This window comes from Campylobacter concisus (assembly GCF_001891085.1).
GTDB classification, from domain to species: domain Bacteria; phylum Campylobacterota; class Campylobacteria; order Campylobacterales; family Campylobacteraceae; genus Campylobacter_A; species Campylobacter_A concisus_O.
In genome coordinates this window covers 57,480-115,150 of the sequence record NZ_JXUP01000008.1, presented here as the reverse complement: position 1 = coordinate 115,150, position 57,671 = coordinate 57,480, and the positions used below count along the sequence as shown (strand labels likewise).

47 protein-coding genes and 1 pseudogene (2 of these 48 cut by a window edge) are annotated in these 57,671 nt (G+C 38.3%); 18 read left to right on the top strand and 30 right to left on the bottom strand.

Features of this window, described 5'->3' with window-relative positions; genetic code table 11:
• From phsA to galU, 7 genes and pseudogenes are all read right to left on the bottom strand, one after another.
• A pseudogene (gene phsA, locus TH67_RS08260) lies at nt 1-1,999 on the bottom strand (thiosulfate reductase PhsA) (it extends 275 nt beyond the left edge of the window).
• Nucleotides 2,000-2,294: 295 nt separating this feature from the next.
• Nucleotides 2,295-3,782: an anaerobic C4-dicarboxylate transporter gene (locus TH67_RS08255; RefSeq protein ID WP_054196953.1), complete on the bottom strand. Its 1,488-nt coding sequence runs from the start codon at nt 3,780-3,782 to the stop codon at nt 2,295-2,297.
• Nucleotides 3,783-3,873: 91 nt separating this feature from the next.
• The gene (locus TH67_RS08250; RefSeq protein WP_072595163.1) at nt 3,874-5,274 is read right to left on the bottom strand and encodes an aspartate ammonia-lyase; all 1,401 of its coding nucleotides are present in this window, start codon (nt 5,272-5,274) and stop codon (nt 3,874-3,876) included.
• Nucleotides 5,275-5,934: 660 nt separating this feature from the next.
• Nucleotides 5,935-7,524: a ribosomal protection-like ABC-F family protein gene (abc-f, locus tag TH67_RS08245; protein ID WP_072595162.1), complete on the bottom strand. Its 1,590-nt coding sequence runs from the start codon at nt 7,522-7,524 to the stop codon at nt 5,935-5,937.
• 61 nt (nt 7,525-7,585) lie between these two features.
• Nucleotides 7,586-8,131 carry a DUF1287 domain-containing protein gene (locus TH67_RS08240; RefSeq protein ID WP_072595161.1) on the bottom strand — a complete coding sequence of 182 codons (546 nt, stop codon included), beginning with the start codon at nt 8,129-8,131 and terminating at the stop codon, nt 7,586-7,588.
• A gap of 3 nt (nt 8,132-8,134) precedes the next feature.
• Nucleotides 8,135-9,355, bottom strand: a complete 1,221-nt coding sequence (locus tag TH67_RS08235; protein ID WP_072595160.1) for a glucose-6-phosphate isomerase — start codon at nt 9,353-9,355, stop codon at nt 8,135-8,137.
• Nucleotides 9,352-10,173, bottom strand: coding sequence for a UTP--glucose-1-phosphate uridylyltransferase GalU (galU, locus tag TH67_RS08230; protein WP_072595159.1), 822 nt, complete (start codon nt 10,171-10,173; stop codon nt 9,352-9,354). Before galU ends, TH67_RS08235 begins: the two co-directional genes overlap by 4 nt.
• Before the next feature lie 126 nt (nt 10,174-10,299).
• Here galU and TH67_RS08225 point away from each other — a divergent pair, with 126 nt between their 5' ends.
• The 13 genes from TH67_RS08225 (at nt 10,300) to TH67_RS08160 (ending at nt 26,194) form a co-directional block, all read left to right on the top strand.
• Nucleotides 10,300-10,935 (top strand): IMPACT family protein, encoded by a 636-nt coding sequence (locus tag TH67_RS08225; RefSeq protein WP_072595158.1) that lies wholly within the window; start codon nt 10,300-10,302, stop codon nt 10,933-10,935.
• Nucleotides 10,936-10,970: 35 nt separating this feature from the next.
• Nucleotides 10,971-11,786, top strand: coding sequence for a prolipoprotein diacylglyceryl transferase (lgt, locus tag TH67_RS08220; RefSeq protein WP_072595157.1), 816 nt, complete (start codon nt 10,971-10,973; stop codon nt 11,784-11,786).
• Between the two features lie 119 nt (nt 11,787-11,905).
• Nucleotides 11,906-12,604: a fumarate reductase cytochrome b subunit gene (locus TH67_RS08215; RefSeq protein ID WP_072595156.1), complete on the top strand. Its 699-nt coding sequence runs from the start codon at nt 11,906-11,908 to the stop codon at nt 12,602-12,604.
• A gap of 14 nt (nt 12,605-12,618) precedes the next feature.
• Nucleotides 12,619-14,637, top strand: coding sequence for a fumarate reductase flavoprotein subunit (locus TH67_RS08210; protein WP_072595155.1), 2,019 nt, complete (start codon nt 12,619-12,621; stop codon nt 14,635-14,637).
• A complete protein-coding gene (locus tag TH67_RS08205) occupies nt 14,630-15,349 on the top strand; it encodes a fumarate reductase iron-sulfur subunit (RefSeq protein WP_021091811.1) in 720 nt (239 codons plus the stop codon). Before TH67_RS08210 ends, TH67_RS08205 begins: the two co-directional genes overlap by 8 nt.
• A 362-nt stretch (nt 15,350-15,711) precedes the next feature.
• On the top strand, nt 15,712-16,611 hold the full coding sequence (locus tag TH67_RS08195) for a restriction endonuclease (protein ID WP_072595153.1): 900 nt from the start codon (nt 15,712-15,714) through the stop codon (nt 16,609-16,611).
• Between the two features lie 232 nt (nt 16,612-16,843).
• Complete coding sequence (locus TH67_RS08190) at nt 16,844-17,575, top strand: phosphatidate cytidylyltransferase (protein ID WP_072595152.1); 732 nt, start codon at nt 16,844-16,846, stop codon at nt 17,573-17,575.
• A complete protein-coding gene (gene dxr / locus TH67_RS08185; RefSeq protein ID WP_081370931.1) occupies nt 17,557-18,666 on the top strand; it encodes a 1-deoxy-D-xylulose-5-phosphate reductoisomerase in 1,110 nt (369 codons plus the stop codon). The genes TH67_RS08190 and dxr overlap by 19 nt, the downstream gene beginning before the upstream one ends.
• Nucleotides 18,653-19,888 (top strand): uracil-xanthine permease family protein, encoded by a 1,236-nt coding sequence (locus tag TH67_RS08180; RefSeq protein WP_072595151.1) that lies wholly within the window; start codon nt 18,653-18,655, stop codon nt 19,886-19,888. Before dxr ends, TH67_RS08180 begins: the two co-directional genes overlap by 14 nt.
• Entirely contained in the window at nt 19,888-21,180 is a 1,293-nt protein-coding gene (locus TH67_RS08175; protein WP_072595150.1) for a M99 family carboxypeptidase catalytic domain-containing protein, read from the top strand. The genes TH67_RS08180 and TH67_RS08175 overlap by 1 nt, the downstream gene beginning before the upstream one ends.
• Nucleotides 21,177-22,184 carry a tRNA (adenosine(37)-N6)-threonylcarbamoyltransferase complex transferase subunit TsaD gene (gene tsaD / locus TH67_RS08170; RefSeq protein WP_072595149.1) on the top strand — a complete coding sequence of 336 codons (1,008 nt, stop codon included), beginning with the start codon at nt 21,177-21,179 and terminating at the stop codon, nt 22,182-22,184. Before TH67_RS08175 ends, tsaD begins: the two co-directional genes overlap by 4 nt.
• A gap of 97 nt (nt 22,185-22,281) precedes the next feature.
• Nucleotides 22,282-24,369, top strand: coding sequence for a dynamin family protein (locus tag TH67_RS08165; protein ID WP_072595148.1), 2,088 nt, complete (start codon nt 22,282-22,284; stop codon nt 24,367-24,369).
• Nucleotides 24,362-26,194 (top strand): dynamin family protein, encoded by a 1,833-nt coding sequence (locus tag TH67_RS08160; protein ID WP_072595147.1) that lies wholly within the window; start codon nt 24,362-24,364, stop codon nt 26,192-26,194. Before TH67_RS08165 ends, TH67_RS08160 begins: the two co-directional genes overlap by 8 nt.
• A gap of 49 nt (nt 26,195-26,243) precedes the next feature.
• Here TH67_RS08160 and TH67_RS08155 read toward each other — a convergent pair whose 3' ends face one another.
• Nucleotides 26,244-28,697, bottom strand: coding sequence for a molybdopterin-dependent oxidoreductase (locus tag TH67_RS08155; protein WP_072595146.1), 2,454 nt, complete (start codon nt 28,695-28,697; stop codon nt 26,244-26,246).
• Between the two features lie 161 nt (nt 28,698-28,858).
• On the opposite strand from TH67_RS08155, the gene TH67_RS08150 reads away from it, so the two are divergent.
• The 3 genes from TH67_RS08150 to TH67_RS08140 are packed head-to-tail and all read left to right on the top strand — an operon-like array spanning nt 28,859 to nt 30,345.
• On the top strand, nt 28,859-29,152 hold the full coding sequence (locus TH67_RS08150; protein ID WP_072595145.1) for a putative quinol monooxygenase: 294 nt from the start codon (nt 28,859-28,861) through the stop codon (nt 29,150-29,152).
• A 32-nt stretch (nt 29,153-29,184) separates the two neighbouring features.
• Nucleotides 29,185-29,406, top strand: a complete 222-nt coding sequence (locus TH67_RS08145; RefSeq protein ID WP_021091847.1) for a hypothetical protein — start codon at nt 29,185-29,187, stop codon at nt 29,404-29,406.
• Nucleotides 29,407-29,457: 51 nt separating this feature from the next.
• The gene (locus TH67_RS08140; RefSeq protein WP_072595144.1) at nt 29,458-30,345 is read left to right on the top strand and encodes a hypothetical protein; all 888 of its coding nucleotides are present in this window, start codon (nt 29,458-29,460) and stop codon (nt 30,343-30,345) included.
• A gap of 165 nt (nt 30,346-30,510) precedes the next feature.
• Here TH67_RS08140 and TH67_RS08135 read toward each other — a convergent pair whose 3' ends face one another.
• The 7 genes from TH67_RS08135 to TH67_RS08105 all read right to left on the bottom strand — a co-directional run bounded on the left by TH67_RS08135 (nt 30,511) and on the right by TH67_RS08105 (nt 38,785).
• Entirely contained in the window at nt 30,511-33,249 is a 2,739-nt protein-coding gene (locus tag TH67_RS08135) for a M16 family metallopeptidase (protein WP_072595143.1), read from the bottom strand.
• A gap of 74 nt (nt 33,250-33,323) precedes the next feature.
• Nucleotides 33,324-34,040 carry a transporter substrate-binding domain-containing protein gene (locus tag TH67_RS08130; protein WP_072595142.1) on the bottom strand — a complete coding sequence of 239 codons (717 nt, stop codon included), beginning with the start codon at nt 34,038-34,040 and terminating at the stop codon, nt 33,324-33,326.
• A gap of 194 nt (nt 34,041-34,234) precedes the next feature.
• Nucleotides 34,235-36,187, bottom strand: coding sequence for a methyl-accepting chemotaxis protein (locus TH67_RS10880; RefSeq protein ID WP_072595141.1), 1,953 nt, complete (start codon nt 36,185-36,187; stop codon nt 34,235-34,237).
• A gap of 46 nt (nt 36,188-36,233) precedes the next feature.
• On the bottom strand, nt 36,234-36,440 hold the full coding sequence (locus TH67_RS08120; RefSeq protein ID WP_072595140.1) for a hypothetical protein: 207 nt from the start codon (nt 36,438-36,440) through the stop codon (nt 36,234-36,236).
• A 128-nt stretch (nt 36,441-36,568) separates the two neighbouring features.
• Nucleotides 36,569-37,342 carry a transporter substrate-binding domain-containing protein gene (locus TH67_RS08115; protein WP_072595139.1) on the bottom strand — a complete coding sequence of 258 codons (774 nt, stop codon included), beginning with the start codon at nt 37,340-37,342 and terminating at the stop codon, nt 36,569-36,571.
• An 11-nt stretch (nt 37,343-37,353) separates the two neighbouring features.
• Entirely contained in the window at nt 37,354-38,082 is a 729-nt protein-coding gene (locus tag TH67_RS08110; RefSeq protein ID WP_072595138.1) for an amino acid ABC transporter ATP-binding protein, read from the bottom strand.
• Nucleotides 38,075-38,785 carry an amino acid ABC transporter permease gene (locus tag TH67_RS08105; RefSeq protein ID WP_072595137.1) on the bottom strand — a complete coding sequence of 237 codons (711 nt, stop codon included), beginning with the start codon at nt 38,783-38,785 and terminating at the stop codon, nt 38,075-38,077. Before TH67_RS08105 ends, TH67_RS08110 begins: the two co-directional genes overlap by 8 nt.
• Nucleotides 38,786-38,935: 150 nt before the next feature.
• Between TH67_RS08105 and putP the strand changes: the two genes are divergently transcribed.
• The gene (gene putP / locus TH67_RS08100; protein WP_072595136.1) at nt 38,936-40,423 is read left to right on the top strand and encodes a sodium/proline symporter PutP; all 1,488 of its coding nucleotides are present in this window, start codon (nt 38,936-38,938) and stop codon (nt 40,421-40,423) included.
• A 58-nt stretch (nt 40,424-40,481) separates the two neighbouring features.
• Here putP and mnmC read toward each other — a convergent pair whose 3' ends face one another.
• From mnmC to TH67_RS08030, 14 genes are all read right to left on the bottom strand, one after another.
• Complete coding sequence (gene mnmC / locus TH67_RS08095; RefSeq protein ID WP_072595135.1) at nt 40,482-42,350, bottom strand: bifunctional tRNA (5-methylaminomethyl-2-thiouridine)(34)-methyltransferase MnmD/FAD-dependent 5-carboxymethylaminomethyl-2-thiouridine(34) oxidoreductase MnmC; 1,869 nt, start codon at nt 42,348-42,350, stop codon at nt 40,482-40,484.
• Entirely contained in the window at nt 42,347-43,789 is a 1,443-nt protein-coding gene (locus TH67_RS08090) for an N-acetylmuramoyl-L-alanine amidase family protein (RefSeq protein ID WP_072595134.1), read from the bottom strand. Before TH67_RS08090 ends, mnmC begins: the two co-directional genes overlap by 4 nt.
• Nucleotides 43,786-44,877: a nitronate monooxygenase gene (locus TH67_RS08085; RefSeq protein ID WP_021091713.1), complete on the bottom strand. Its 1,092-nt coding sequence runs from the start codon at nt 44,875-44,877 to the stop codon at nt 43,786-43,788. Before TH67_RS08085 ends, TH67_RS08090 begins: the two co-directional genes overlap by 4 nt.
• Nucleotides 44,878-46,083 carry a tyrosine--tRNA ligase gene (tyrS, locus tag TH67_RS08080; RefSeq protein ID WP_072595133.1) on the bottom strand — a complete coding sequence of 402 codons (1,206 nt, stop codon included), beginning with the start codon at nt 46,081-46,083 and terminating at the stop codon, nt 44,878-44,880.
• A 10-nt stretch (nt 46,084-46,093) separates the two neighbouring features.
• The gene (locus TH67_RS08075; protein ID WP_072595132.1) at nt 46,094-48,283 is read right to left on the bottom strand and encodes a RelA/SpoT family protein; all 2,190 of its coding nucleotides are present in this window, start codon (nt 48,281-48,283) and stop codon (nt 46,094-46,096) included.
• Nucleotides 48,270-48,485 carry a DNA-directed RNA polymerase subunit omega gene (locus TH67_RS08070; RefSeq protein WP_021091717.1) on the bottom strand — a complete coding sequence of 72 codons (216 nt, stop codon included), beginning with the start codon at nt 48,483-48,485 and terminating at the stop codon, nt 48,270-48,272. Before TH67_RS08070 ends, TH67_RS08075 begins: the two co-directional genes overlap by 14 nt.
• 18 nt (nt 48,486-48,503) lie before the next feature.
• Nucleotides 48,504-49,220: a UMP kinase gene (gene pyrH / locus TH67_RS08065; protein ID WP_054196984.1), complete on the bottom strand. Its 717-nt coding sequence runs from the start codon at nt 49,218-49,220 to the stop codon at nt 48,504-48,506.
• A 73-nt stretch (nt 49,221-49,293) separates the two neighbouring features.
• On the bottom strand, nt 49,294-50,511 hold the full coding sequence (locus tag TH67_RS08060) for a murein hydrolase activator EnvC family protein (RefSeq protein WP_072595131.1): 1,218 nt from the start codon (nt 50,509-50,511) through the stop codon (nt 49,294-49,296).
• Complete coding sequence (locus TH67_RS08055; protein WP_072595130.1) at nt 50,508-51,323, bottom strand: FtsX-like permease family protein; 816 nt, start codon at nt 51,321-51,323, stop codon at nt 50,508-50,510. Before TH67_RS08055 ends, TH67_RS08060 begins: the two co-directional genes overlap by 4 nt.
• Nucleotides 51,310-51,981 carry a cell division ATP-binding protein FtsE gene (locus TH67_RS08050; protein ID WP_004317228.1) on the bottom strand — a complete coding sequence of 224 codons (672 nt, stop codon included), beginning with the start codon at nt 51,979-51,981 and terminating at the stop codon, nt 51,310-51,312. The genes TH67_RS08055 and TH67_RS08050 overlap by 14 nt, the downstream gene beginning before the upstream one ends.
• Entirely contained in the window at nt 51,965-53,152 is a 1,188-nt protein-coding gene (gene trmB / locus TH67_RS08045) for a tRNA (guanosine(46)-N7)-methyltransferase TrmB (protein WP_072595129.1), read from the bottom strand. Before trmB ends, TH67_RS08050 begins: the two co-directional genes overlap by 17 nt.
• Nucleotides 53,152-53,565 (bottom strand): hypothetical protein, encoded by a 414-nt coding sequence (locus TH67_RS08040; RefSeq protein ID WP_072595128.1) that lies wholly within the window; start codon nt 53,563-53,565, stop codon nt 53,152-53,154. Before TH67_RS08040 ends, trmB begins: the two co-directional genes overlap by 1 nt.
• 118 nt (nt 53,566-53,683) lie before the next feature.
• On the bottom strand, nt 53,684-54,358 hold the full coding sequence (locus TH67_RS08035) for a fibronectin type III domain-containing protein (RefSeq protein ID WP_180371747.1): 675 nt from the start codon (nt 54,356-54,358) through the stop codon (nt 53,684-53,686).
• The gene (locus TH67_RS08030; protein ID WP_021084167.1) at nt 54,291-55,262 is read right to left on the bottom strand and encodes an RluA family pseudouridine synthase; all 972 of its coding nucleotides are present in this window, start codon (nt 55,260-55,262) and stop codon (nt 54,291-54,293) included. The genes TH67_RS08035 and TH67_RS08030 overlap by 68 nt, the downstream gene beginning before the upstream one ends.
• A gap of 52 nt (nt 55,263-55,314) precedes the next feature.
• On the opposite strand from TH67_RS08030, the gene TH67_RS08025 reads away from it, so the two are divergent.
• Entirely contained in the window at nt 55,315-56,421 is a 1,107-nt protein-coding gene (locus tag TH67_RS08025) for an FtsW/RodA/SpoVE family cell cycle protein (protein WP_072595127.1), read from the top strand.
• Between the two features lie 37 nt (nt 56,422-56,458).
• On the opposite strand, the gene TH67_RS08020 is transcribed toward TH67_RS08025, so the two are convergent.
• Nucleotides 56,459-57,671, bottom strand: partial view of an aminotransferase class V-fold PLP-dependent enzyme gene (locus TH67_RS08020; protein ID WP_072595126.1) — the 3' portion only. The gene runs 65 nt beyond the window's last position; the window shows 1,213 of its 1,278 coding nt (coding positions 66-1,278); the start codon falls outside the window, past its right edge; its stop codon occupies nt 56,459-56,461.

Below are 57,671 nucleotides of genomic sequence, written 5' to 3'. Positions count from 1 at the left end.
AGATAGGGCTATCACTCATAAGATCATGAAGCGACGGTACCGCCTGAGTGTGGCCGTTGGTATGAATAGGCGTTTTGCCACAAGTTAAACAAAGATCATGTCCATCAAATGTGTCCATATCTTTATCATTTAGCGCGCCATATCCTGCAAACTGCGCCTCGACATCAGGCAAAAATAGCTCTATCTTGCCGCTTTTTGTTTTAAGCTTAGCCATATCATCCATTAGACCATTTTCACCTATAAATTTAGAAGCGACTGGATATTTAGCAACAAATTTATCGATCATGCCTTTTTCTCTAAACAAAATTCCCGGCTCATCCCACGTGATAAAGCCATCTTTTTCCAGCGCAGCAAGTAAATTTACATCTCCGCCAGCTTGCTGCATCCTAAACTCACGTATATCGTTCCAAGTGTAAAGCTCATCTATCTTCATGCGGCGTGCTAGCTCTCTAAAGATAAATGCCCCATCTCTTGTGTCGCCAACTGGATCAATAACTTTATTTCTTATCATATAAGCTGGCTTTAGACCTGACTTATCCTCTATGCCCTCGTCGCGCTCTAGGTAGCTACTCTCAGGCAAGATGACATCAGCAAATGTCGCCATATCGTTTAGATAAACATCGCTTACCACGATAAAATCAAGCTTCTTCATAGCCTCTATGCTCTTCATCGTCTCAGCAACGTTTATTAGGTGGTTAAAGCGGATGTTAAACCAGCCTTTTATGGCGTAAGGCTTCTCGTTTAAGATAGCGTCATTTATATCCATCAAAACGCCATGTTTTCTACTTACAAATTTATGCCTACCAGCCTCGCCAGCGAAGTCTAGTCTGGTCACTTTTGGCACTTTAAATTTCTCATCTGGATTTTTAAGAACTGGAAATTTATCCTCGCCAACTAGCTTGTTAAAGGTTTTTGCATTTTTGCCACCAAAAAGACCACCTTTGACCTCCCAGTTACCCATCATCGCATTTGCCACCATGATGGCCTTTGTCCTCATATATTCAGCTTTTGTGGTGGTTGTCTTATGACCAAAATCAAAAATAACTCTTGGGGCAGCTTTATAAATTTCATCAGCGATGCGTCTAACATCACTTGCTTTTATGCCAGTGATCGCCTCTTGCCATTCAGGCGTTTTGCCCTCTACGCTTTTAACGATCTCATCAAAGCCAATTGTAAATTTCTCAATAAATTCTTTATCGTAAGTGCCATTTTGTATCCATGTATTTATGATAGCTAGCACAAAAGCTAGATCAGTGCCAGGTCTAACTGGCAGCCACTCATCAGCTTTTGAAGCTACAACGCTAAATCTTGGCTCAAGCACAAGTAGCTTTGTATCTTTTTTAGCTGCAAATTTAGCAAGCTTTTTAGCATCAGCTATGACGATGCCTTCAAAAAGATTGTGGCCAAAATTTACAACGTATTTTGCATTTGCAAAGTCTCTTTTTAGCTTAGCTATGCCATACATCTGCTCACAGACCATTTGATATGTGATCGGACAGCACGAAAAGTGTGAAAAGCAGTTTGGCGAGCCGTAAGCTGAGGCAAAATTTACCATTAGCTTATGTGTTTGCGAGCTTTTACAGGTAAAGACAAAGCTTTCAGGGCCATACTTTTGCTTGATCTCAAGCATTTTTTAAGCAACTAGGTCAAGTGCCTCGTCCCAGCTAGCCTCGCGCCATTTATTTTCTCCTCTCTCGCCAACCCTGATCAAAGGCTTTTTAACTCTATTTTCGTCATAAAGCTGACTAAAACCAGAACCGCCTCTTGCACAAAGCGAAGTCGCCGTACCGCCAGCTTTTGGATTACCGCTTAAGAAGCAAATTTTATTATCAACGATCTTTGCTTCAATAGGGCATCTTGAAGAGCACATCTCGCAAAAGCTACGGACGTACTTCTCATCTTGCTTTGCAGCATTTTCCAAAGCACCACCCGGTAAGGACGATGCAACCATACTAACTCCAGCACCTAATTTTAAAAATTCTCGTCTATTTAAGCTCATCTTTCTCCCTTTAAAAGATATTTGCCTTTAGTTATTTTAGTATTTAAAATTGAAAATAAAATTAAATCTTACTTAATATTTATATTTAGATTTTTAGTTTTAAAAAATTAGTATTCTAATATCAAAATAAGTAAAATTCTAAAAATTATAAATTTAATTAATATAATTTTTAACGTGATCTTATAAAAATTTTAAATATAAAATTTTGATTAAGGATTTTGAATAGAAATTAAAAATTTTAAAGGGATTTAAAAAAGCCGAGAGAGATCTCGGCTTAAGTTTAATTTAAAAATACTTATAAAAGTATCGGAGCTATCAAAAATCCAAGTGCGACAGAAAAAGCAATAGCTAAAACGCCTGGAATAAAAAAGGAGTGGTTGAATATATATTTACCTATCCTAGTTGTTCCAGTATCATCCATTTGAACGGCTCCAAGAAGTGTCGGATATGTTGGCAACACAAACAATGCTGAAACTGCAGCAAATGATGCAACTAAAATATATGCGTCACCGTTATTTGCAGCAGTTAAACCAAGTGCGGCTATAACTGTAGGAATAAGTGCCTTTGCGGTAGCAGCTTGAGAGTAAAGAAGCATACTAGCAAAAAATAGCGCAACAGCTAGCATAAACGGATAGTCTTTAACAAAATCGCCGGCAAAATTTTTGATCGCATCGGTGTGATTTACCACGAAAGTATCTCCAAGCCACGCTACACCTAGCACGCAGACGCACGCAGTCATACCACTTTTAAATGTAGCTGTATTAAATAACTTATCGACTTTAACGCCACAAGTTAGTGTGATTAAAGTAGCGATAACTAGCATAAAGCTCATAATAGCGTTATCTCTAGTTAATACCAACACCTTTGTAGGTTTATCTGGATCTTCTACATATTTTACATTAGTAGTTGAGTCAGTTTTAACTTTTATATCTTTTGCGACAAGTTCATTAAATTTATCTGGACTTTTGGTCTCATAAATTTTTTCATAGCCTGTTACATAGCTTGGTTTTATCCAGCCTACGTTTTTACTAATAGCAGTAGCATATAAAACGACAGAGATAACACCAACTAAGAATATTAAAACAGATAGTTTAGCTCCTTTTGGAAGCTCTTTTTTCTCTTCGATTTTAACATCTTTGATTAGCCCTTCTTTAAGTCTTCTTTGATACTCTTTATCGCTACTTAGATCAAGATTATAAAATATATTTATAACAAGAGCTGTTAGCATACAACCAATAAAAGTTGTAGGTATCCAGATAGCTAATAGTAATGGATAGCTAATGCCAAGTCCGCCCAAGGCATGCTCACCAGCCATAAATACAACCGCTGCTGAAACCGGGCTTGCAGTAATAGCTATCTGACTAGCAACAACAGCTATACTAAGAGGCGCGCTAGGCTTAATATTTTGCGTCTTTGCAACTTCAGTAATAACTGGAATCATAGAAAATGCTGTGTGTCCAGTACCAGCAAATACAGTTAGCAAGTAAGTGACAACTGGAGCTAAGAAATTTATGTATTTTGGATGTTTTCTTAGTATCCCCTCAGCTATTTGCACCAAATAATCAAGGCCACCAGCTACTTGCATCGCTGTAATAGCAGCTATAACGGACATAATGATTAAAATAACATCCCAAGGTATACTACCTGCTTTTAATCCAAGTCCTAAAGTTAAAACTACGACGCCAATGCCACCAGCATAACCAATAGCCATACCGCCTAGTCTAACACCCAAGAATATCGCACCAAAAAGTACGATCAACTGTAATATCAATGAAATATCCATTGAAAACTCCTCTATTAAATTTTATAACTAAAATTTTTACTTAAGCGTGCCAGAATTTTGACACGCTTTTAATAATACTTTGCTTAAATTTCTACCTAACCATGCTTGGATTTAGCATATTTTTTGGCTCTAAAATTTTATCGATCTCTTCTTTGCTTAGATAGCCTCTCTCTAGGCAGATATCGCCAACTGCTTTACCAGTTTGCAAAGCTTCTTTAGCGATGCTTGCTGACTTTTCATAGCCAATGTATGGGTTAAATGCTGTTACGATACCAACTGAGCCTAGAACTGATTTTAAGCAAGCTTCTGGATTTGCTGTTAGTTTTCTTACAGCTTTTTCAGCTAGTGTTTTCATCGCATTTTCAAGGATAAATATAGAGTTAAATAACGCATAAGCGATGCCTGGCTCAAACGCATTTAGCTCAAATTCGCCTCTTTCTGAGCAAAGCATGATAGTTACGTCGTTACCGATTACTTCATAGCACGCTTCGCCTACAACCTCAGCGATAACTGGGTTTACTTTGCCTGGCATGATTGAGCTGCCTGGTTGCATTTGTGGTAAATTTATCTCGCCAAGGCCGCATCTTGGACCTGAGTTCATCAAACGAAGGTCATTTGCGATTTTTGAAAGTCTAACAGCTGCAGTTTTTAACGCACCACTTACGTGTACAAAGTCTGCAGTGTCTTGTGTAGCTGCGATGAAATCATCAGCTTTTTTGAAATCAACACCAGTGATATCTTTTAACTTTTTAACAACTACATTTTTATAATCAGGGTGGCAGTTAATACCTGTACCAATCGCAGTTGCACCCATATTTAGATATGTCATTGACTCGCGTGCAGCTGTGATCTTTTCTATATCGCTCTTAATATAGCTTGCAAATGCGTTAAATGTATTGCCAAGTGTTGTAGGAACTGCGTCCTCAAGCTCAGTTCTACCCATTTTAATGATATCTTTAAAATCTTTTGCTTTTTTATCAAGTTCATCTTTTAGTAGATTCATCGCAGCAAGCAAATCAGTAAGTTTTGCGTAAGTTGCTACTTTTATTGAGCTTGGGTAAGTGTCATTTGTGCTTTGTCCAAGGTTTGTATGATCGTTTGGATGGATGTATTGATACTCACCTTTTTTATGACCCATGCTCTCAAGTGCGATATTTGTAATAACCTCGTTTGCATTCATGTTTGTACTTGTTCCAGCACCACCTTGAACCATATCAACCACAAATTGATCTAAAAACTCACCAGCTATTACTCTATCAGCGGCTTTTGCTAGCGTATCAGCGATCTTAGGATCTAAAACGCCAACCTCTTTATTTGCAAGTGCAGCTGCTTTTTTGATTTGTGCAAATGCTTTTACAAAGTATGGATACTCTTTTAAAGTTCTACCGCTCATATGAAAATTTTCGGTAGCTCTAAATGTTTGGATACCATAATAAAAATCGTCAGAGATTTCCAACTCACCTATAAAATCGTGTTCTTTTCTGGTTGCCATAACCATTCTCCTTATAAAAAATGTATTAATGAAATTATATAGATATTTAATATTTTAAATATTAATTACTACTTTATTTTTTTAAGCTTTGACTTTTAACCTAGATAAAACGACTTTTGGAGAAAAATTTATAGTAGCTTTTAAGCTATATTTAATAATATAGCTTAGATAAATTGTTATTTAAATAATAATATCACTTTTTTATTATATAAAAAGCTCGTAATTAGCTCAAATTTATTTAAATTTTTAAGCTTAAAAGGTAAATATATAGAAAAATAACATAAAATAAATATTAAATCACACTTTTTATATCCAAAAATATAAAAAATAAAGTTAAATTTTATTTCTAATATTACTTTAGAAAGTAAAAACTAAGTAAATATCACCATATTGCAAAGTAAATTTATTAAATTTTTAAATAGAGTCCTTAAGCTAAGCATCATAAAAATATTATTTAATAAATTTTATTTTACAAATCTTACTAATACTTTAGAAATTTCTTATTAATTTTCTTTCTTATTTATAAAGTCTTTTTATTGGACTTTAATAATTTTTATAAGCTATTTTTAATTTATATAGTTAGATTAATATTTGTAAGAATTTGTAGTAAATATAAATTTTAATCTTGCCCCTACAATCAGGAGCAAGAAATAACAAATTTTAGCTCTCAAGCCCTAAATTTGCTCTATACTCTTCGTATGTGCCTTTAAAATCAACGACCTCGCCATTGCCTTTTAGATGTAAAATTCTATTTGCAAAGGCGTCTATCAGCTCCCTGTCGTGGCTCACGCAGATAACTGAGCCATTAAAGTTATAAAATGCCTCGCCAAGCGCGATGATAGCTTCAAGATCGAGATGGTTGTTTGGCTCATCCATTACAAGTAAATTTGGTCTATGAAGCATGAGCTGAGCTAGCCTTACTCGGTGTTTTTCGCCACCACTTAGCGCGCCTACTGCCTTTTCTTGCTCAGCACCGCTAAAGAGCATCCTACCAAGGCACTTTCTAATCTCGTCTATGTCCTTGTTTTTGGCATCTTGCAAGTACTCATAAAGCTTTAGCTCGCCATCTATCTTATTTACCGTATCTTGTGCGAAATATCCTAGCTCGATGGTCGCGCCTATATGCACCTCGCCCGCGTCAGGCTTTAGCTCGCCCATTATGATCTTACAAAGCGTGCTTTTACCAACGCCGTTATGACCGATGATGGCTAGCTTATCGCTCTTTTCAAGCTTAAAGTTAAAATTTTCAAATATCACCTTATCATCAAATTTCTTACTTATATTTTTTAGCTCAATTAGCTCGTTTCCTATCTCGCGGTTTGTACGAAATAATATGCTTGGATCACGCCTGCTTGATACTGCGATCTCTGCTATATCGAGCTTCTCAAGCTGTTTTGCACGAGAGGTCGCCTGCTTTGCCTTGCTCGCATTTGCTGAAAATCTCGCGATAAATTTCTCCAGCTCCTCTTTCTCTTTTAGCTTCTTATCGCGCTCCATCTCGTGCTGCTTTGCGATCAAATTTGCAGCCATGTACCAGTCGTCGTAGTTGCCTGAAAACTCGCGAATTTTCTTAAAATCCACATCCAAAATATTTGTGCAAACTCTATTTAAAAAGTGTCTGTCGTGGCTGATAACAACAAGCGTGCCCTCGTGGCGGTTTAGCTCGTTTTCTAGCCATGCGATCGCGTCTATATCAAGGTTGTTTGTTGGCTCGTCTAAGAACAAGATGTCTGGCTTTGGAAAGAGCACTTGAGCTAGCAAAACCTTAACTTTATCTGAGTTTTCAACCTCGCTCATCAGCTTATCAAATTCATTTAGACCAAGCGAGCTTAAAATTTTTTCTATCCTAGTCTCATACTCGTAGCTTGGATCCTCCTCAGCGCTTATCATCTCAAGCTCGCTTAAGCGCTCATTTATCTCATCTGTAAATTCCTCGCTCATATAGAGCTTTTCTTTCTCTTTGACAGCGTCATATAGGCGTTTGTTGCCATAAAGCACCGCATCTTTTAGAGTGAAATTTTCAAACGCAAACTGATCTTGCCCAAGCACGCCAACTTTTAGTCCATTTTCTATGATGATCTCGCCGCTAGTTGGCTCGATAGCTCCGCTTAAAATTTTTAAAAATGTCGATTTGCCAGCGCCATTTGCGCCGATTAGTCCGTATCTGTTGTGGCGATTTAGCTTTAAATTTACATCCTCAAATAGCAAACTGCTTGCAAATCTTTGAGTAAGTCCCCTAACTTCTAACATTATTTTTCCTTGAATTTATTTTTTGCGATTTTGCCTAAAATTTGATTAAAAAGCCATTTTGCTACTTTAGTCTAAAATGACCTGTGATCTTGTAGTTATAAAGTATATTTTCTTCCTGCACGCCAGAGCCGATATTGTGGATGACAAGCGGTATTTGGCCTTCAAATTTATCTGAGATCACACCGATGTGAGGTAAATTTCTTGGCAGCATCCATGTGACGATATCCCCTGGCAAAAATTTATCATCACTCACCTCAAAACCTTTTCTTTTTAGATAGGTAGCGATGTTTAAAACGCGCCTGTGATCGATGTTTTTATCAGCTTTTTTAAGGCCCCATTTTTTAGGATAGCTTGTGAAATTTCTACTCATATCTTCAAAAATGAGTCTTTGCAGATCCATCTCTTGATGCCGCAGCGCCCTTATCACAACATCGGTGCAAACGCCCTTTTTGATATCCACATCACCCATTGGGTAGGCGAGCCTTTCGTAGCTTGGATCGTAACTTAGCGTCACGCCGATCTGCGACCTAGCGTCATTTACAAATTTGCTCGCCGAAAAGGCAAAAATTTGCGAGGCAAAAAGAGCTAAAAGTAGAAATTTCTTCATTTTCTACTTTAAAAGCATGGTTTTTAGGATACGTTTTCCTATCTCAACGCCTGGCTGATCGTAGGTGTTGATGCCTAGCATGATACCAGTGGCCGAAGTAAGCAGCTCATAGTAAAAAATGAGCCAGCCAGCATGAAACTCATCAAGCCTCTCAAGCGTTATAGTATCGACACTTATGCCCTCTTGCACCAGCGCCATAGCTGTCGCGTCGCACTGCAAATTTATAAGCTCATTTAGGCTTAGACCTGCCACAAAATCGCACTCTTCAAGCCCGTTTAAGCTCAAACTTGGGATAGTCTTGTCGCTTGCGTGATCTTTTATCTTTATAAATGTCACACTCTTATCTTTTACGCCGTCCATTATAAGCTGCAAAAAGCTGTGCTGATCGCGACTACCAACAAGTCCAACTGGCGTAAGGCCGACCCTTTTATAGCCTCTTTTTTTACCAAGGCTCTCCGCCCAAAGCTGCACGTACCAGTCGTTAAATTCAAAAAATCTATCGCAATAGCTAAAAATGACATTTATACTGGCATTTCTGCTAGTGGCGTAGTGGTAGGCTTTGGCGACTATTGAGCTATCTTTTTGCTCGATGTATTGCTTCTTGCAAGCAAGTGCGCCCTCCAGTAGTGCCTTTATATCATATCCGCAGATACCAAGAGGCACAAGGCCTATCGCACTTAGCACGCTAAATCTCCCGCCCACATTTTTTGGGATGTTAAAAAATTTAATGTCATTTTCTTTGGCAAAATTTTCTAAATTTGTCTCAGGATCAGTTATGATGAGGAAATTTTTGCCTAAATTTTTAGGCTTAAAGTCATCAAGCAAGCACTTAAAAATGGTGATAGTCTCGATCGTATTGCCAGATTTTGAGCTTATTATAAAAAGCGTTTCGTCAAAATTTAGCCCACTAAGCGTGCTTTTGTAGCTGCAAGGATCAACGTTATCTAAAAATAAAAGCTCTCTTTTTATCCCCTTTGTGCCATCAAGCATCGATTTTAGCGCCTTTACGCCAAGACTGCTGCCGCCAATGCCAACTAGCACGACATTTTTGATATGAGTTAGTCCCTTTTCATACTCGTCGATCTCGCCAAGTAAATTTTGCCCAAGTACTGGCAGGTGGTAGTAGCCTATCTCGCCGCTTTCGTATTCGTCGTTTATGCGTTTGGCGTAGGAGTCAATGACATCGCTGCTTGCAAAGTTAAATTTAAATGAAGTTTCTATCATTTACTGCGCTCGTAAAAGAAATTTGTAGCCTCGACAAAGCCATCGATGCTGCCGCAGTCAAACCTCTTGCCCCTAAATTTATAAGCCAGCACCATGCCATCTTTTGCTTGCGTTTTTAGTGCATCCGTGATCTGAATTTCGCCGTTTTTGCCTGGTTTTGTTCGCTCTAAAATGTTAAAAATATCTGGCGTTAGGATGTAGCGCCCGATTATCGCTAAATTTGTCGGAGCCTCGGCAGGATCAGGCTTTTCAACCATATCATCTACCATTATAAGATCATCTTCTATAAACCTACCACTTACGACGCCGTAAGACTTGGTCTGCTCTTTTGGGACTTCCATTACTGCAACGACGCTACAACGATACTTTTCATAAATTTTAACCATTTGCGAAAGCACGCCCTCGCCGTTTTCATTTATGCATAGATCATCTGCCAAAATGACCCCAAAAGCTTCATCTCGAACTAGAGTTTTGCCCGTATAAATGGCGTGTCCAAGCCCTTTCATGGCATTTTGCCTAGTAAATGAAAATGTGCATGAGCTCATTAAATTTCTAACTTCGCTTAGCAGTGACTCTTTAGAGCTACCTGCGATCTCTTTTTCTAGCTCGTAGCTGATGTCAAAATAGTCCTCAAGCGCCCTTTTTCCGCGTCCTGTGACAAATGCCATATTATCCATGCCAGCCTCAAGTGCCTCATCAACACCGTAGTGAATGAGTGGTTTTGTAAGGATCGGCAACATCTCTTTTGGGAGCGATTTTGTAGCTGGTAAAAACCTCGTTCCATATCCAGCCGCTGGAAATAGGCAAGTTTGTATCATTTTAGTCCTTCATAAAAAATTGCAAAATTCTACTATCTTTTCCTTAATAATATAAATTTGTTTGAATTTACAAGGCTTTAATTAGCAAATTGATAAGATTTTTAAAATTTTTAAAAAAGAGCAAAATTGCAGACGATTGATAGGATATTTAAAGCCCAGCTTGATATAAAAAAGTCAAATTTCTTAGCATTTTTGTGCCCGATAAGCTCGTTTAAAAGCTTGCACGAACACCTAAAAGAGGAGCATTTTAAGGCCGTTCACGTAGTTTGGGCGACAAGGGAGCTAAACAAATATGGACAAATCGTTGAAAATCAAAGCGATGATGGCGAGCCAAAGGGCACTAGCGGCCAGCCAAGCCTAAATGCGCTAAGAGGAGCTCAGCTTATAAATGTTGGGGTCTTGATAGTTCGCTACTTTGGCGGGATAAAGCTTGGCACTGGAGGGCTTGTTAGAGCCTACTCTGGGGCTGTGAATGAAGCGATAAACGAGGCTATAAAAGATGGCGGTGTGATAAAATTTGAGATAAAAGATGAGGTTAAATTTTTTACGCCATTTTCGCTGATGAGCCGCTTTGAGCACTATTTTGCTACTAAAAATTTAAGCGAGTTTGAAAGAGAATTTAATGACACTGGAGCGATCTGGAGCGTAAATTTAAACGAAGCCGAGTTTGCTGAGCTATTTAAATTTTGCAAAGAATTTGAAGCAAGCGAGTTTAAATTTCTAGCCTTGCCACTTGGCAGTAAAGCGCTGTTTATTTATTAATTGTAAAATCGTATAAATTTAAAAAGAAAGTAAAAATGGAAATTTGGAACGACATTTATAACCACTTTGACCCAGTCGCCTTTAGTATCTTTGGCTTTAGCGTGCACTGGTATGGGCTTATGTATATTTTAGCCCTTGTTTTGGCGCTTGCCATGGCAAAATATCTCGTTAAAAAAGATGATATCCCAATCTCAAATCAGCTCTTAGATAATTACTTTTTCTGGGTTGAAATAGGCGTTATTTTGGGCGCTAGGCTTGGCTGGGTTTTAGTCTATTCAGGCGAAGTAAGCTACTACTTGGCGCAACCTTGGCAAATTTTTAATCCATTTCATAACGGCGAATTTATAGGAATTCGTGGCATGAGCTACCACGGAGCAGTAGTTGGCTTTCTGCTTGCGACATATCTATTTTGCAAAAGGTATAAACAAAATTTATGGCAGCTACTTGACCTTTGTGCCGTTTGCATACCTTTTGGCTATACATTTGGCAGGATCGGAAATTTCTTAAATCAAGAGCTTTTTGGGCGAGTTACGGATATGCCTTGGGCGATAAATGTTTTTGGCCAACCAAGACATCCTAGTCAGCTTTATGAGGCATTCTTAGAAGGTTTAGTTATTTTTATTATTTTATTTTTATATAGGAAATTTAAGAAATTTAATGGCGAACTGATCGCGCTTTATGCTATTTTATATACTTTTGCAAGATTTATTTGCGAGTTTTTTAGAGAGCCTGATTCAGGACTTGGATTTATTATTTTTGATCTTTCAATGGGTCAAATTTTATCACTTATCATGTGTGGTTTTGGAATTTTTATTTATGCCATGCTTTATAAAAAATTTTCAAAGCTCTAATATAAGTGTTTAAAAAATATTAAAGTAAAAATCTGCTAGCATTAGCTTTATCAATTAATACTAATATTTAAATTAGTATTAAGAAATGATAATTTATTTCAAATTTCTTAGGAGGGCTCATGACCGGGCTTATAGAAGGTTTTTTGGGAAAACGGTCGGACGACAAAAAAAGTCGCACTCCAGCCGCTTGGGATAGATGGCAAAGTATTACAGGGTTTATTTTGGCCTGTTTTATATTGTGCCATATGGTTTTTACTTCTACCATACTACTTGGCAAAGACGCATTTAACGCTGTCGTAGGGTTTGCGGAGGCTAAATTTTTATTCGGCGAGGCTACATGGTGGATCACTAACGTCATAGCTGCGGTAATATTTGCCATTTTTATCGCTCATGCATTTTTAGCTATGAGAAAATTTCCAGCAAACTACAGACAATATCTAATGTTTAGAGGCCACAAAGACCGCATGAAGCACCTTGATACTACGCTTTGGTGGTTTCAGTTTTTAACCGGTTTTGCGCTATTTTTTGCAGCCAGCGCACACTTAGTAGATATAGTCTTTGGTGGACATATTACTGCCGACAAATCAGCGGCTGCATTTCATCAATTAGAAATTTTCTACTTCGCACTACTTGTTTTCATGGTCGTTCACGCTAGTATCGGTATGTACCGCTTGTATGTCAAATGGATAAGCATTGATGGTACAAATAAGCACGAAATGTTTGCCAAAAGAAATAAGGCAAAAACAATTGTATTTGCCGTTTATGGCATACTTGCTATAATTGCGCTAATCGCCGATTTCGTGTGGATCAGCCATTAAAAAGGAGCTAGAAGATGAATGTAAAATATTATGATGCATTGGTAATTGGTGGTGGTCTAGCTGGTCTTAGAGCTGCTGTGGCTGCTGGAGAAAAGGGCTTAAGCACCGTCGTTTTAAGCCTAATTCCCGTTAAGCGCTCGCACTCTGCGGCTGCGCAAGGCGGTATGCAAGCCTCTTTGGGAAATTCAAAAATGAGCGAAGGCGACAACGAGGATGTACACTTTGCCGACACGGTAAAAGGTAGCGACTGGGGCTGCGATCAGCAAGTAGCGCGTATGTTTTGTCAAACCGCGCCTAAGGCGATTCGCGAGCTAGCGGCTTGGGGCGTGCCTTGGACTCGTATAACAAAAGGCGAGAGAAGCGCTATCATCAACGCTCAAAAAACGACTATCGTAGAAAAAGAAGAGGTCCACGGACTCATTCACTCTCGCGACTTTGGCGGAACTAAAAAATGGAGAACATGCTTTACTGCAGACGCCACCGGTCACACTATGCTTTTTGCCGTAGCAAACGAAGCTCTGAAACACAATGTCGAAATTCATGACAGAAAAGAAGCTATCGCGCTAATCCACGCAAACAACCGCTGTTACGGCGCGATCGTTCGCGATCTAGTTAACGGCGAGATCACGGCTTACGTCGCAAAAGGTACGCTAATCGCTACGGGCGGCTACGGTAGGGTTTATAAGCACACTACAAACGCCGTAGTTTGCGAAGGTATCGGCGCGGCCATCGCACTTGAGACCGGCGTAGCTCAGCTAGGAAATATGGAAGCGGTGCAGTTTCACCCGACTCCGATCGTTCCATCAGGCATTCTTTTAACAGAAGGTTGCCGCGGCGACGGCGGAATTTTACGCGACGTGGACGGATATCGCTTTATGCCAGACTACGAGCCTGAGAAAAAAGAACTAGCTAGCCGCGACGTCGTAAGCCGCCGCATCATGGAGCATATCCGCGCAGGCAAAGGGGTACCTAGCCCATACGGATATCACGTTTGGCTTGATATTTCAATCCTTGGACGTGAGCATATCGAGAAAAACTTACGCGATGTTCAAGAAATTTGCGAAATCTTTAACGGCATCGATCCTGCCGACACCGAAGTATATACTGACGAAAATGGACGCCAACGCGGTAAAGGCTGGGCGCCGATCCTTCCTATGCAGCACTACTCTATGGGCGGCATAAAAACTAAGCCTACAGGCGAGAGCCCGACGCTAGCGGGTCTATTTAGCGCCGGCGAGGCTGCGTGCTGGGATATGCACGGATTTAACCGCCTAGGCGGCAACTCTGTTTCTGAAACCGTCGTAGCTGGCATGATCGTTGGGGACTATTTTGCCGACTACTGCGGCAGCCACGAGATAGATATAAATACCGCAGATATCGAAAAATTCGTTAAAAAAGAGGAAGACTATCTAAAAAGCCTTGTCGAAAAAGAGGGCAAATTTAACGTATTTGAGATCAAAAACAAGATGAAAGACATTATGTGGGAGCACGTGGCGATATTTAGAACCGGCGAAGGTCTTGCCGTAGCGGTAAAAGAGCTAGAAGAGCTTTATAAACAATCTTTAGATGTCAAAGTCACAAACAAGGCCCTATTTGGCAACCCTGAGCTTGAGGAAGCCTACCGCGTACCAAAAATGCTAAAACTGGCCCTTTGTATCGCAAAAGGCGCGCTTGATCGCACCGAGAGTCGCGGAGCGCACTGCCGCGAAGACTATCCGAAACGCGACGACCTAAACTGGCTAAACAGAACTCTAACTAGCTGGAAAGAGGGCGATACGCTACCGACTATTGTGTATGAGCCACTTGATATTATGAAAATGGAGATGCCACCAGCATTTAGAGGCTATGGTGCGAAAGGTAATATTATTGAGCATCCAGATAGTGCCATCCGCCAAAAAGAGGTTGATGAAATTCGTGAGAAAATGCAAGCTGAAGGTAAGAGCAGGCAAGAAATTCAAGAGGCTTTAATGCACTATGATCTTCAACCAAAATATAAAGCACCAAACGAAAGAGCAGGAATAGGATATGAGTAGAAAAATAACCATAAAAGCATTTAAATATAATCCGTTAAGCAAAATTTCAAAGCCGCACTTTGCGACCTACGAGCTAGAAGAGACTGATGGTATGACGTTATTTATCGCGTTAAATATGATTCGCGAGAAATTTGACCCAGATCTTAGCTTTGACTTTGTTTGTCGTGCTGGAATTTGTGGAAGTTGTGGCATGCTTGTAAATGGCAAGCCAAGATTAGCTTGTAGAACTCTTACTAAGGATTTTGAAAGCGGAGTAATTGAGCTTATGCCTTTGCCGGTATTTAAGTTACTAAAAGACTTAAGCGTAGATACGGGCAACTGGATGAATGCGATGAGTAGGCGTGTGGAGAGCTGGATACATACAGACCACGAGACAGATATCTCTAAACTTGAGGAAAAGGTTGAGCCTGAAGTGGCTCAAGAGGTATTTGAGCTTGATCGCTGCATCGAGTGCGGTATCTGCGTGGCTGCATGCGGTACGGCTATCATGAGGCCTGATTTCATCGGTGCGGTTGGACTTAACCGCGTAGCTAGATTTAAAATCGATGCGCTCGATAAACGAACCGACGAGGACTTTTACGAGCTTATCGGCGACGATGACGGCGTATTTGGCTGTATGACTTTGCTAGGCTGTGAAGACAACTGCCCTAAACACTTACCACTTCAAAGCCGCATAGCTTATATGCGTAGAAAAATGGCTGCTATAAAGTAGCAAAGGGGCTGTAAAAGCCCCAAATTTACTTCTAAATTTGTTAAAAAAGACTGCAAATAGATGCCAAAAGGCATAAAAAGATATCAATAGATACAAATAAGAAAAATAAAAATATCAAAAATGGGATTGATAAGAGTGCGCCCATTATATAGCCAAGTGGAAATGCGATAAATATAAAGACGATTCCAACACCAGAAACAAAACAAAAAATTAGCGCAAATATCGTAGTAAAGGTGTTTACAAATAAGCTAATATTTTCTAAAAGAAAATTTGTTAGGCCAAGACATCTCATGTTTTGATTATAGCTTTTAAGCCAAAAAATTTATATAATTTCAAAAATTTGCTTCATTTAAGGATATAAAATGTTGCCAAGCTATAAAGATATGATGCTGCCTATTTTAGAATTTGTCGCGCAAAAGAAAGAGGCAAATAGAGCTGAAATTTCTAAATTTATAATTGAGCATTTTAAGCTAAAAGACGAAGATCTTTTGCAAAAAATAAAAAGAGGAACTCCAACTTATATAAATCGTACCGACTGGGCTTTATCCTATCTGGCTACAACAGCTCAAGTAAAATCAAGGCCAGAAAAAGTGCTGCTTCAAAAAGTTGGTAGAAGCCTATTTGCCATAACAAATTTTGGCAAAGAGTTAGTAAGCAGTAAGGATAAAAAGAGCAAATTTCTCACTTGGTACGATGAAATTTACAAACAAGAGATAAGGCAAGAGAAAAAAGAAGCCACGGAAAACACCCCAGATGACAATATAGATGAAGCGCTTTGCAAGATAAAAGAAGAGCTAAAAAGTGAAATTTTATCTAGCATTTTAGAAAAAGAGTCAAGATTTTTTGAATACCTTGTAACAAAGCTACTTGAAAAGATGAATTATGGAGCTGGAAATCTTACGAACAAAGGCCCAGATGGCGGGATAGATGGCATCATAGACGAAGATGAGCTTGGGCTTTCTAAAATTTATATCCAAGCAAAAAGATACAAAGACGGCAGTAATATCCGTAGGCCAGAAATTCAGCAGTTTATCGGCGCCATCTCAAATAAAAATACTAAAAAAGGTGTCTTTATCACTACAGCAAAATTTACCAAAGAAGCTGAAAATTTCGCTAAAGATAATCAAAATTTTAGCGTGGTTTTGATAGATGGCGACAAGCTTGCGGAGCTAATGATAAAATACAAAGTCGGCGTTCAAACAAGCCAAATATATGAAATTTGCAAAATCGATACCGACTTTTTTGAGGAAAATAATTTTTAAAATTTTAAGCCATAAAGCACTACTGCGTATATTTATTGCAAGTTGCTGCTTGGGATCATTTTGGTCTTGCTTTATTTGTGTGCTTAAAAAGCAAATTTAAATCTTTACTAACGCCAAAATAGTCTAAATTTACCAGCTTAAAATGCTTTTTAAACCAAATTTTACTCTTATAAACGCCGTCTAAAATTTAAGTGTTATAATTACAGCGAAATAACGATTTTAAGGAGAGGATATGCAATCTCGCATAATCACTGGCGTTTTGATGTTTGTTGCTATTTTAGTAGTTTTTTTTATTGATAATTATATTTTAAATTTTATCTTGCTCGGCGCTGTGCTTTATTTTGCATTTAATGAGTCGCTCAAGCTTTATAATATCGATCACAAACAGCTAGTTTTTGCCGCACTTGCTTTTTACGTGCTTACATATTTTACAAATCCAATATTCATAGCGATCCTTGCTATCATGCTAGTTGCTTCGATCCTAGCTCACATAAAAAGTGAAAATTTAAAGCTAGTCGCACCTTTTGTATATCCAACCACGCCGATCTTTATGATATGGATGCTTTACTCAGAGTATGGCGTAGGCTATCTCGTATGGCTTATTTTAAGCGTAGTTGCAAGCGATAGTGGTGCATTTTTTGTTGGTAAAATGTTTGGCAAACATCCATTTAGCCCAAGCTCACCAAATAAAACAATCGAAGGTGCAGCAGGCGGCGTAGCAATAGGCACTGTGATTGGCTGCATTGTTGGAAATTTTATAACTGAAGGATTTTTCCAAATTTTATTTTCAAGCTTTTTAGTCTGCGTGTTTGCGGTTTGGGGAGATTTGTTTGAGAGTTACCTAAAAAGACTTTGCGGCGTCAAAGATAGTGGTTCGCTCTTCCCAGGACACGGCGGCATGCTTGATAGGATAGATGGCTATTTATTTGGTGTAGTTGCCCTACTTTGGTCGCTCTCGTGGTAATACTTGGCTCAACTGGTTCAATCGGCAAAAACGCCCTTAATCTTTGCGAAAAATTTGGCGTAGAGGTTGAGGCGTTAAGCTGCGCTAAAAATGTAGATTTACTAAATGAGCAAATTTTAAAATTTAAACCAAAATTTGTCTGCGTAGGCGATGAAAAGCTAGCTAAAAATGTAAAAAACATAGAAGATAAAAATATCTTTTTTAGTGAGGCTGGACTGCTGCAAATGCTAGAAATTTCAAGCTCAAAAAAGATAATAAACGCCCTTGTTGGCTTTGCTGGCCTTGCTCCTAGTTTAAAGACGCAAACTCTTGGCAAAAGGCTTGCACTTGCAAACAAAGAGAGCCTTGTTGTTGGCGGCAAATTTCTAAAAACTAGAGAAATTTTACCAATAGACAGCGAACATTTTGGACTTAAATTTCTACTTGAAAATAAAACTGCACCAAAAAAACTCATCATCACAGCAAGTGGCGGTGCATTTTATAAAAAGCCGATCAAATTTCTAAAAGACGCCTCACCAAGCGATGCACTAAAGCATCCAAACTGGGATATGGGCGCAAAGATTACGATTGATAGTGCGACGATGACAAATAAGCTTTTTGAGGTGATGGAAGCTTACTGGCTTTATGGCATTAAGGAGATCGAGGCTGTGATAGAGTCAACCTCTGCGATACATGCCGTAGTTGAATTTATAGACGGCTCAAGCACGATGCACCTCTCGCGACCTGATATGAAGCTAGCTATCGCTCATGCTATGTTTGAAAATATCAATGAAAATATTGTCTCACACGCAAATGTACTTGATCTAAAAAATATAAAATTTCATAAAATCAGCCTTAAAAAATATCCCATTTTTTCGCTAAAAGATGAGGTCCTAGCAAACCCTGATCTAGGTGTAGTGATAAATGCTGCAAATGAGGTTGGAGTATTTAGCTTTTTAGAGAAAAAATGTTCGTTTTTGGATATCTCAAGGCTCGTTTTAAGCTCTGTTAAAAATTTTAGAAATATTAAAATTTCAAATATTGATGAAATTTTTGAAGCTGATAAAGAAGTTAGAAATTACGCAAAAAGGATGTTAAATGCAAAGGTATGAGGGTTATAAATTTGATCCCAAGCAAAGCTTAATCGGCGTTCAGTTTTTATTTGTCGCCTTTGGTGCACTTGTATTAGTGCCGATACTTACGGGGCTAGATGCAAATGTAGCTCTCTTTACAGCCGGTCTTGGCACGCTACTTTTTCAGCTAATTACTAGAAAAAATGTTCCGCCTATTTTTTTAGCAAGCTCCTTTGCTTTTATCGCGCCGCTTCAGTACGGTATCGAAAAATGGGGCATAGCCGTGACGATGGGAGGCGTTATATTTGCTGGATTTTTCTATGTTGCTTTAAGTCTTGTGGTCCGATTTGGCGGAGAGAAAATTTTGCATAAAATTTTGCCTCCAGTTGTCGTTGGGCCGGTCATCATGACAATAGGCCTAATCCTTGCTCCAAATGCCGTCAAAATGGCAACATCAGCCACTGAAATTTATACTCAAAATGAAGCAATGATCGTCGCTGGCATTTCGCTAGTGGCTACTATTTTAGTGATGATGCTTGGACGTGGCATGTTTAGGCTTATACCTATTTTGCTTGGTATTATCACCGGATACATCGTAGCTTACTGCTTTGGCATGGTTGATTTTACCCCTATCTTTAATGCACCTTGGTTTAGAATGCCAAATTTCACTACACCAAAATTTGAGTTTGAAGCAATCATTTATATGATACCTATCGCCATCGCCCCAGCGATCGAGCACATCGGCGATATGCTTGCTATCTCAAACGTCACAAAAGAGGATTTTCTAAAAAATCCAGGGCTTAAAAATACGCTCCTTGGAGATGGACTTGCTACTTCGCTTGCTGCCTTTTTTGGTGGCCCGCCAAACACTACATACTCAGAGGTCACAGGCGCAGTTAGCCTTACAAAAGCTTATAATCCAGCGATCATGACCTTTGCGGCGATCACTGCCATCGTGCTAGCCTTCGTTGGCAAGCTAGGAGCGGTGCTCTCAACTATCCCAGCCCCGGTCATCGGCGGTATTATGCTGCTACTTTTTGGCATCATTGCAAGCGTTGGCATGGAGACACTTATAAAAAATAAAGTTGACCTTGCAGACCCTAGAAATATGATAATCGTAGCCCTCATCTTTATCTTTGCCATCGGCGGCATGGTGCTTGACCTTGGAGCAGTTAAATTTTCAGGTATAGGGCTTGGCGCGGTTACTGGCATAGTTTTAAATTTGCTTTTACCAAAAACAAAGCATTACGAAGGATATTAATGCGTAAATTTCTACTTTTTTTACTAACCTTTGCCACTGCTAGTTTGGCCAATACTTTAGACTATGCGCTCATCAAAAAAGGTGAGCCAAGCGAGAACACGATGTTGTTAATCGGCGGTATTCAAGGCGATGAGCCGGGTGGCTTTTTGGCAGCCTCTATCGTGGCAACTGACTATAACATCACAAAAGGCTCGCTTTGGGTTGTGCCAAATTTAAATTTCCCAAGCATAATCGAGCGAAGTCGTGGCACAAAAGGCGATATGAATAGAAAATTTGCCCATGTCGATAAAAACGATCCAGACTATAACTCAGTGATGAAGATAAAAGACGTCATCAATGATAAAAACGTTACGCTCATATTAAATTTGCACGATGGAAGCGGATATTACAGAGATAAATTTATAAACAAAGACGAAAATCCAGATAAATGGGGCAATACTTGCATCATTGATCAAAGCACACTTCCTAGTTCAAAATACCCAGAGCTTGAAAACATTGCTTCAAGCGTAAAAGACGTGCTAAACAAGCATCTAATAGATCAAAAACACCAGTATCACATCAAAAACACGCACACTGCGATGGGTGACAAAGAGATGCTAAAAAGCCTAACTTACTATGCTATCACGCAAAATAAATCAGCCTTTGCAAACGAAGCTAGTAAAAATTTAAACGCTGAGCAAAGGACTTATTACCATCTAATCGCTATTGAAGAATATATGAAAAAGGCTGGCATTAGCTTTACTAGGCCGTTTAATCTTGATGTTAAAAGCGTAAAAAAGGCGATCGAAAAAGAGATCAGACTCGAGCTTGAAAATTCATACGCGATAAGTCTTAAAAATCTAAAGCCTTTAATAAATTTTGTCCCACTTAAAAAAGGCGAGTTAAACTATAGCTCACCAAATCCGTTAATAGCCGTCATAAAAGAAAATGGTAGCTTCAAAGTGCAGTACGGCAACCGCTTTGTTACTAGGTTAAAGCCACAATATTTTGAGTTTGCAAAACCGCTTGAGGAAATTTCACTAATAAGTGACGGTAGCGAGCTTACATTAAAAAGTGGCGATAAATTTAGCGTGAAAAAGAGCTTTAAAATAAAATCACTCAAAAACGTGCGCGTAAATGTCATAGGATATGGCACAAAAAGTATAGATGAGAGTGAGCAAGAAGTGGCTAAAAGTAGTCTAAATAAAAGCTACAGCATCGACAAAGACGGCAAAATTTATAGAGTCGAGTTTTATAAAAACGAAGATGGCAAAGAGAAATTTGCTGGCATGATCTTAGCGGAGTTTAAATGATACTTGGCATCGAAAGCAGCTGTGATGACAGCTCAGTTGCACTCATAGATGAACGCACTTTAGAGAAGATTTATTATAAAAAAATTTCTCAAGAAGAGGAGCACGCTATCTTTGGTGGCGTTGTTCCTGAGCTTGCAGCTAGGCTTCATACAAAGGCACTGCCAGCACTTTTAGAGGATATCTTGCCAAATTTTAAAGATATAAAAGCAATCGCTGTGACAAATGAGCCAGGTCTTAGCGTGAGCCTAATAGGCGGCGTCAGCATGGCAAAAGCGCTAAGCGTGGCTCTTAATATCCCGCTAATTGCCGTAAATCATTTAGTTGGCCACATTTACTCACTATTTTTAGATCGCGAAGCTACCTTTCCACTTGGCGTACTGCTAGTTAGTGGCGGGCATACGATGATCTTAGAAGTAAGCGAAAATGATGAAATTTTGGAGCTTGCAAGCACTGGCGATGATAGCTTTGGTGAGAGCTTTGACAAGGTTGCTAAAATGCTTGGTCTTGGTTATCCAGGCGGTGTCGTGGTGCAGCAAAATGCCCTACTTTGTAAAGACAAAGAGAGGTTTCATTTTACCATTCCACTTCTTCACGACAAGCGCCTTGAGTATAGTTTTTCAGGGCTTAAAAACCAAGTCAGAGTCGAAATTTCAAAGCTAGAAAGTATCACTCCAAAAGATATTTCTGACATCTGCTATGCATTTGAAAATACTGCCTGTGAGCACATTTTAAACAAGCTTGAAAAGGTCTTTTGTTTAAGAAATTTTAAGCGTTTTGGTGTAGTTGGCGGCGCAAGTGCAAATCTAAATTTACGAAAAAGGCTTGAAACGCTTTGTCAAAAAAACGAGTGCGATCTTTTACTAGCTCCACTTGAGTTTTGCTCTGACAATGCCTTGATGATAGCAAGAGCTGGGCGTGAGAAGTACCTAAAAGGAGAGTTTGTAAACCATAGCGAGCTAAATATAAATCCAAGAGTTAGCTTTAAAAAGCTTGAGTTAAATTAAACTTTTTAAAAAAACATAAAATTTTGCGCCTAAATCTTGATAGCTTCGTAAGTAAAAACGTAATAAAATCTAAAAAATTTCAAAAAAAGAATCTTTAATGGACGAGTTTTTAAATCACGCTTGGCATTTAAATAAAATTTACGCTAATACTGATGCAAGCGTGCCTTTTTACCCAGATCTACTGGCGCTTCTTTTATCTTGTGATGAGAAAAATTTAGATGAGTTTATGGCTCTTGCCGAGTTTAGAACTATCTTAAAAAAGCTAGGCGTTGGACTTGATATCTTTAGCATACAAAGTGCACAGCTAGCTACGCTAAAAGCACTAAATGAGGCAAAAATTTCAAGTGATGAACTCGTAACCCGCTTACAAAAGCTACGTGACGAAAAGATAATTAGCCATGAAAAATTTGATTTTTTAATAAAATTTATAAGCAAAAACTCAAATCAAAATAAAGCAGAAATTTCTAATGCGAAGCCAAAAGATCATTTTCACAAGAGCTTGGATTTTCTAAACGAGATAAATGAAAAAGCAAGTATGCTTGATGAAGATAAAGAATTTTTACTAGCTTTAAAAAACGCCAAAAAAAGATCAAACGAAACGCTTTTTAACATCGCAGTAAGCGGCATCATAAACTCTGGCAAATCAACCCTTTTAAATGCACTTTTAAACAAATCCGTCCTTGGCACTTCAAATGTGCCTGAGACCATAAATTTAACCATCTTAAAGCATGCATCAAATAGCCATGCAAAGGTAAATTTTTATAGCCCAGACGAGCTAGAAAAGCTTGGACTTTCAAGCGAAAATTTACCAGCTAGTAGCGTAGAGATCAGCCTAGATGAGATCAAAAACTATACATCTTCAAGCTCAAAAACAGCAAATCTCGTAAAAAGCGTTGAGCTTTATGATGACTTGGAGCTTTTAAGAGATAATGTCTGCATTATAGACACTCCGGGCATAGATGATGCGATCGTTTTAAGAGAGCAAATAACTACAAATTTTATGAAAGAGTGCGACCTTTTAGCACATCTCATGAATGCTTCGCAAAGTGCAACGCAAAAAGACGCACTATTTTTGAAAAAATGCCTTGAAAACTCGCATATCGTAAGAGTTGCTATCGTGCTAACTCACACTGATGAGTTAAACGCAAAGGATATTAATGAAACGCTTAACTACGTAAAAAAGGCGATTGGCGAGCAAATAAATGATATAAAGATAGATTATTTTGTGCTTAGTGCAAAGGCTTATCTTGATGGCGCTTTAAATAGTGGTGTGCCGGAGTTTAAAGAGTATCTTTACGATGTGCTTTTTGGTAAAGACTCTAAAAAATCAGCTCTCATTTTAAACTCATATCAAAAAGAATTACAAAATATTTTAAAAACAAAACTCGAAGCTACAAAGGCTGAAATTTTAGAGCTTAAGGCCTTTACTTTAGAGCTAGAAGCTTTGCAAAACGAGCAAGCAAATATCAAAAATTCTCTTAATGAAAATTTCACAAAACTTGAAAGGCTTTTAGAAAGCGAGCTAAAAAAACTAGATGATAAAAATGCAAAAGATATCTATAAAATGGGACTTGAAGCATTACTTCAAAATCTAAACGAAAAGATTAAGAGTGAGATCGCTTACTGCAAAAATAAAAGAGAAAATTTAAACCTAAAACGTCTTACACAAATAGCAAAAACTACACTTCATGACGGAGTTGCAGCACTTATGAGAGAGGCCAGAAATGAAACTTTAGTGCAAACAAAGTCATGCGAGCAAAATATCGCTTTAAGTTTTGATGGCTTTAAGGTGAGTGAAAATAAAATTTTTAGTATAAATGACTTTTTAAAGCAAATGGGCGTAGAGCTTGATTTTATCGAGCTTCTAGATGAGCTTGAAGCTAAAATTTTAAGCAAAAGTGAGCCAGATGAGGTGCTTTTAAGTTTAAGACAGAATTTACTTAACAATAAAAGCATATCGCAGTTTTGTGAGATACTAGCAGAACATGAAAAAAAGCTGCTAAAAGAGCGAGTAAAGGCTTATGAGATGAGCCAAAAAGAGGCTTTAAATAAAAGGCTTTTAGTGCTCAATGAAAAACTTAATGAGCTAAATTTACAAAATCAAAGCTCGATTTCAAAGCTTAGACAAAAGACCTCCTTACAAGATGAAATTTGCTCACTTTTAGAGGATATTAAAAATGTTTAATGAGTTTATAAATGCCTACAAAGCGAGATATTTTAAGGTCTTTACAAATGATTTTAAGGGTGAGCTAGCTAGGCTCGTAAATGATCTAAACGATCCTAGCTTGCATATAAGCGAGCAGATAAAAGAGAGCTTAAATTTACTAATAGACACTCTAAATGAACCACCGCTAATAGCTGTTATCGGTCAATTTTCAAGTGGGAAATCAACGTTTTTAAACGCACTTCTTGGTCAAGATATCTTGCCATCAGGACTAACTCCAGTCACTGCAAAGGCTGTGAGACTAAAATTTGCAAAGATGCCACTTCTAAGCGTGAAATTTATAAACGATAGCGAAAGCCTGCTAGCAAGTAGCGATCTAGCCGAGCTAAATAAGCTAGGCGAGCAAGTTTCTGGCATGACGCTTTATGCGCCAAGTGAGATTTTAAAAGAGATAAATTTCATCGACACTCCTGGCCTAAACTCGCTAAGAGATGCTGATACAAAAGAGACAAAAAATACGCTAAAAAAGGTTAGTGGTGCGATATGGCTAAGCCTTGCAAACAACGCCGCAAAGGCAAGTGAGCTTGAAAGTATCAAAGAAATTTTAAAAGCCAATGATCTAAAAGCGATCTGCCTAATCAACCAAAAAGACAAGCTAAGCGAGGACGAGCTTGAAAATTTGCTAAAACACGCTGGGCAAACTTATGGCGAGCTTTTTGAGGATATCATCGCTATCTCGTCAAAGCAAGCCCTTCTTGGCATAACAAATAATGACAAAGGCCTACTTGAAGCTTCAAATTTTAACGAAGCTCTAAAGGCTATTAAAGAGTGCTTTTTAGACAACAGCTTTAAAGAAAATTTCATAAAAGTAAGGGCAAAAAAGATCGTAAAACTCCTAACCAACGAGCAAGAAAAACATTTAGAAATTTATGATAATGCGCGGTTTATTTTAGATGAATTTAGTGGCTCATTAGATGAGAGGCTAGAGGCGATAAAAGAGGAGTTTAAGCCAAAGATCACTTTAAGTTATAGTCAAATGAGTGAAGTTATAAAACTTGCTGCCGATGAAGTATTTAAGCTACTTAAACCATTTTCAAAGACAAAATTTAACGCTTCAAAGACGCTTTTAAATAAAGAAATTTACAAGCGTGAAAATTTTGAGGTAATAAGCCTTGATAGCGACGAAGTCTTTTCAAAACTTATCTACGAAGATGTGGTTTTTAATAAATTTTTTAAACGCTACAAAAAAGATCTAAAAGAGCTAGAAAATGCAATAACCTCAGCATTTAATGAGCTTTATAAAAATTTAGAGGATAAATTTTTAATATATAAATCTCGCTATGAAAATTACGCTAGCTTTGATGATCAAGCCTTGGCTTACGAAACAAAATCCATAAATACCTATGCCGGACGGACATATGAAAATTTTTTAAGAGAGTATGAAACGGCTAAATTTAAGGCCACACAAAAGGTCTCTTTGTTTTTTGAAAAGCTTGATATAAAGCTAGCCTCAAACTATGAAAACGCGCTCAAACTCGCGGTTTATTTTATAAAACAAAAGATAGAAAAGACGCTAGAATCGCATCTGCAGATGAATACGCCACTTTATATTCCAAGCGCAAAAGACGTCTATGAGCGTATGCTTGATGCGTTTAGTCTTTATGAGTTTGAAGCTTTAATGTGCTCAAACAGCTCGTTTTTAAATAAAATTTTGCTTGATATAAAGAGCGATTTTAATGAAATTTATACTTTAAAAATAGCAATGCTTGATGGCTTAAAAGCAAGAGTTAAAGAGCAAATTTCAAAGATCGAAGAGCTTTGTGAAAATTCATTGCTATTAAGATAAATAAATTTTTTAAAGCTTAGAAGCTATCCATTTAAGGATAGCTTCTATTTTATGCGTGCATTACACCGATCTTTGGTGCGTCAAATGCAGTTACACGCTTTGGCACGCCTTTAAATTTCTCGACATTCACAAGGCTTGTGTGAGCGGTGTTGCTCTGGCTCATCTTGCTTGATGGTACGTCTTTTGTGAGCACATTTAAATTTCCGTGCAAGCAAAGGCTCTTTTCACCCGGTTTTTCAGGGTCATACCAAGCACCTTCGCTTACTATCACGACATTTTGTGGCACATCCTCAGTTACAAATGCACCGCACAAAATTTCGCCTCTATCATTAAACACGCGCACCACGTCGCCCATCTTTATCCCTCTAGCCTCGGCTGTTTTTGGATTTATTAGCACTGGCTCACGCTCTGCGATCTCGTTAAAGTTGCGAAGCACGGAGTTATTTAGCTGTGAGTGAAGCCTAAATTTAGAGTGCGCGCCGCTGATTGCGATAGGGTATTTTTTATTTTTTGCGCCAAGCCACTCAAATGGCTCAAGCCAAGCTGCATGCGGTGGGCAGTCATCATAGCCAAAGCCAGCAACCGTCTCAGAGTAAATTTCTATCTTGCCAGATGGCGTTTTTAACGGATTTGCCACTGGATCGTCGCGGAATTTCTTGTAGTTTGTAAAGTAGCGTTTTTTCTCATCGATCTTGTCAAATCTAAAATATCCCTTCTCCCAAAATTCCTCAAAGCTAGGCATGCTCTCATACCCAAGCTCAGCAGCCTTTTTAACGGCATCTTCATATATTGTCTTGACCCACTCTAGCTCACTTTTACCCTCGCTAAATGCCTCTTCCCTGCCCCACTCTTTGGCGATCAGCCTTGCGATCTCGAAGTCACTCTTACTCTCGCCAAATGGCTTAACTAGTGGCTTCATCGCAAATAGATACTCGCTCGTTGAATTTGCCATCTCGATGTCTGTTCGCTCGTATTCAAGCGCAGCTGGCAAGACGATGTCGCTAAATTTAGCTGTACTTGTCCAAAACGGCTCGCAAGTGATGATAGCATTAACGTTTCGCATAGCTTTTATCGCTCTGTTTGCGTCAGGATGCCTTGTAAAAGTTGAGCCATTTGCGTTAAACATCACTCTAATCTTTGGTAGTTTGTAGCTCTTGCCATTTCTTGTTATCTCCTTGCCTGGCTTAAGAAGTGCGTCTATGAGCCTTGAGTTTGGCATTTCGTAGCCCTTTGTCTTTGGCACTAAGCCACTATCAATAAATTTTTGTGGCACCTTCGTCTCAAAAGCTGCTAGTTTAGGTGCTATGAAGCTCTCATCAGCATTTTTGTGCATACCGTCATTTGTGACAAAGCCACAACCCTCTTTACCGATGTGTCCAAGCATCGCATTTAGCGTCACAAGCGCCCAGTACGCCATCTCACCGTGATCTTGTCTTTGAATGGCGTAGCCACTAATTATCACTGAATCATTTTTAGCTAGATCCTCGCTAAATTTCGCAAGATCTTGCTCGCTCACACCACAAATTTTGCTTGCCCAAGCTAGGTTTTTATTGACCCCGTCAGTTTTACCAAGCATATACTCTTTAAATTTATCAAAGCCAACTGTGTATTTTTCTATAAATTCTTTGCTGTAAAGTCCCTTTTCAAAAAGGTAGTTACACATACCTATCATCATCGCCGTATCGGTGCAAGGTACGACTTCAAGGTATTTTGAGTCAAAGTATTTTGCGCTATCGTTGTGATAAACGTCAACGCTATAAATTTTCATCTCGCCACTCGCGCCTTTTTTTCTGATCTCATCATAGTATTTATATGAGTTGTGAAGCGGCACGCCAATGGCGATCTTGTTTGAAACTACTGGGTTTGTGCCCCAAAATACGATCGTTTTGGCGTTTTTTAAGATCGCCTCCCACTTTGTTGGCGCTAGCGCAGGATCGACGAAGCCAGTGACGTGAGGCATGATGACAGTCGCTGCGCCGTATGAGTAGCCACCTAGCTCATTTACGTAGCCGCCAAGCACGTTAAGTAGCCTTTTTGCGGTCTTTTGGCTGTGGCCAACTTTGCCAAGGCTACCCCACTGATAAACCTGTCCATAGATCGCTTCAGCACCGTATTTATCAAAATTTTCTTTTAAAATTTTTGCACTTAGCTTTATAGCCTCGTCCCAGCTCACACGCACAAATTCCTCTTTGCCGCGAAGCTCTGGTTTTGGGTTGTTTGGATTGGCTAAAAAGCTCTTTCTAACAAATGGATATTTTACTCTGCTCTCATTTTGGATGTAGTCAATGACTGCGTTATTTAGTTCGTTTGGATAAGCATCGCCCTCAAATGGCACGGTCTCAACCACGCGCCCTGCGATAGTTCTTACGTAAAATGGGCCAAATTTATTTGCGCTTAGTCCGCTTTGTTTGTCAAATAACGCTTGCTCTGCGCTTCCAAGCTCTTTTGCTTGAAGGCTAGCCGCGCCTAATGCGCTTAATCTTAAAAAGTCTCGTCTTTTCATTTTCTCTCCGATTTTGGTTAAATTTATTGTTTTTGATTGGTTTTAGAAATTATAAATTTATGGTTTTGTATCATTTCATCGTTTAAAGGCCTTGTAATGTAATACGCAAACTTGCGTCTAAATTGCGCTATTTTAGCCAAAAATTTTTAAAGGATGGGCAGATGATTGGATTTTATGTAAATGTAAAGTTAAAAGCTGGATGTGAAGCAAAATTTGAAAAAATTTTAAAAGAGATCGTGCCAGCTTCAAGAAAAGATAAAGGCTGCATAAGCTACGAGTGTGGCATAGTTGCGGGTGGTAAAAACGAATACTGCTTTATGGAGATTTGGGAAGATATTGCAAGCCAAAAAGAGCATATGAAAAGCGCTCATATGGTGAAAAATGCAGCTGCGCTGGAGGCTTGCAAAGAGAGCCAAGAGGTAAAAATAGTAAATTTTGTGAGCGTAAAGGAATAATATTTGCTTTAAAAAGGGCAAAATCCACAAAAATGAGCGAAGAAAAAATGCTTGAGATGATAAATGCGACTGCTGATATTATATTTATGGCCGTACTTAGGGGACGAGTGAGCTTTGAGGCTTGCAAAAAAGATAGAGAATTTATCGACTCTTTAAGAGAAGAGCTACTTGGCAAAAATCCAAATAAATTTAAAATCGCCCAAAACTCATACCAAATGATCGCCATTTTTGAAAAATACCGCAATAAAAAATAATCCACTTAAAATTTAAATCTACTTGCCGATATTGTGTTAAAGGATTTTGACATGATAAACACGCTAAATGGATTTAATCAAAGCTTTAACTACCAAGACGCTTTTAGTAAGCGCCAAGCCACAAACGCAAAATTAGATAAAGTAGAAATTCCCGCCAAAACTGCGGACATCAAGCATCTACCTCTCTCTGGCTACTCATCAAATGATAAAATTTCTATCTGGGGCAAGATAAATGGCCTTGATAGTGGGGCGAGCAAAGATGAAATCTTTAGCCTTAAAAATTTCATTGATAGCACGAAGCTTTGGAGGTTAAATTCCATCATCACTAGCGAGAAAAACGGCTTTAGTGTAGATGAGTTCATCAAAAACCACAAAATGAGCATAAATAACAAAATAACCAATAATGCTTTTGGCGCTCTTTATCTAAGCCGTGAGGCTACAAATTTGCTAGACTCTGATCTAAATATCGATGAGTTTAAAGATAAATGGCTGGAATTTACCGCCGAAAGGATACTTGGCGAGCACGCAAATGTAAAAATTTCTTTTAAAGACGGAGCTTTACATTACGAGCAAAGCTCGGATAAAAAACGTATAGAATTCTTGGGTCAGCCTATGTTGCACCGTGTAAGCTACGCTGATAAAAACAGCAAAGATGAGTTTTTAAAATTTCTAAAAACAAGTTATGAAAAGGGCGAGAGCATCGCCGATGTGCTCCAAAATATCGCTCTTACGCTAGTTAGAGAAAATGGCGATGAAGAGATAGAAGAAGAGAAATTTAAGCCTATGCAAGTTACCAAAAAGAGCGTGACCTACACGGATAAAGATATAAAACGTGAGTTTTTTGAGGAATTTATCATACGCGAGGTCGAAAATGGAGCGAGCTTTGATGATCTAGTGCAAAAGCTAAACAAGCTAAAGCCAAAGGACATTCTCGCTTAGCTTTGGCTTTAGGCTGAAATTTTAGGGCTGGCTTGGCTCTTTAAATTTCTACTTAGATTTGAATTTAAAAAGCCAATTAGCCAACTAATTTAAAAAGCTAGCTTATCTTAATAAATTTTACTCGCGTTTAAATTTTAAGAGCCAGCCAGCTTGACTCCCAAATTTCTACTTTGGATTATTTATACTTATCACCATATTTTTTTCATCGAGATATAGCCTAGCAGCCTCTTTGATATCATCATTGTTCACCGCATCCACGGCCTTTATATACTCATCTGTAGTATAAAGCGGTGTGTTATAAATTTTATTTGAGATGATGAGCTTTTGCCAAAACTCAGGCTTTTCGTAATCTTTTTTTATAGAAATTTCACTCTGTGCCTTAAAATCCTCCAAATGCTTTGGCAAGATCGCACCACTACTCTTGATGCTAGCTATTATCTGCTTTATCTCAGTGATGATCTTGTCTGTATTTGCAGGATCGCATGTAAAGCTAATTAGCATATCTGAATGCTCAAAAGGATAGCGTGAGAGCTTGGCATTTAGGCTAAAGCCGTATGTTTGACCCTTATCTTCCCTGATCTGCTCACGAAGCGCTGTTTTTAAAATTTCACTTAAAGCCCTTAGCCTAATCGCTCCTTCAAAGCTATATTTCGCATCGAAATTTACAATATCTACGCTCACGTCACTTCTTTTTGAGGTCTGATACTCCCTTTTAAAGGTGTGCTGCCCCTTGATACTTCGCACGCCATCGTCTTTAAATTCTTCAGCCTCGCCAAGCTTTGGTAAAGTGGCGATATACTTTTTAATAAGTGGCAAAAGCCTCTCTTCGTCGGTATCGCCGATGATTACAAAAGTATATGAGGCTGCATTTGTAAATTTATCTTTGATGATCTCTTTTAGCTCATTTAGCTTTAGCGCATCGATATCAGCCATCTCAAGCGGCGCAACACGTTTATTGTTTTCATAAAAAAACTTACTAAATTCGGTACTAAATTTATATTCAGGCAAATTTTGCTTTTTGCTTAGCTCATCCTTTGCTCTTTGCTTTATCCTCTCAAGCACGTTTGCATCGGCTCTTGGAGTATTAAATTCTAAATTTATAATAGCTAGCAGCGAGCTAAGATCGCTTGTACTTGATGAGCCATAAATGCCTTGCGTGAGTGCTTCTATACCCTTTTCATAGCTTACGATCTTTCCATTTAGTGCCTTTGAGAGCTCATAGTTGTTAAATTTACCAACGCCGCTTTCATTTGTAAGTGCCACTGCAAAGCTACCAAACTTTGGATCAGCCAAATTTGATGTGCCTCCTTTGCTGACGGCTGCAAACAAAACGCTATCTTTTTTAGTGGCTAGTGGCTTAAAGATAACTTGCGAGCCATTTTGCATTTTGTAGGTATAAATTCCATTTTTTTCATCAAAGCTTCTTGAGTTTATCTCTTTTGGCTCTAAATTTTCATTGCCTAGACTCTTGTCGTTATTGCTACCAGATAGGCTTGTGTTATAAGCAGGCGCTTTGGCAAAAAGCTTTAAAAACTCATCTTTGCTAAGCCTAAAGCCATCTTTGCTAAAAATTCTTACACGTTCATCAGAAATGGCCAAAATTTGCCTAAATCTAGCATTCACGTCAGCTAGCGTAATCTCGTTTAATAGCTTTAAACTAAGCTCTTTTTCATCTTCATCGCTTAACACAAAGCCACCATTTTCTATCATGTTTAGGGTTTGCCCTGCATAAGCGCTTGACTTTTTAGTCTTTGAACGTTTAAATTTTGCATCTACATTTGCCACAAACGCCTTTTTTACATCTTCAAAATCATCTTTATTAAAGCCAAACTCTTTAATACCTTTTATAACGCCAAGCATATCTTTAAGGCTTGCGTTAAAATCGCCTCCAAGCACATTTGTTTCAAAACTATAAATTTTCTGCTTTGCTTGAAGTGTTTGAGCTATAAAATCAGTACTTAAATTTGATGAATTATTTGCATTTTTTTGCTCATAAAGCATATTTATTAGGCTTGCGATAAGTGCGTCTTCTAGATTTCTCTTTGCGTCAGCCTCATTTAAAACTGGGCTAAATTTATCAAAATAGCTAAGTCTAACTAGCTCCATTCCAGTTTCATTCGAGTCATAGTTAAAAATATTTAAACCACTTTTAAAGCTGATATTTTTTTCTGGATGAATGTAAGAATTTGTATTTTTTGCTTGGCTAAAGTTTTTTTCGATTAAGCTTTTTATCTCATTTTTATCAAAGTCGCCAACAGCAACAAAGCTCATAAATCTTGGCTGATAAAGCCTCTCATAAAATTCTTGCATGTGCTTAGCATCTACACTTTTGATGACATTCATATCGCCTATTGGCACTCTTTTTAGATAGATACTGCCCTCAAAAATATCCTTTGTTTGAGCCAAATAAAGCCTATACCTTGGCGTATTTCTCTGACGCTCCTCTTCCATTATGACGCCACGCTCCTTATCAAGCTCCTTAGGATCGATTTTAACGCCATCTATCCAATTCGAAAAGACCTTAAACGTATCTTGTAAATTTTTCTCATTTACATTAATCGTTAAGACATAACTCGTCTGATCGTAGCTCGTCTGCGCGTTTAGATCAGCTCCAAATTTCACACCAAGGCTCTCAAGCTGCTTAATGAGCTCGTTTTTGCTAAAATCACGGCTGCCATTAAATGCCATGTGCTCCAAAAAGTGAGCAAGACCTTGCTCGCCATCTTTTTCATCAGTTGAACCAGAATTTATAACAAGATAAAAAATAGCTGTTTTTTGTGGAAATTTATTCTCTTTGATATAGTATTTTAGCCCGTTTTTTAGCTCTCCATTTAACATATCTTTATCGTTTTGAAGCGCAAAAAGACTCATTACTAGGCAAAAAAGCAACAAAATTTTTCTCATTATTTTCCTTTTAAATTTTAATCGATAGACAAAGCAGAATTTAGCATAAGCCTGCAAATTTGCAGGCTAGAAGATTATTTTAGATCGTATTTTTTAAGTAAAAATTCGTAGCCTCCGTCTTTTTTCATATCATCTAAAATTTGATTTATTTTCTCTATTAACGCGCTCTCTTTTCCTTTATCAAATGCTATTGAAAAGCCCTCGCTACCATCAACTTCTTTGAAAAACGCTTCAAGTTCTGGATTTTTCTTGATAAAGCCATATCCGATAGAGCTATCAAGGATGACTGCGTCAAATTTGCCAACTTTTAATCCCATGATAAGTGGCACAGTATCCTCTGAAGGCACTACTTTTACGCCATTTATAGCATTTGCTGCTAGCTCTTGGACGGTACCTTGTTGCACGCCAACTCTTTTGCCAGCTAGCTCTTCTTTAGCTTTTAGTGCGTCATTACCTTTTTTCTTTAGGTAGAGATTTTCAGTTAGATAGTATGGCTTTGTAAAATCAATCGATTTTAATCTATCTGAAGTCGCACTCATCGCACTTATTATGCCATTTATTTTGCCAGCTTTAAGCGCTGGGATAAGGCCATCAAAACTCATATTTATGATCTTATATGAAAAGCCTGCACGCTTTGAAATTTCATCAATTAACTCGATATCAAAGCCTGTTATTTTGTTGTTCTCATCGATATATTCAAATGGCGGGTAGTTCGCCGCTGTGCCAAATTTTAGCTCGTTTGCACAAAGAGCAACAAAAGCTGTGAGTAAAAGAGCAAAGATCTTTTTCATAATAGTGTCCTTTAAGGTGATTTAGTGGCTTAATTATCAGTATTTCTCTATTAAAAATTGTTTAAATCCGTAATAAAAGAAAAATGCTATAAATAATCGTATAGCAAAGTAGCATATAAATTTTTATAGATAAATTCTATCCCTTAATTATCTTAAGGGATAGAATAATAGGAGCTCTAAGAGTAAGTCAAAGATTAAAATTTACTTTTTCTAACTTCGTTTACTATCGCCTTAGCCATGTCATCAACATCAGATGTTACTTCATTTGCTTTATTGACAATTACTACATTTTCTTTTGTAAGTGTGTCTATTTGAGCAACTGATTGATTTATCATATTGATTCCTTCACTTTGCTCTTTTATAGATTCACTCATTTCATTGATTGATTGAGCTAGTACGTTTGTATTTGCTTCGATCTCTGTTAGAGATTTTTGAGTTCTTTCAGCTAGTTTTCTAACCTCATCTGCAACAACCGCAAAGCCTCTACCATGTTCTCCTGCACGTGCTGCCTCGATTGCAGCATTAAGAGCTAGTAAATTTGTTTGATCAGCTATATCTCTAATAATAGTTATGATGTTTTTAATCTCATCACTTTGTCTAATAACATCAGATGTTTTTTGAGATATTGCATTCATTGAGCTTGACATTTGCTCTACTGCGGCAGCAGACTCTTGAAGTGAGCTTGCTTGTACATTTGCGCCTTGAGTTAGTTCTTTCATTGACTGACTTAAAGACTCAGCCTTTTCTTCTAGCACATGGGCTTGATCTAAATTTGCCCTTAACATCTTGGCTATCTCTTCACCAAGAGCATTTATACCAACCGCCATTTTGCCATCATCTTCAAGCCTTTTAGTAAAGTCTTGTTTTTTAAAGCTTTCTAGTAGATTTAACACGTCATCGCCATTTGCTGCGATAGCATTTTTAAGTGCGATTTGTAAGTCTTTGAAAGTTTGTTTTAGCTGGCTAAGTGCAGGATTTGAAGTGTCTGCATTGAGTTGAGCTACGTAGTTGCCTTTACCGATTTGATTTACAAATGTATTAGCCTCTTTGATGAAATTATTTTGTTCAGATAAATTTGCCTCGATTTGTTTGATATTCTCATTTATCAGCGCACTCATCTGTCCGATCTCGTCGCTACCGCTACGATCTAAAAATTCAGCCTTATTAGATTTATAATTTAAGAAGTCAAAAAATCTAACTAAGCCATTTTTAGTCTGATCTATACCAGAGATCAGGTTTTTACCTATTAATGTAGATACTAGCAACATAAGCAAAATACAAATCGCAATCACAATAGAACTTATAATAAGTTCGGTATTTGCATCACCCTTAATACGTCTTGCATCTTTTTGCATATTATCAAGTAGTTTAAGTTCAAGCTCTCTCATTGCATCTATCGTAACACTTATCTTTGAAAACCAACTCGCTGCATCATAAGATACATCTTCAGTGGCAACTACATTTTTAATAATATTCATAGCATCTACAAAATCAGCCTTTTTTCTAGCGATAGCGTCAAATTCATCGCTAAATTCTTTTGGATTGTATTCGTCAAAATCCTGCATAAATTTATTTATAACGCTATTTAGTGCAACTACCTTGTTATAGTCCTCTTTACTTATGCTCTTTTTAGTAAAAACACCATTTAGAGTAGCACGTAAAATACCAAAAGACTCTTTTATCTCACCGACAATAATGATACGCTTTAGATCATCTACCAAGCTAGGCTCGAGCTTATCACTATAGCTATTTATAGTAACAACCTCTTTTCTTAGTATTTTTGTTATGCGTCCGATTAGATTATCACCGCTCTTTTGATCTACGCCTGAGCGAATACTATTTAATTCTGGAGTTATTTCATTTTTTTCGTCAAGCTTTTCAAGTGTTGCATCTACATTTTTTCGTTGAGCTATAAGCTTTGTATTGTCTCCTCCAGCTAGTACGCCTGAGCTAAATCCGCGCTCTTTTTGCATCTCGTGGATAAAAGCGTTTTGATTTATTATCGTATCTACTATCTTCTCACTGTACTCAGCTTTTGCACGAGTTTCCATGATGCCATTTAGCATGTATGCACCCATTATGCCAAATCCAATAAGACTAACGACAACTATCGCCATAATCTTAAATTTAATACCTAGATTATTCATTTTCTCTCCTTTTAGTTTTTCTTAATATCTGCTTCAAAAAATAAAGTCATACGACTTTAATACTTAAAAATTTATCAACCAAAAAATACTTTTGGTTATTTTTATAAAAAATATCAATTAACGCATTTATGTAAAATTTTAATTTATATTTAGCTTTATTAAATAGTAGAAATTTTTTAACTAAATTGTGATACATGCAAATAGAAAATAGCACATTTAAAATAAATGCCGTTCTCATCCTGAGAAGCTTCATTTTTTCTCCTTGAAAATAGTTAAGTCATTTTATTAATTTTACTTTTAAAAGATGTTAAATTTTAAAAATTAGAAAAAAGTGAGTTTTTGCAGAGAATTCCTGCTTCTCTGCAAATTTTGTATTTAGATTTATTTCTTTAATCCATATTTATCTAGCATTTTGTCAAATTCGCCAGATTTTTGTAGCTCATCGATCGCTGCGTCTATCTTTTTGATAAGCTCAGTGTGTTTGCCTTTATCAAACGCCATTGCAAATCCTTCCGTGCCATCAGGAACTCTTAAAAATTCTTCTAAATCTGGATTTTGTTTTAAATATTCAACCCCTATCGGACTATCAGTTAGTACAACATCGATTTTACCAGCGTTTAGTGACATGATAGCAGCTGCTACATTTTCAGCAGGTATCGATTTAGTGGTTATGCTTTTGGCTGCTTCTTCTTGCAATGTTCCAACTTGAGCTGAAATTTTCTTATCTTTAAGGTTGTCTTTATTTACATCTGAGCCTTTTTTGCGGATAAATAAATTTTCTGAAAAATAATATGGCTTGGTGAAATCAACCGATTTTCTTCTCTCATCAGTTGCACTCATTCCGCTTATAGCAATATCGATTTTACCGGTTTTTAATGCTGATATCAGTCCATCAAAGCTCATATTTGCAACATCAAATTTTATCCCAGTTTTTTTGGTGATCTCGTCTAATAAATCTATCTCAAAGCCAACAATTTTATTGTTTTCATCAAGATATTCAAAAGGTGGATAATCAGCACTAGAGCCAACTTTATAAACTACATTTTTACTAGCTTCTTCGGCATTATTTACTGCATTTTTTTTGTTAGCGTCATCGCCACAACCTAGTAAAAATAAAACCAAGCTTGCCATCAAAAATTTTAAAATTTTACTCATTTTCTACTCCTTTAATGATTTAAAATTTTGCCTAAAAACTCTTTTAAGCGCTCATGTTGCGGATTTGTAAAGACATTTTTCGGTGTATCATCAACTGCGATTTTGCCTTTATCCATAAAGAAAATTCTATTTGCCACATTTCTTGCAAAGCCCATCTCATGGGTCACCACAAGCATCGTTATGCCCCTTGCGGCAACATCTTTCATAATATCAAGCACCTCTCCGATCATCTCAGGATCAAGCGCACTTGTCGGCTCGTCAAAAAGTATCACTTCTGGCTCCATCGCTAGGCTTCTAGCGATCGCGATACGTTGCTTCTGTCCGCCTGATAGTTTGTGCGGATAGGCAAATTTCTTATCACTTAGCCCAACACTTTTTAGCAACTCATCGGCTCTTTTTTCTGCACTTGCTTTATCTAAAATTCCCGCTTTTATAGGGGCTAGAGTTAAATTTTGCAAGACGTTTTTATTTGCAAAAAGATTAAAGTGCTGAAAAACCATGCTCACTTTTTGGCGAATTTTATTTATATCTGATTTTTTATCTAAAATATCTTCGCCATTTATCTTTATGTGCCCGCTATCTGGCTCCTCAAGGCGGTTTATACAACGTAAAAACGTACTTTTACCGCCACCACTTGGACCAATTATCGCTATAACTTCACCCTTTTTTATATCTACGCTAATATCATTTAAAACTCGCAAATCGCCATAACTTTTATTTAAATTTTTAATCTCAATCATGGCGGTTTAATCTCCTCTCAAGTAGTTTTGTCAAAAGTGTAAAAAATTTAACACTCACATAATAGACAATGCCTGTAAAAATGACTGGCTCTGGACTATAAAAGACCGCTTGCAAGCTCTTACTTTGCATCGTAATATCAACGACACTTATATAACCCACGACTGATGTCTCTTTAAATAACGATATAAACTCATTTGCAAGAGCTGGCAAGATATTTTTTGTAGCTTGTGGAAAAACTATCTCGCGCATCGAAACATAGTAGTTTAGGCCCATCGCACGAGCCGCTTCCATTTGTCCTTTATCCACGCTGTTTATGCCACTTCGCACGATCTCGGCCACATAAGCAGAGCTATTTAGTCCAAGTGCGATGAGAGCTACATAAAAATTATCACTCCATGTTGCAAAAATGACAACTGAAAATATTAAAAGTTGAAGTATTACAGGTGTTCCACGTAAGATATCGATATATTCATCAATTATAAAATCTAAGACTTTAATATTTAAAAATTTAATAAACGCCAAGGTAAATCCAAGTGTTATGCCTATGGCAATACCACCTATCGTAAGTCCTAAAGTCACTCCGTAACTTTTGATATAAGCGATCTCTTGAGCCTCACTAAGATCTCTTGGATAGAAAAAATATGCTCCAAGTGAAACGATAATTATAAAAAATAGAAATTTAGCTAAATTTTGAGCCTTCAACTTCGTCCTTCTCTTTAAAATATGGCTTTAAATAATACGAAAAAATTTATATCATTTTGCTTAAAAGCGTTTAAGGATCGGCGCCGAATGTTGTAATTTAAAAAAATTTATATTAACATAAGCCATTTATCTTAATTTGAAAGGAAATTTATGAGCTTTGGGTCTTATTTAGCCATCGCCATCTATTTTGGCTTTTTGCTCTTTATCGGACGATATTTCTACGATAAAAATGCAAGTATGAACGAATATCTGCTAGATAACCGTCGAATGGGTCCAGTAGTTACTGCACTTAGTGCTGGTGCTTCTGATATGAGTGGTTGGATGCTACTTGGCGTGCCCGGAGCATTATACGCAACTGGCATAGCAAATGTGTGGATGATAATCGGTCTTATTATTGGAGCTTACTGCAACTATCTATTTTTAGCAAAGAGGCTTAGAATTTATACTGAGGTTGCGAGTGATAGCATCACAATACCAGACTTTTTAGAAAATCGCTTTAAAGATAGGACTAAAATTTTAAGAATCATCTCTGGTCTTATTATTTTGATCTTTTTCACACTTTATGTAAGTAGCGGCATCATCGCTGGTGGAAAGACATTTGAGAGCTTTTTTGGTTTAAAATTTGCCTATGGAGCGGTCTTTACACTTGTTATCGTGGTCTTTTACACATTTTTTGGTGGATTTAAAGCAGTTAGTATAACTGACGCATTTCAGGGGCTTTTAATGTTTTGTGTCCTAGTCTCGATCCCAGTCGTGGCATATCTAAATTTAGACTTGCCAAGCGATACAAATTTGATAAAGGAGATAAGCAAGCTTGATGCAAATCACCTAAATCCATTTAGAGATCAAACTTTTTGGGGAATTTTAGGACTTATGGCTTGGGGATTTGGCTATTTTGGTCAGCCACACATCATTGTTAGATTTATGGCGATACGTGATTCAAAAGAGCTTGCCAAAGCAAGAAGAATAGGCATTGGTTGGATGAGCATTGGGTTACTTGGTGCGATTATGAGCGGACTTATCGGCTTTGTCTACTTTAGTCAAAGAGGCGGACTTAGCGATCCTGAGACTGTATTTTTAAAGCTTGGCGAGTTACTTTTCCCACCATTTTTTATAGGTATTATCATCTCAGCTGTGCTTTCAGCGATCATGAGTACTATCTCAAGTCAGCTTTTAGTTACGTCTAGCTCAGTAACAAAGGACTTTATCTTTGCATTCTATAAAAAAGAGATTAGTCAAAATACACAAACAGCGATCAGTCGCTATGCTGTTGTAGTAGTGGCCATAGTTGCTACTATACTTGCCTTTATCTCGACAGACAATGTCCTAAACGTAGTTGGCAACGCTTGGGCTGGATTTGGTGCGAGCTTTGGACCAGTGCTACTTTTTAGCCTCTACTGGAAGCGCATGAGTGCACTTGGAGCACTCGCTGGCATGATAGCTGGAGGTGCGACAGTAATATTTTGGATCACTTCAGGGCTAAACACTTACGTTTATGAAATTTTACCTGGCATCATAGCTTCTTGTATAGCAATCATTAGCGTAAGTATCTGGGGCGATGCGATAAATAAAATGACGAGCGAACCTCACGAGCAAGTCATAAAAGATGAATTTGAAAAGATGAAAACAAGGCTTTAAGCCTAAACTTACAAGAAATTCCTAGTATCTTGTGCTAGGAATTTCTGCTAATTGCCTCTTAAAGTTTTAATCCCTTTTTTAGTTTTCTTATCAAAAATCTAGCTGGATGAAGCTCGTGAAATAGTGATCTTTCTATACAAAGTGGGCGATCAAGTACAAGATCAGCTATCAAATTTGCTCCAAGTATCGCTGTACAAAGACCTCGTGAGCCATGAGCAAAATTTACAAAGACATTTTTTTCGTAGCTTGCTTTTGGATTGTTATCTTTATTTTTGCTCCAAAATAGCCCTTTGTAGTTTTGCTTGTAAAATTCTTCGTCATGCAAGGCGCCAATTATCGGAAACCTGTCTCCACTATAACTTCGGTAGCCTACTTTTGCACCGATAATTGTTACTTTTTTGATGTCAAAAAACTCGCTTACATCGCTTAAATTTTTAGTATTATCCTCAACTTTAGGCGTATCACAAATTTCATTTCTGGCATAAGTTGCACCGATAACTTGCACGCCTTTTATGGTTGGACAGATGTAGCCTTTTGCGCTTAGCGGCAGGACATTTTTTAGCACTGGTTTTAGGTGCGTGACTTGGCCTCGGACACTGCTTATTTGCATATCGTAGTCCTTAAAAATTTCACTGCTCTTACTGCCAGTGCAAAAGATTAAAATATCGGTCTCTAAATTTTTACCATTTTTAAATTTAACGCTGATCTTGCCATTTTGAAGGTGCTCTCTGCTCTCGTACTCATGGTTAAATAAAATTTCAAAGTTGCTTGAGAGAAATTTACAAATTTCTCTTGGCCTAGCGTATGCACCATCTTTTATAAATATCCCAGGATATGGCTTTAAGTTCTCATCAAATTTAAAAATATCCTCTACGCTTTGAGTTTGCCACGAGGCGTATCTTTTAATAAGCTCATCATCAAATGCGTAGTCTATGCAGCCACTAAATTTAATAAGGCTTTCTGGCAAAGTCGCCTTGTAAAATCTCACTGCTTGCAAAAATGCGTTTAAATGCATGCGGCCTAAATTTACCCCAGGCTTCGTAACTAATGGCATCAAAGCACCACAGTGATTGCCTGAGCCATTTGTAGCCACTTCACCCTTTGCCTCGGCGATCACCACTTTAAAGCCATTTTTGGCTAGCTCGCCAGCTGTTGCAAGTCCAGCCACGCCAGCTCCTATGATAAGCGCTGTTTTGCCTTTTACGCTAGAGGCTGGCTCGCATCTCGCAAACCAAGCATCCTTTAAATTTTCATCCGTTTTCTCTAGCACGGCGCTACTCATCTGGCGTTTTCTAGCGTAACCCTCTTTTAGGCTTAGCAAAAAGCCAGCGCTCTTTAGCCCATCTTTTACTATTTTTGCACACGAGTAGGTTCTAGCAATCGTGCCAACCTTGCTTAGTCTTGCGATCTGCCTAAAAATTTCTTCGCTCCAGATCGAGTCATTTTTACTTGGAGCAAAGCCATCTAGAAACCAGATGTCAGCGCTAAAATCAAGCTCAGGTAAAATTTCTTTAGCCTCGCCGTAGCAAAGATCAAGTGTGATATTTGGGGCAAAATTTATACGGTGTATGCCCTCAATAAGAGGTGGATAGAGCGAGACCAGCTTTTTAGCATAAGCTTTAAAAATGCCTAAATTTTCATAAATTTTTAAAATATCTTCTTTTTTAATAGGGCTTTTTTCGATGCTAACAAAGTGAAGTTTTTTAGAACTATTTTTAAATTTCTTACAAAGTGTAAAGAAATTTAGCCCAGCACCAAAGCCGGTCTCAGCGACTATAAAGCTATCTTTGCTCTGCCAAATTTCATCAAGTGCGCTTGCAAAGACAAATTCGCTCTCAAGCCAAGGTTTGTCGGTATTGAAATATATATCGCCAAACTCCTCGTTAAATGGAATTTGTCCCTTGAAGCTTAAATTTGCATTTTTCATCTATTTTTTGCAAAATATCCGTCAATGCCGTTTGCAATACCATTTGCAAGAGCGTTTTGATAGGCATCATTAAAGAGCTTTTCACCCTCGACTGGATGCGTGATATAGCCGATCTCAACAAGAACTGCTGGCATAAGAGCACCAACAAGTACCCAAAACGGCGCCTCTCTCACACTGCCATCACTTGCAGCATAGACCTTTCTAGCACTTGCTAAAATTTCTTTTTGGATATCAATGCCAAACTTATTTGACGCGATAATCTTCTCGCGGTTTAGTACGTTTAGAAATGTCTGCTGCGAAAAGTAGTTCATCTCTTCGATATCTGATTTGTTCTCAAGCGCAGCCGCGTTTTTACTACGTTCACTTCTTGCAGGCGATAAGAAAAATGTCTCAATGCCGTGCATGCTCTTTGCCTTTGTGGCATTTGGAGCAGCATTTGCGTGAATGGAAACAAATAGATCGGCCATCTTATCATTTGCAAATTTTGTTCTTGTTCTTAAATTTATAAAGACATCGGTTGATCTAGTAAAATAGACCTTATAGCCACGCGCTTTTAGTATATCGCCAAGCTTTTTGGCTACACCTAAAACTGCTGTTTTTTCCTGAAGCTTGCCATTTACTGCACCTGGATCAGTGCCGCCATGACCCGGATCGATGACGATCGTTTTGTTGCGTGAAAATTTACCAGTCGCAACTGGTGGCAAAGGTGCTGCCACTGGCTCACTTTGTGCAGGCTGAGGCTTTAAATTTGGCTCAGGCTCTTTGTGTGGCACTTCTTCATTTTTGTTTTTAGTTTTATGAAGTGGTGCTTTTACATTTTCGTTTGAGATAAAATTTTGAGCGCTGATTACAAGCAGATCACCTGTTGCATTTGCTTTTATAGTCTTTTGGGCCTTATCAGAAAAAATAACTCTAACAGTATTTTTATCATACTGCGAGATGTGAATGTAATCAGATATGAAATTTTTATAAGTTAGCGAATTGCCATTTAATCTACCATCAATATCCATAATGTTTTTATATGTATTTTGCTGCTTCAAAAAGGATGTTTTTAGTTTTGCGGTATCGATTTTTGTATTAAACTTAAGCACTAAAGTGTCATTTACCTTGGTTGCACTAAGCAGCGTCAAAGTAGCGATGCTAGGCGTGCTAGCGCTCTTTACGCCATTTAGTGCATTTAGATCTTTTATATACCCACTTGAATCAAAACCAAGCGATTTCGAGCTGGTTATGAGTCTTGTGAGTGCTTGTTTTTTTATATTTTTATCGTTTTTTATAATCGCGTCGACATAGATGTCTTTTATATCGTTGTGAAATTTAATCTTTGCACTTCTGCTTGAGCTGGCAAAATTTTTATCAAATTTTGCAAATATCTCTGAATTTGTCGCAGCAAAAAGAAAATTACAAACAATAAAAAAGAGGATTATCGCTCGTTTCATTCACCATGTACCAGCTTGTGCATTAACTCTTTTACACTTATTAGCTCTTTTAGTTTATACCCGTTTGCTCCAGTGAAAAATAACCCTGTCTCTTTTTTGCCACTAAATGAGTCAAACAGCCTATCAGCGATGCAATATCCAACCTCTTTAGCCCCTTTGCCCCTTTGACAAGGGCTCACGCAGTTGCTTATACACTGGATCTTTGGTCCCATCCTTTTTTCTACCAAATTTATCAAATTTGTTCTAATCCCACGAGCCGGATAGCCAACTGGACTTTTTATAAGCTCTATGTCCTTTTCCTCGGCTGCTAGTATCACCTCTTTAAAGCCAATATCCGCGTCGCACTCATGAGTTCCGATGAAGCGTGTACCCATTTGAACGCCGTCTGCTCCTAGCGATATTGCCTTTTCTATATCATTTTTATCCCAAATTCCACCAGCTGCGATGAGCGGAAAGTCGCCCCACTCTTTTATCTCGGCCTTTACTTGTGGGATTAGATTAAATAGTGAAAACTCAGGATCAAGGCACTGCTCGTATGTAAAGCCCTGGTGTCCGCCGCTTAGTGGTCCTTCAAGCACAACTGCATCTGGCAAGCGATCATATCTTTGTAGCCAACGTTTGCAGATGATCTTTAGTGCTTTTGCACTTGAGATAATAGGAACTAGCGCGACTTCTTTAAAATTTTGTGTAAATTCTGGCAAATTTGTAGGTAGTCCAGCACCTGACACGATGATATTTATACCGGCTTCACAAGCATCTTTTACAACTCTTGCATAGTCGTTTGCAGCATACATTATATTTACGCCAAGTGGCAAATCTCCACAAATTTTTCGTGCATTCTCAATAATTGCTCTAAGACCTCTTGTTGAGTAGAAATTTTCACTTCCAAATGGCTTTGCATTTAGCTCTTTGTTTATAAATTTACGATTTTCATAATATCCTGTGCCAACTGAGCTGATTATTCCAAGACCGCCTTCAAGGCTGACGTTGCCAGCTAGTTTGTCCCAGCTGATACCAAGTCCCATACCGCCTTGAAATATCGGATACTTTATCTCATATTTTCCTATTTTTAATGGCTTTAACTCCATCTATTCAACCTTTACTTTTGCAAATTTACGCTTTCCGACTTGCAAGATATATTCACCTGCCTCTAATTTTAACTGCTCATCACCGATCTTTTCTTGATTAATGCTAACCGCATTTGCCTTTATGTCGCGTCTTGCTTGAGAATTTGACTCACTTAACTCACACTGCGATAAAGCTTCCACGATCCAAACTGGTGCTTTTAAGCTAAATTCTTTTATATCGGTTGGGAGCTGATTTTGAGAGTGCACGCTGTTAAACTCAGCCATCGCAGCTTTTGCAGCCTCCTCGCCGTGATACCTTGCTGTTATCTCGTACGCAAGGTTCTCTTTTGCTTTTTTTGGATGATACTTGCCGTTTTTTACGTCGTTCATTAAATTTTCTATCTCGCCAAGGCTTTTTGTACTTAAAAGCTCGTACCAACGCCACATTAGCTCATCGCTTATACTAAGCGTTTTTGCAAACATATCATTTGCGTTTTCGGTTACGCCGATGTAGTTTCCAAGGCTCTTGCTCATCTTATTTACACCATCAAGCCCCTCAAGAAGTGGCATCATGATTACAGCTTGCTCTTTGCCGACGTTATATGTTCTCTGCAAGGTTCTACCCATTAGAAGGTTAAATTTCTGATCCGTACCGCCCATCTCGATATCGCACTTCATCGCAACGCTATCATAACCTTGGAGAAGTGGATACATAAATTCACAAATTGAAATTGGACTGCCAGATTTTATCCTTTTTTCAAAATCATCGCGCTCTAGCATTCTAGCGACTGAAAATGTGCTAGTTAACTCTATCATTCCAGCAGCTCCTAGCTCATTTGACCATTTTGAGTTAAACATTATCAAGGTCTTTTTTGGATCTAAAATTTTAAAAACTTGCTCTTCGTAGGTTTTAGCGTTTTTTAAAACCGTCTCTTGATCTAGCTTTTTTCTGGTGGCTGATTTGCCAGTTGGATCGCCTATTTGAGCAGTGAAGTCACCTATCAAAAACTGCACGATCGCACCATGCTTTTGAAGTAGTGCCATCTTGCTTAAAACGACTGTGTGACCTAAGTGAAGGTCTGGAGCAGTTGGATCAAAGCCAGCCTTTACATAGAAATTTTCACCTTTTTCATAATAATTTTTTATTAAGCTTTCAACTCTTTCAAAGTCAATAATTTCGGCAACACCGCGTTTTATCTCTTGTAAAATTTCAGCTATATCTTGCATTATCTTTCTCCTAGTTGTGGTATGGATCGCTTTGCGAAACGAAATCTATAATCTTATATCTATCTTTGATCTTCTCTCTTAGCTCGTTTGCATCGATGTTTTCAGCTATCTCAACACTTATCTCAAATGTGTCACCGCTAAGGTCATTTGCTTCATTTAGCGAGATTGTAGCCAAATTTACATCTAGTCTAGCAAGATATGTTAAAAATTCAGCCAACGCGCCTTTTCGGTTCTCAAGATTTAATAAAATTTTATATCTATGTGGGGCATTTCTAGTCCATTTGACAAAGATAATCTCATTGCCCTTATCCATAAGTTTCCCGGCACGCTCACAAAGTTTGTGATGCACTGTCACATTGTGCCCATTTTTAAAGCCAACTATACTATCGCCTCTTTTTGGGTTACAACAATAGTCAAACTCGACATTTGAAATTTTATGATTTGAATAGATTACGATATTTTCAAATTTCTGCTTTTTAACCTGATATTTGTCGCCCAAAGAGATCATAAACGGACGCTCTTTTTTTATATACTTTTTAAGCATATTTACGACCTCTTGCAAAAAATCGCTTTCAGTTGCAGCACGAAAAACTTTTTTGCCTAAATTTTCATGCTCTATCCAGTCTAAAATTCTATCTTTCGAAACGCCAAAAACCGACTTTAAAATATCAACTGCGATTTTATAATTTATATCTTTTATCTTTTGCTTGCAGTATGTCCTTATCGTAGCTCTTGCTTTACCAGTTCGAACGCTATTTATCCATGAACAGCGAAATTTTGCCTCTTCGCCAGTTACGATCCTTACAATATCGCCGTTTTTTAGCTCCGTTAAAAGTGGCATCCTGACGCGATTTATATAAGCTTCTTTTGCATAAAGGCCTATCTCTGTGTGAATCTCATAAGCATAGTCTAATGCTGTAGCGCCGCGCGGAAGCGTAAATACCTCACCCTTTGGTGAATAAACAGCGATATCCTCGATGTATAGGCTATCTTTTGCATACTCATAAAGCTCCTCGACGTTACTTTCAGCTTCATTATTTTGCATACCAATGTCGTTTAGCCAGTCAAGTTTTGGATTAAGTAAACTGCCCTCGCCGTTTTTGTATTTCCAGTGAGCTGCGACACCGTATTCGGCGGTTTTGTGCATATCGTAAGTACGAACTTGTGCCTCAAAAATACTCTTATTATCAAAAATAGTTGTATGTATCGTTTGATAACCATTTTGCTTTGGAAGTGCAATATAATCCTTAAATCTCGAAATAAGAGGATTAAAATTTATATGCAAATTTCCAAGCGCAAGGTAGCAATCAAGCGGCTTTTGCACAAGAATTCTAATAGCTAGCAAATCAAGTACCTCTTCAATCGAAATACCTTTTCTTTGCATTTTTAAATAAATCGAATAGTAATGCTTTATACGTTTTTGTATCTCAAAAGTACCCTCAATAAAGCCGTTTTCAAGCAAAATTTGATTTACTTTCTCGTAAAAAGCATTTAGTTTAAGGCTAAGCTGCTGCTTATTTTTATTTAAAAAGCTATCGATCTTGGCGTATTCTTCTGGCATCGCATATTTAAAGCTTAGATCTTCAAGCATATTTTTAATCGATGAAATTCCAAGCCTATGAGCGATCGGAGCATAGACCATAAGCGTCTCTTCAGCGATGCGTTTTTGTTTTTCTACTTTTAATGCATCAAGGGTTAGCATATTATGAAGTCTGTCACAAAGCTTAACCACAAGAACTCTAACATCTTCAATGGAGATTAAAAGCATTTTTCTAAAGGTTAGTGCCGAGCTTGCTAGTTTTTCGTTACTACTTGAGCTTGCAAGCTTATTTTCTCTTATAGCAACTATCTTCGTAAGCCCTTCAACCAGCTTTGCCACTTCATCGCCAAATTTAGCCTGGACTTCGCTAAGTGTAACTTCAGTATCTTCAACCACATCGTGAAGTAGTGCAGCTATGACCATACTCTCGTCTCCGCCCATATTTGCTACTATTGATGCTACCAAGATAGGATGGATTGCGTATGGCTCGCCACTTTTGCGGTATTGACCAGCATGAGATGTGACGCAGCTATCTATAGCTTTGTCTAATTTCTCGCTTCGTTCGCAAAGGGAAAAGAGCAGCGTTATAGCTTCTGAAACATTTTTACAAGGTAAAATTTGTTCTATTAGCTGCTCTAAAAAAAGACTATTTTCCTTCAACTATTGCCTCTAAGCCTATTTTGCCCTCAGCTACTTCAAGTAGTGCAATGTCAGCAAATTTCATCTTTGAAGTATCGGCTTCTACAAGCACTACTGCTCCATTTGCTAATGCTTCTGCACGCTTTGCTACGATAAGTGAAAGTTTATATCTATCATCACCAACTTGTTTTAACGCTCTTGCTGTTATTTGTTCTGTTCTCATATTTATCCTTTTTAAAATTTATTTTACTACTGAATATAGGGCTGCTTCTTCTTCATTTATTATTTTTAATAAATTTCCAGCCTTAAACATATTACAAACCAAAATCGGCAGTGAGTTATCTTTTGCTAAAGCTATGGCAGTATCGTCCATAACCTTGATATCATCGCTCATTGCCTTTTCGTAGTTTAGTGATTTTAAAAGTTTTGCATCTTTGAATTTTTTAGGGTCTTTATCATAAACACCATCAACCTTTGTAGCTTTTATGATCATATCTGAGCCGATTTCAATAGCTCTTAGAGTTGCAGCTGTATCGGTTGTAAAGAAAGGATTGCCGGTACCTGCAGCAAATATAACAACTCTGCCTTTTTCTAAATGACGCTGAGCACGTCCAACGATGAAAGTCTCACAGATCGCCTCCATCTTGATCGCGCTTTGCACTCTTACTTCAAGCCCGCTTCGCTCTAAAGCTTCACGCATCGCGATCGAATTTATAACAGTTGCTAGCATGCCCATGTGATCGCCGCTTGTTCGTTTGATGATGCCATCTTTTGCAGCACTCACACCACGTATAATGTTGCCGCCACCTATCACGATGCCAACCTCGATACCATTTTCGACAAGCTCTTTTATCTCATTTGCTATAAATTTAAGCACCGCCGTATCTATGCCAAAACCATTCTCTCCCGCTAAAGCTTCGCCTGAAAATTTAACCAATACGCGTTTTCTTTTACTCATTGTCTTGCTCCTTAAAATTCACGCATTCTAGCCAAAAAGGCTTTAAATTTAGTTAATAGTACTTGCAAAGCGGCTATTTTGAGATCATCTCAAGTGGATCGATGTGGTAGTTTCTTTGCGTCACTTCAAAGGTTAGATCGTTTCTAACTCGGCCTATAACGTAGCCTTTTTGCACGACTGAGCCTACCTTAACCGTCGGTGCGATCTGACTTAGGTGAGCGTAGATCGTGTGGATGCCATTTTCGTTTTCTATAATGACTACATTTTCAAGCATCGGAGTTACTTTTGCAAAGACCACTTTGCCATTTAGCACGCTTTTGACCTTGGCATCTGGCGTGGTTGAGCGAAGTGTGACTGACTCGTTAAAAATTTTGATGTTATATATTGGATCTACATAGTTACCAAATTTTTGCTTTACAGTGTAGCTATCAAGAGGAGCGATTGTCTTTGCACCTGAATATTTTTTGACTGAGCTTGTCTGATAGCCTCCACTCATTGGCTGGCTTTTTTCGCCTTTTTTACCACTCTTACTGGCTACTTTTTCTTGTTTTTCTCTAGCAGCACGTGCGGCTTCATCTTCTTGTTTTTGCATGATAGCAAGCTGCTCTAGCGTCTTTCTTAGCTCATCTTGTTGGGCTTGAAGCTTGGCTAGCTTTTTGCTGTAAATTTCTTTATCACGCTTTAGTCCGTTTATAGTATTTTTTTGCGTACTTTCTAAATTTTGCAAGTCACTTTGCTTGCGTCTATAGTTTTTGATGCTTGAGTTTATCTCGCTTATTTTGTTTGATTTATTTTTTATCTTCTCGATCGTATCTTCATAGTTCTGGCTAAGTCTTTTAAAATCCTCTTTTGTGATGGTATTTAGCTTGGTTAAAATTTGAGACGAAATGATGCTCTCCTCGCTTTGCTTGCCCTCAGTTGCAGACATCAAAAGATCAAACGAAAGATCTTCTGCGATGATCCTTATCATATTTTGCTCCAGCTCTTTTTGTGTGCGTTCTAGCTCTTTGTTTTGTTTCGTTAGATCATCAAGTTCAATAAGTGCCTTTGAAGCATTTGTTTCAAGGACTGAAATTTGACCCTTTAAATTTGTGATATCGCCACTTATGCCACGAAGTTTTTTCTCGCCATTTACGATATCACCAGCCAAATCATCTAGCTTTTTACTAAGCTGCTCACTCATCGCCTGACTCGATCTTAGCGAGTTTTTGGAGTCTTTGATCTTCTCTTTGGTGTTTGACGCAAAGGCTAAGCTAAAAGCTAGCAAAAATGTAAAAATTCCTTTTCTCATATCGTGCTTTTTCTAGCCTTGCTCATCACCAAACTAACAGCAAAAATGCTTAAAAACATAGCTACGCCAAATAAAATAAAAATATCCCTTGAAGGATCAAGGCTAGGCAAAACTACATCAATACTTGCGGCATTTTCTCTAAAAATTTCAATACTAGGCAAGAAAAAGAAAAATGCACCGACTGCAGTAGTAGCAACTAGGCTATCGACCATGGCTGATTTATAGAGCATGGCTGATTTTAGCCAAAAAGGTGCTCCAAAAAGCGTCATAATCTCAATGCGCTCCCTATGCTCAAACAGCCAAATTTTAGCCTGCTTTAGCATAAGCATAAGCCCAACCACACAAAGTATCGCCATAAAAGCATACGATATGCTTTTTGCTAAATTTAGCATTTTAAAAACTTTGTCATGAGTCTTTGAAAATGTCTCAACCTTTGTGATTCCATCAAATTTTAAAAGTTTTTGCTTTAGCTCATCCATGTACTGCGGTGTCGGAAATTCGCTAAGTTTTAGTGAGTAAAATTTAGGTAGCGCATTTTGTAGTATGGACAAATTTTTAGCCGAGATGTCATTTGAGAGGCGGTCGATTATTTTTTGCGGACTTAGTGGCTCAAGACTAGCTAGATTGCTAACCACCGGCTTTAAAATAGCATCACTAAACTCTTTACTTGAAACTATGACGATGTTGTAGTCATTTCCCATGAGTCTTTCATAATCTCTCACAACCTTATCAGCAGTTAGGCTAAACTGCACGGAAAACAAAAGAGCGATCAGCGGCAGGATGAATCCAAGATGATTCTTAAGCGATCTCATGCACGCCTCCATTTTCTATGACGAAGTGGCGGTATGGGATACGAAGCGTTGATGGGATATGATGCGTCACCACAACCACACTCGTGCCTAAAAATTCCCTAGCTGATTTTAGAAGTGACCAGATGACGTCGCTTGAGTATTCGTCTAAATTTCCCGTTGGCTCGTCGCATAAGAGCAAATTTGGATTGTGTGCGAGTGCTCTTGCCATGGCAACTCTTTGCTGCTCACCACCGCTTAGCTCACGAGGGTATTTATCGGCTTTGTGAAGCATATTTACATGTTTTAAAAGTTTAGCCACCTGCTTTTTGCTCACATTTTGATTGACGCCTTTGATGATGAGTGGCAGCATGACGTTTTTTTCGACATTCCATTCATTTATCAAGCGATAGTTTTGAAATATAATGCCAACTCGCTGCCTAAGTTCGCAAAGTCTTTTGTCATCGATATCGTCCATTTGCGTCATGCAGACATTTAGCTCGCCAGCTAGAGGCGAAATTTCTCCGTAAAATGACTTTAAAAGCGTGCTTTTTCCGCTTCCACTCTTGCCTGTGATAAAGACAAAGTCATTTGCGTAGATGTCTAAATTTACGCTATTGATCACAACCTCGTTGCGCTCATAAGCTAGGCTTAAATTTCTTGCGCTAATTATCTCTTGCATCAGCCAAATACTCCTTCAAAAGCTCGTGTGCTGCTAAATTTTCACGTATTAAGATCGGTTTTTTTATAAAATATTCGCTTTTCTCATCGCTTATTTTGATGAAACATTGCTCTGGTTTGTTAAACGCTCCAAAGGCGACTTTTAACAAAATTTCACCCTCATTTATGGTGTAAATTTCTTCAAAATGTAAAAAATGATCCTCTTTTTTTATGATGAAATTTTTGAAATTTTTAATGATATTTTTTACGCTTGTCTTTTCTTTAAAGCTAAAATCCCCAGTCAAAACGCTCTCGCCACTTTCAACCTCACAAGTATAAATAACGTCGTAAATGTCCTTATCTTGGCGTCTCCAGCGGTCTTCATACTTGCTAGTTACTTCTAAATTTCTATTTTTAAAAGCCTCTATCTTTGAGTTTGCGGGCTCTAAAAATTTACTCAAACTAAAGTCGCAATACTCCTTGCTATCAGTCCGTAGCTCAAATTTACCACCAACTTTTAGTATCCTCTCGCACTCAAGCGCAAACGCCGATGAGACCACGCGTCTATGCTCAGCCTTGTCCCACGGCACTGGAAAGTGCAAAAACACTCTATCAACTAAATTTGATCCAACTAGCGAGAGTAAAAGTCTTGCGTCGGTATTTATTAGACGCACGTTTTCTAGGGCATTTGCCCTGGCTAGCTTTGCTACTTGCTCGATGCTTGGCTTATAGACCTCTATGCCGATAACTAGGGCATTTGGGTTGTTTTTAGCCTGATAGAGCAAGTGCCTGCCAGAGCCAAAGCCGATCTCGATAAAAATCTCTTTAAATTTATCTTTTAGCTCGCAAAAAGCTGACACAAACTCTTCAAGGCTTAAAATTTCACTCACTTTTTTGGTCAAATTTGTCTTTTTCACAGCAAATGCTTGGCTGATGATGCCATTGCAACTTTGCTCCTTAAAAAGCTCAAGTGACTCTTGTAAAAGTCCAACTTTAGCAGGCTTTGTAAGCTTTTCACCCTTTACGACGACGCCATTTTTGCCTGGTTTTACGACTAGGAAAAAGCCTTCATCTTCATTTTTTGTGTAGATGAGCCTCTCGTTTCGGCCATTTGCCTGCCAAAGAAATTTGATCTTGTCGTTACCAAATGGAAATGAGAGCTCTTTTAAGGACGAAGCGATGAAATTTGGCATTATTTTGTGCTAACTTCTGCTTTTGATGACTTATCAGAGGCGATGCCGTACTCATCGACTGCTACGACGCTATAAGAGTAGCTAGCTCCTTTTTGGACGCTGTCATCTCTAAGCCCAGTATCACTTATACCGCTAAAAACTTTCTCGCTAGCACCGCTTCTATAAACTGTATATGAGCTAGCTCTATCAACTGCACTCCAGCTTACATTTACGCCGCTACCATCGTAGCTAGCGCTTATGCTTGGAGTTTTTGGTGCGCCAAGCGTACTACCAACGATCGGCTCTTCTTGCTTTAAGCTCTCAAGACCGTCTTTATCGACAGCTGTGACCCTATAATACCTTGTCGCTGCGTTTGTATTTATGAGATCCTCATAGGTGTTGCTAGTCGTTTTTGCTAGGTATGTGTAAGGCAAAATTTTACTTGTCGTTCTATAAACCTTAAAATAAGCAAAATCCTCAGCCGGCGCGTAATCCCACGTTAAGATGATCTTTTTTGGCGCGTTTTTAGTCGCTTGGACGTTCGTTACTGATTTAGGGTAACTCCTTTGTTGTGGCGCTTATATTTTGGCTTGGTTTTGAGATGACGCCAGAAGAAGTTTTAACTAAGATCCTATACTCATAAGATCTGCCAGGTTTTACCTCAGTGTCGATATACTCGGCATTTAGTCTGCCATTTACCTCTGCTACTTGGCTAAATTTATTAGCTCCTGCATCGCTTCTTTGGATGATGTAGCTTGCTACTGTGCTATCAGGATGTGGTCTCCAGATCACTTTTACGCGGCCTGGAAGCCCTGTGATAGCTTGCGCAAATGGCACAGAGTCAAGTAGTGGCTTAGTTGTCGCAGTTGCGATTGCACCTGGTTGAGAGATGGCGTTGTTTGAGTAGGTTCTCATCTGATATGAGTAAGTGGTCTCTGGAGCTAGGTCGCGATCCACGTAGTGCGTAGCAAAGCGGTCTTTTATGTTTGCAACTAGTTGCATTTTTGAGTTTGCATCGTTTGGATTTGAGCGGTAAAGGTAGTAGCCAACGACGCTCTCGTCGCTCACTGGGTTCCACTCGAAGCCAACTTCTGTCATGTCTGAAATAGTTTTTAAGCTTGTAATCGTTGGTAGTGACGTGCTTTGCTGAGTCGGTACGCTAGAGCCGCATCCCGCTAAGAAAGCTACTAAAAATGGTGTCAATATGCGTAGGGCAAATTTTTTCATCAAAAATCTCCTTGGGAATTTTTTTGTAAATTATTTGGTTAAAGTCATCATACGTTTTTGCGGTAAATTCTACCCTTTTGCCAGTTCGCGGATGGATAAAATAGAGCATATAAGCGTGAAGCATAACTCTGCTTATTTTATCGCCTTGGCTCTTAAATCCGTATAAATCATCGCCTAAAATGTGGCGATTTATGCTGGCAAGATGCACTCTTATCTGGTGCGTCCTGCCTGTAAAAAGCTTTGCTGCTATCAAATTTACTCCGCCTTCACTTAGCAAATTTACAAAGGCACTTTTTGCAAATTTAGCGTCTGCAACGATCGCTTTTTTTAGGCGGTTGTTTGGATTTCTGCCGATTGGCTTGTCGATGATGACGTCCTCTTTTAGCGGTAGGTCAGTCAGCGCTAGATAAATTCGTCCCATGCTCTTATCGCTTAGCTGCTCGCTTAGTTTTGCGTGGGCGAAGTTGTTTTTAGCAACGACGATAGCGCCGCTCGTGCCCTTATCTAGGCGGTGGACGATGCCAGCTCTTACGTCACCGTTTAAATTTGAAAGCATAAAGCCCTTTTTATTTAGCCACTCAACAAGTGTCGCCTCTTTGACGCTTGGGGCTTGGTGAACGACGATTTGCGGGGGCTTGTTTAGCACTATGAGATCGTCGTCCTCGTAGATGATCGGGATGTCAAAATTTACTTCGTATTCGTTTTGCACCTCTTTTTTTGGGGCAAAATTTACGCAAATTTCATCGTTTTCGCTCAGTAAAAAGCTTGGTTTTGAGACTGGTTTTAAATTTACGCTTACAAGGGAGTCTTTTATCAAATTTAAAGCTTGATTACGTGAAATTTGAAGCTCTTTGGCCACTGCAACGTCGAGTCTTGAGCTATTTAAAACATTAAATTTAACCAAAATCAAAGCCTTGTTTGTGATATAATCTAGCCCAAAAATTAAGGTTTGCTTCTTGATAAAACTAGATCGGCGTATTTTAACACATTTTGATTTTATTCAGCCGTTTTTGATCATCCCAATCATAGCCATCTCATACATCCTAGTCTCCGAAGCAAACGACATTTTGGCAAACAAACAGCTTGTATATTTTGGCATCGGATTTGTCTCATTTTGCATCGCATTTTTGCTGCCTATTAGACGCATAGACTGGATCATCCCGATGTTTTACTGGGTCTGCATCGTGCTGCTTTTAAGCGTTGATATCTTTGGCGTTAGCAAGCTAGGAGCTAGGCGCTGGCTTGAAATTCCCTTCGTTCACTTCACGCTTCAGCCCTCAGAGCTCATGAAGCCAGCCTTTTTGCTGATGCTAGCCTATCTAGTTAAGCAGCGCCCGCCAGAGGTCGATGGGTATGGGCTAAAAGACTTTTTAAGGCTTAGTTTTTACATACTTTTGCCATTTGCGCTCATCATGAAAGAGCCTGATCTTGGCACCGCACTCATACTTTTGATAGTTGGCTACACCATCCTTTTTGTCATCGGCGTAAATAAGAAAATTTGGATCACTATTATCCTTGCGATAGGCTTTTCGGCGCCAGTTTTATATGAAAATTTACATGACTATCAAAAAAAGAGGATTCACGATTTTATCGCTGAAGAGCCAAGCTATCACGTCAAACAAAGTATCATCGCCATAGGTAGTGGTGGGTTAAAAGGCAAGCCAAAGGACGAAGCGACGCAGACGCACTTTAAATTTTTACCAATCGCCACTAGTGACTTCATCTTTGCCTACAACATCGAGCGTTTTGGCTTTTATGGTGGATTGTTTCTGCTTGGGCTTTATGGGGCGCTTATAACACATCTTTTAAGTTTAAATTACGGCCTAAAAAACGACTATTTTACACAAGTTACCACTACGGGGATTGCTGCACTTATTTTCGTTTATGTTGGTGTAAATGTCTCGATGACGATCGGTTTTGCACCAGTTGTGGGCGTACCACTGCCATTTTTTAGTTACGGCGGAAGCAGCTTTGTTACATTTATGGTGCTTTTTGGAATTTTGCAAAATTTGCTAACTTTTAGATTTGATAGAACTTATAGCTTTATAAAAATTCACTTCTAAAATTTTCTCCACAAATATCAAGCATACAGTTTTTGCTCTATCCTTCTTTGTGCTTTTTGATGCAAGATTTTATGGCATTTATAAGATATTTTATATCCTCTTTTGTATGCGTATAGTGAATGCTAACACGTACCCAGCCAGGTTTTGCTTCAAAAACGGTATTATCTTTTAAATTAAGCAGATCATGTCCATACGGCCCAGCGCAATCACAGCCTGCACGTGTTTGTATACCAAAATCACTACTTAAACTAGCAGCAAAATCATAAGGAGAAACACCTTTTACATTAAATGCAAAAATAGGCAATCTGTCTAAATTTTCAGGACAATAATTTATCACCTCATCTATCTTTTCTAGCTCTTTACAAAACATCTCGCCCAGCTCACATTCAGCCACTTTTATATTATTAAGTCCGATTTCATTTCTTAGCTTGTAGGCTAAATTTGCACGCATTAGCTGCATTATCGGTGGCGTGCCACCCTCTTCTAAATTTTCAACTTCATTAGTAAAAACATGTGATGTCCTGCTTACGTACTTGACTGTGCCTCCAGCTGCAAATGTAGGCAAATTTTTACAAAGCTCTTTTTTGATAGCCAAAAGCCCACAACTCCCAACTCCGCCAAGTAGCTTGTGAGGCGAGAGAAACAGTGCGTCAAAATATCTGCAATCAACATTTTCATAAGCACTAAGAGTGGCCACGTCAAGTGCTAAAATACCATCATATTTTTTAATCAGCGAGTAAATTTTTTTATAATTAGTTTTAACGCCAGTGACGTTTGAGGCGGCACTAAAACTAGCTATTATCTTTCTTTTTGCATTTTGCTTTAATGCATTCTCAAGCATCGCATAATCTATCTCATTATTTTCATCAAGCTCTATACGTTTTATATCACAAAGCCCTTCTCTTAAGCTAACTTCAACGGAGTGATGCTCATAAGGGCCAATGATCGCTAGTGGCAAGTTTAATTTTCTTAAATTTGCTTCGCCTATCAAAGCTCTTGTAGCTGGTGAGATATAAATTCCCATTATCTCCTGAAATTTCTTTATCGCAGCCGTTGCTCCTTGACCAGTCGCAATAAGATAAAAACTATCGTCAAGGCCTAATAAGCTTTTTAACTCAGCTCTTGCATTTTCATAGCATTTTTGCGTTAGCACAGCGCTTGAACTACTATCTGAGTGAGTGTTTGCGTAGGTTTTTAAAAATTTTAAAATTTCATCTTCAATGGGTTTGTAAGCAAGACCTGAAGCCGTG

Coding starts and splice junctions, on each gene's coding strand:
- TH67_RS08060 (WP_072595131.1), bottom strand. CDS start 50,511: ATGAGAAAAGGAATTTTTACATTTTTGCTAGCTTTTAGCTTAGCCTTT.
- TH67_RS08150 (WP_072595145.1), top strand. CDS start 28,859: ATGATTGGATTTTATGTAAATGTAAAGTTAAAAGCTGGATGTGAAGCA.
- putP (WP_072595136.1), top strand. CDS start 38,936: ATGAGCTTTGGGTCTTATTTAGCCATCGCCATCTATTTTGGCTTTTTG.
- TH67_RS08115 (WP_072595139.1), bottom strand. CDS start 37,342: ATGAGTAAAATTTTAAAATTTTTGATGGCAAGCTTGGTTTTATTTTTA.
- TH67_RS08120 (WP_072595140.1), bottom strand. CDS start 36,440: ATGAAGCTTCTCAGGATGAGAACGGCATTTATTTTAAATGTGCTATTT.
- tyrS (WP_072595133.1), bottom strand. CDS start 46,083: ATGCAAGATATAGCTGAAATTTTACAAGAGATAAAACGCGGTGTTGCC.
- TH67_RS08085 (WP_021091713.1), bottom strand. CDS start 44,877: ATGGAGTTAAAGCCATTAAAAATAGGAAAATATGAGATAAAGTATCCG.
- pyrH (WP_054196984.1), bottom strand. CDS start 49,220: ATGAGTAAAAGAAAACGCGTATTGGTTAAATTTTCAGGCGAAGCTTTA.
- TH67_RS08210 (WP_072595155.1), top strand. CDS start 12,619: ATGAATGTAAAATATTATGATGCATTGGTAATTGGTGGTGGTCTAGCT.
- tsaD (WP_072595149.1), top strand. CDS start 21,177: ATGATACTTGGCATCGAAAGCAGCTGTGATGACAGCTCAGTTGCACTC.
- TH67_RS08140 (WP_072595144.1), top strand. CDS start 29,458: ATGATAAACACGCTAAATGGATTTAATCAAAGCTTTAACTACCAAGAC.
- TH67_RS08175 (WP_072595150.1), top strand. CDS start 19,888: ATGCGTAAATTTCTACTTTTTTTACTAACCTTTGCCACTGCTAGTTTG.
- TH67_RS08195 (WP_072595153.1), top strand. CDS start 15,712: ATGTTGCCAAGCTATAAAGATATGATGCTGCCTATTTTAGAATTTGTC.
- TH67_RS08155 (WP_072595146.1), bottom strand. CDS start 28,697: ATGAAAAGACGAGACTTTTTAAGATTAAGCGCATTAGGCGCGGCTAGC.
- TH67_RS08250 (WP_072595163.1), bottom strand. CDS start 5,274: ATGGCAACCAGAAAAGAACACGATTTTATAGGTGAGTTGGAAATCTCT.
- TH67_RS08035 (WP_180371747.1), bottom strand. CDS start 54,358: ATGAAAAAATTTGCCCTACGCATATTGACACCATTTTTAGTAGCTTTC.
- TH67_RS08135 (WP_072595143.1), bottom strand. CDS start 33,249: ATGAGAAAAATTTTGTTGCTTTTTTGCCTAGTAATGAGTCTTTTTGCG.
- TH67_RS08215 (WP_072595156.1), top strand. CDS start 11,906: ATGACCGGGCTTATAGAAGGTTTTTTGGGAAAACGGTCGGACGACAAA.
- mnmC (WP_072595135.1), bottom strand. CDS start 42,350: ATGAAAAATGCAAATTTAAGCTTCAAGGGACAAATTCCATTTAACGAG.
- TH67_RS08160 (WP_072595147.1), top strand. CDS start 24,362: ATGTTTAATGAGTTTATAAATGCCTACAAAGCGAGATATTTTAAGGTC.
- TH67_RS08070 (WP_021091717.1), bottom strand. CDS start 48,485: ATGAGAACAGAACAAATAACAGCAAGAGCGTTAAAACAAGTTGGTGAT.
- TH67_RS10880 (WP_072595141.1), bottom strand. CDS start 36,187: ATGAATAATCTAGGTATTAAATTTAAGATTATGGCGATAGTTGTCGTT.
- TH67_RS08165 (WP_072595148.1), top strand. CDS start 22,282: ATGGACGAGTTTTTAAATCACGCTTGGCATTTAAATAAAATTTACGCT.
- abc-f (WP_072595162.1), bottom strand. CDS start 7,524: ATGTTAGAAGTTAGGGGACTTACTCAAAGATTTGCAAGCAGTTTGCTA.
- TH67_RS08145 (WP_021091847.1), top strand. CDS start 29,185: ATGAGCGAAGAAAAAATGCTTGAGATGATAAATGCGACTGCTGATATT.
- TH67_RS08130 (WP_072595142.1), bottom strand. CDS start 34,040: ATGAAAAAGATCTTTGCTCTTTTACTCACAGCTTTTGTTGCTCTTTGT.
- TH67_RS08050 (WP_004317228.1), bottom strand. CDS start 51,981: ATGCAAGAGATAATTAGCGCAAGAAATTTAAGCCTAGCTTATGAGCGC.
- galU (WP_072595159.1), bottom strand. CDS start 10,173: ATGATACAAACTTGCCTATTTCCAGCGGCTGGATATGGAACGAGGTTT.
- lgt (WP_072595157.1), top strand. CDS start 10,971: ATGGAAATTTGGAACGACATTTATAACCACTTTGACCCAGTCGCCTTT.
- TH67_RS08190 (WP_072595152.1), top strand. CDS start 16,844: ATGCAATCTCGCATAATCACTGGCGTTTTGATGTTTGTTGCTATTTTA.
- trmB (WP_072595129.1), bottom strand. CDS start 53,152: ATGCCAAATTTCATCGCTTCGTCCTTAAAAGAGCTCTCATTTCCATTT.
- TH67_RS08090 (WP_072595134.1), bottom strand. CDS start 43,789: ATGAAACGAGCGATAATCCTCTTTTTTATTGTTTGTAATTTTCTTTTT.
- TH67_RS08235 (WP_072595160.1), bottom strand. CDS start 9,355: ATGATAGAAACTTCATTTAAATTTAACTTTGCAAGCAGCGATGTCATT.
- TH67_RS08205 (WP_021091811.1), top strand. CDS start 14,630: ATGAGTAGAAAAATAACCATAAAAGCATTTAAATATAATCCGTTAAGC.
- TH67_RS08240 (WP_072595161.1), bottom strand. CDS start 8,131: ATGAAGAAATTTCTACTTTTAGCTCTTTTTGCCTCGCAAATTTTTGCC.
- TH67_RS08110 (WP_072595138.1), bottom strand. CDS start 38,082: ATGATTGAGATTAAAAATTTAAATAAAAGTTATGGCGATTTGCGAGTT.
- TH67_RS08255 (WP_054196953.1), bottom strand. CDS start 3,782: ATGGATATTTCATTGATATTACAGTTGATCGTACTTTTTGGTGCGATA.
- TH67_RS08180 (WP_072595151.1), top strand. CDS start 18,653: ATGCAAAGGTATGAGGGTTATAAATTTGATCCCAAGCAAAGCTTAATC.
- TH67_RS08055 (WP_072595130.1), bottom strand. CDS start 51,323: ATGAGATCGCTTAAGAATCATCTTGGATTCATCCTGCCGCTGATCGCT.